The organism is Rhodopirellula bahusiensis, from assembly GCF_002727185.1.
Lineage (GTDB): Bacteria > Planctomycetota > Planctomycetia > Pirellulales > Pirellulaceae > Rhodopirellula > Rhodopirellula bahusiensis.
This window is the reverse complement of sequence record NZ_NIZW01000014.1, coordinates 1-57,671: the sequence shown is the minus strand read 5'-3', so window position 1 is coordinate 57,671 and position 57,671 is coordinate 1. Positions and strand designations below refer to the sequence as shown.

The window sequence follows — 57,671 nt, the reverse complement described above, 5'->3', positions numbered from 1 at the left end:
TCAAGCAATCACGAAACTCTGCTTTGGTCAAACCAACAATGGGTCCATCGGCTTCACCGGTCGACGCTTTGGCACGCGCCCGCTCGGCGATCACAATGTCGGCAAACTCGACGAAGATAATTGCCGTGTTCAGCACGATGCCGAACAACGCCAAAATGCCCAATTGCGGCATGAAGCCAAGCGATTTATTTGACAGATACAGTCCCAACCATGCACCAACCAACGCCAGTGGCAGCGTGGAAAGAATGATCAGCGGCTTGGACCATCCGTTGTACTGGAAGATCAAACACAGCACGATCAACAAAAACGAAATCGCAAAGGACATCATCATTTGCCCACCGGCTTTTGCGCTCTCTTCATAAGATCCTCCGGGTTCGATCCAGTATCCCGTAGGCAGGTCCTCTTGCAACTGCCGCATCTCGTCTGATTTCAAAACTCGGGACACCACGTCATTCCCGGTGACGCCAGGTTCCATTTGGGAACTGACCTCAATCGTCCGGTTCATTTTGCGTCGCTCAATCTTGGCAAGTTCGAACGTCGGCTTCAGAACCGCCAGGGATGCCAGAGGCACCTTCCCGCGATCCCCTTCAACATACGACTCTTGCAAACCACGCACCGATTCACGTTCGCTGGCTTTCAAACGAAAGTAGACCGGCACCTCGTGATCCCCTTCTCGAAAGGTCGTCAGTTGCAAACCGGAGTAGTAGGAATTCAGCGTCCTCGCGATCTGCGAATTCGTGACGCCCGCCAACACCGCACGGTCCTGTTCGACGGCCACCTGAATTTGATACCCATCGACTCCCCAGGAATCGGAAACGTCCCATGTTTCGGGCTGTTCCGAGACCAAACGCTTCAACTTGCCCGCCGTTTCGCGAAGCACCGTTGGATTTGCAAAACCGTTGCCTGAAATACGGAAGACCAAGGGATCGGCCGGCGGCCCCAATGCCAAACGGACCGGGACAATGCGAGCACCGACGATTGGTTCGATTCCCAATGCTTCATCTCCGCGTTCCGAAATTTCTCGAACACGTTGGGCGAATTGTTTTGTGACCGATCCATCATTTGTGCGAACCAGAATCTCGGCGAAAGATCGTGACTTGGGCTCGGGATTCCATCCGAGATGCCAACGCGATCCTCCGCCCCCAACCAACGACCGATAGCTTCGAAGTGGCGGTTGAGCGAATCCGTTTTCCGTCAGATTCTCCGTCCCCAACCGCTGCAAAATCGTCTCAACTTTTCGCGTGACTTGATCGGTTTGCTCGATCGTCGCGGTTTCGGGAAGCAGCACCTTCACCGCGAATTGGGTCCCGTCCGCATCCGGAAAGAACTCCGAACTCACGGGCAATGTCAAAATGCTGATCATCAACCCGAGCGTCGCCAGCGCGGTCAACCACTTGAACCTGACCGCCAATCCGCCCAGCCAACCGTAGATGCGAAATGGCAGATTCTCTTGCTTTGGATTTCCCACGTTGGACGCGGGTGCTTCGGTCGATTGGCCGGAACGACGCTTTCTCCGAGGCCACCAACTTGCGACACGATTCCAGGTTGCCACGACGGGCGAACCCGTTTGATCGGCTTTGGGAGCACGAATGAACATCCCCGCCAGGATCACACACAACGACATCGCCAACACCCAACTGAGCGCGAGCGTTGTCGAAACCGTGACCGGTAAACTGTAGACGTATTCTTTGCCACCACCTTCCAAGCTGAACAACATCGGAACAAAGGCGGCCATCGTCGTTAGCGTGCCCACCAACATTGGAATCGCCAACGTGTTGGCCCCGTCAATCGCAGCAGGAAAAGGTTCCATGCCAGCGATTTGGTTCGACCTGGCTTGGTCACAAACCTGCACCGCATTGTCCACCAATAATCCCAGCGAAATGATCATGGCGGCGAGCGAAATTTGTTCGAGTTGCACACCAAACAACGAAATCAAACCAACGGTGACAACCACCACGATTGGAATGTTGGCCGCCATCACAAACGACGTTCGAAAACCAACGACCAAGTAGACCACCACCACGACGATCAAGACGGCTTCGACAACGTTGATGATCACATCACGAATTTTTTTCGCGACGCTCTCACTTTGGTCTGAAACGGCGGTCACTCCGATGTCGGGTGGCAACAATTGTTCCACCTCGGCCAGTTCCCATACGCGATTTTTGGCCGCTTCACAGACGTCGATGATGTTGGAACCCGACTTCATCGTGATCCCCAACATTACCGCGGGCGTGCTGCCTTTGGCATCGCCGACTCGGCAGACATAGTTCGCAGGATCTTCGTAGTCCCGCGTCACACTCAACCCGAGTTCCGCTAGCGAAACACTGTTGTCGCCTCGACTGGTTCGCACCGTGCTCGCGATTTGGGTGATTTCATCGACAGCGTTGAATTCGCCTTCGGTCTTGACGGAAAAATGCCCCGACTCGGTGTCCAGTTCGCCGCCAGCTTGGATGATGTTGCGATCATCGGCTAGCGATTCGAGTTGGTTGGTCGTGAGTTCCAACTGGGCCCAATCAGCGAGATTGGTTTCGATGAAGATCGCTTCGGATCGCTGCCCAAACATGTCGACTTTCGCGATGCCGGGCAACAAACGCAAAGCGTCCTGGACGTCTTCCGCATACTCTTCCAATTGCCGCAATGAGTAGCGGTCTCCCGGTCGGATCTCCGCTCTTCCTTTGGATGGCATCTGATGAATCCCCAGCAGCAACACCGCCGTGTCACCAAACTCATCGTTGACGATCGGGCGAACATGGTCCGCTGGCATTGCCACCAAATCCACTCGAGCTCGAACCTTGTCCCAGACGTTTTGGATGTCAGCTGGCGGGATGTCATCTTCCAACTCAACGAACACCGTCGACTGACCGGTCAGGGTGGTGGACCGGGTCAGTTTCACCTCTTCGATGCTGGTCAGGTTCTGTTCGATTTTGTCCGTGACCAGCTCTTCGACCGTCTCAGCGGGAGCGCCCGGCCACGACGTCGAAACCACGCAAACGCGGATGGTGAACTCGGGGTCTTCGCGTCGTGGGATCGTGACATAGGTCATGGCTCCCCATGCCATAGCCAAAATCGCGAGCGAGAAAACAATGGGGCGGTATTTGACCGCCAAACTTGGCAAGTTCATTCTGCGGATCCCTCCACCACGATCGATGGAACTGGGGTTCCGGGCGAGTGCGTTTCTTCCAGTTCGTCAAGACGCCGGACCGCACCAACTTTCCGAACTCGCTCTCCATCGCTGAGATAGTGAACACCACGCACAACGATGAGCATTTCTTCATTCAGCTCCGGCGACTGCACTTCAATCATCGAACCGAGGTCCAAATTCTCTCGCGAAACCACTTCGACCATGACCTTGGAAGCTTGACCGTCCTTCACGACATACAGGAACGCATCTCCAGCCTCTTCGTCGATTGCATCGAACGGAACAAAGAAACCTTTTCGTTCGCTTTGATCCGCCAAATCAACCGTCACCAATTCACCTGGACGCAACTTCCACTCAGATCCAGGGTCCAGGACAAACGACTCCCCATCCCAGTTCTTGGGTGGCGTCCCACCTGGAGTCGCATCGACGGGTTCTTTGCTTGGATCTCCCACGATCTTGCCGACGTAAAATGAATCCAAGTCGACCTCGATCGGCTTGTTGTTTTCATTGATCATCTGCACGCTTCGAAACACCCAGTTCCCAAGAAACGGAATCTTGAGATCGTTCTCGACCAACCTTTGCTGGCGAACCTTCACAACATCAGGCAAGCGTTCTCGCAACTTGCTGTTGGTCACGACGTAGATGTAGGCGCCGCGTTCATCGCGATGAATGGATTCTTCTTCCACCAAGATCACATCTTCCGGAGTGCCCATCATGCGGTTGAGTCGCAATGGCCAAAGGTCTTCGGAACGAGCGATCTTGTCTTCTGGCAGCTCGTCCGGCAATGGATCTCGCAAACGTTCGTTCAACAGCAGCAACGTCATCGTGAATGTGCGAGTGTCCGGGTCCGCACTGGCATCGACGTTGTAAATGAATCCGTTGGTGTGAATCTGCGTGCCGTCCGGCAATGGGTAAGTGATCGGCAATTGATGGCGTCGGCGCATCGAGCGTGATTGCTTCGCCGACAACTCCACTTCGACCTTGATCGGATTGGTCATCTGCAATGTCAGCACCGGATCGCCCGCGTTGACAACACTTCCCGGAACAACATTCACACCGGAAATCTGGCCTTGATAGGAGCCATACAGCGTGGTGTGTTCCAAATCACGTTCCGCATCGCGAAGCGTTTGCTCGGCACGTCGGATTTGCGATTCTGCTGACTTCAACTCCGCGCGAGTCTGCTTTTCTGTTGCCAACAATCCGCTCAACGAAGCCAACCGCGTTTGAACGAGGTTTCGGGATTGGTCGTACTCGCTCTTGGAGGCCGCGTTCTGGTCTTTCAAGTTTTCGATGCGTGAAAACTCCATCTCCGCCAGCGCCAAATTCGCCCGAGCCGATTCCAACTCAGCCGGTAACGACTCCTCCAAGCGAATCTCAATGCTTTCCTTGTTCAGCCGGGCCACTTCCAAATCAGCGACGGCAGACTCAACGGCAATCTCGTATCGTTCCGGCTCGATCTGGGCGAGCGGTGTTCCATGCTGGACCATTTGTCCATCCACATCGATGACTCGTCCATCAATGTTTTCACCTGGTTCCAACACCCACGAAACTTTCCCGCTGACTTCGAATCCAATGTCCTCCGTCTTCCACGACTGCACGCTGCCCGACGCGGTGTAAGACGAAACCGGAACGGATCGTGTCAGCGTCATCACCTCCACAGGCCTCGGTGCCTTTTCAAACTTGGCCTCTTCTTTGGGGGTGCACCCGAGTGCCCAAAGGAATCCAGCGAAGACCCCAAAACGGGCGGCATGCCCCAAATGGCTCGAAAGGCGATCAGTCATGAATTCATGCAGTCAGAGAAGAGCGATACGCAGCGTGAAGTTTCAATCGGAACACCCACGCGGGAAGCACGTCGCGGTTTGTACCAAGCATTCGAAACTGGCAAAGCTACGATCGGGCACAACGATCTTATGCGCGTCCAGCCACGATGGTGAAACCCCGACTTTGTCCGCCGCATTCAAACGAACATTCTTCGAAAATCGTAGCGACTGCTTCGATCTCTCTGCGATCGATACCGAACGTGACAATTCGCCGCCATATCGAGGAGTGATGAAACGCCCCGTTTGGATACGATGAAGCAAATCGTGAGTTCACCCATCCAATATGTTGATGACTTCTGAAAGTGTATCCGAATCGTGACGGACCTAAGATCATTGCAGTTTGACAACCTGGACGATGCGGTTCAGGAAGCTCAATCACTTCTCCGCTCCGGCTACACGCCCTGTGGCAATTGGTCGCTCGGACAAATATGCCGACATCTCACGTTGGTCCAGGACCCAAGCGTCGATGGCTACCCAGCCTGGATGTCGTTGTTTGCTTTCTTGCGTCCAGCGATGCGAAGGTTTCTTCTTCCTAGACTCCGGCGTCCCGATTCACCGCGTGGAATTCGGACTTCGTCGATGTTTGTGCCTCCCGATGACGTCAACGACGCAGAAGAGGTCGAGAGTTTTGCCGGCAGCGTCGAACGGTTTCACTCATACCAAGGCGAGTATGCACCGCACCCTGCTTTTGGCCGTATGAGCCGGGCAGGGATCGAAGAAATCCATACGCTTCACGCCGCCCATCACTTGCGATTTCTAACGCCAAACGAGTGAGCGTTTGGCCATTCAACCTTCATTGGTTGAGGTCACGTCCTGCTGAGAATCAGTGTCTGAGATCTGCGACGAAGCCAGCTTCAGACCAACGATTCCCGCCACGATCACAGCGATGCATGCCAACCGTATCGCATCCTTGGATTCACCAAACAGAATCATTCCGGCGATCGCGGTTCCCACGGCACCAATCCCAGTCCAAACGGCATAGCCCGTTCCAAGCGGTATCTCGCGAAGCGCCAACGAAAGCGTGAAGAAGCTCGCGATCATAACCACGATGGTGATCACCGTCGGGACGGGACGAGAAAAGCCTTCGGTGTACTTCAATCCGACGGCCCATCCGATCTCAAGCAAACCGGCAATCAACAGGTAACCCCAAGCCATCGTTCTTCTTTCAAGCAATCGAAACGGTGCGACGCCCGCTGCTGCAAACCACAACCTGTGATGGAAACACGCGGCGAATCTTCCAGTATCTCCTCGCAATCGTAGATGGCAAGACCGAGCGACTTCTCAATCAGGCGTTTGCATCCTTTGACGAGTAGGCATCATCGAAGCGATCGTCGAACTCGACAAACGCAGCGACCAGCTCTGGGCGATCCAAAACCTCTTCGACTTGCTTTGCCCCCGCTTCCATGTTGGCATCCGCCTGAAGATCTCCAGCGGGTTGTGCCTGATTCTCACGCCCCGCCACATTCGCGGCCAAATCCATTGCCGACTCCTTCCACCCCGCCGCTCCGGACAAAGCGTCTGACAGTGCTGCGCGAACAACGCGAAAATCCATCCGGGCAAATGCCTCCTCAAAGGCTTCTCGCATCGCCAAGACTTGCTGAGGCTTTACCGGGCCTGTCGTGATCACTTTCTCTCTGAGAAGTCGATCGAGAGTCCGCCCGAGCAAGACCATCCGAATGATCTCCATCGGAACGCCTCGCACCGAAGTCAAAATTGCAACGATCTTTCGGATGGGGAACAACAACAGCTTGATCGGTGCCTTTGCGAGCATCCCCAGGCAACCCGCGATGCAGCCCGAGTCATCTGCGTAGAACGCACGAAGTTCTTTGAGTGAATCTGTTCGGTCGTGTGCTTCCAGCGTTCGCGTCACCACATAGCGACGACATTGACCACGGATCACATCGTCCACAAACGGCAGGGGAACGAACCGCGCCGCAGAAGAAACCATGCCGGCGAGAATCCATTGATGTGTCAGCCAATTCATAGTCACAAAAAGTTCGCTCGAAGTGTAGAGAGCCCATATAGCTCGAATAGCAGTTTGCCCCACTGATGGGTCGATGCACTTCCTATGCCAGTCCGACTTCGGTTCCGGCCTTTGAGCCGCCCGAGACCATTCTGAGCCGCGAAATTGCTTGGCATGGCATGTGCGACGGTGTTGGTTCTCGCAACTCGTTTTTGGTTGCAAGCGAACGCCTCACGGTGTCGCTCGCGGCAAAACGCGGGTACCGAGCCTTTTCTTCCCGTTACTTCAATGGACACCGATCGATGACTCTAAACAACACCACTCTCATCACCGGAGCCTCATCGGGGATTGGACGTGAATTGGCAATCCAGTTCGCAAAGGGAGGAAATGATGTCGTTCTGGTCGCTCGCAGCGAGGACAAACTTCGCGAGTTAGCGTCCGAGATCGAGACGCAGTCCGGCCAACGTGCGACCGTGATCACCAGTGATCTTTCGCACGCTGATGCAGTGAACCAGCTTTGCAACGAACTAACGCAGCGGTCCATCACGATCGACACGTTGGTCAATAACGCAGGGTTTGGTGCCCTCGGAAAGTTTTCGGAGCTTTCCGCCGATCGCCAAACCGACATGGTGATGGTCAATGTGGTCGCACTGACTCGCCTCACTCGCCAATTGCTCCCCGGCATGCTGCAACGAAATCGCGGCGGTGTGCTGAACGTTGGCTCCATCGCCGCCTACCAGGCCGGTCCAAACATGGCCGTCTATTACGCGACCAAGGCCTACGTGTTGTCATTCACCGAAGCTTTGCGTGAGGAGCTTTCGGGGACGGAACTGCACGTCACCTGTCTCGAACCCGGTCCGACGGAAACCGGATTCGGTGAAGACTCGGGCATGGGCAAGTTGGACGTGTTCTCGTCCACAGCTATGACCGCCAAGGACGTGGCGTTAGCGGGCTACGAAGGTTTCTTGAAGAACGAAGACATCGTCATTCCCGGTTGGAAAAACCGACTGATGGTTACCTCCGCTGGCTTCTTGCCACGTTTCGCGACTCGAAAACTGGTCGGCAAGATGCAGAGTGCCTGATTCGGAATCAAAACGCACTACCAAAAAACTTGCCCTCGCCTACCACCCAATCAATCCACCTCTCTAGGAATTCGAATATGTCAATCACCAGCGTCAACCCAGCCACCAACGAAACCATTCGCGAATTTGAACCGCTTCACAAAGATGATGCGATGCAGGCCATCGAAACGGCTCACGAAGCATTCCAGAGTTGGCGAACCACGACCTTCGAAGAACGAAAGAAGTGCCTTCTGAAATTCGCGAAGCTCCTGCGAGCGGACTCGGATGAATACGCCCGAATGATCACCTTGGACATGGGCAAACGAATCTCGGAATCGCAGTACGAAATTGATTACTGCGCGGACATCGCCGAATTCTATGCCAATGGTGCAGAGGAATTCCTAGCGGACCAAACAATGGATCGCGTCGACGCGAACGCCTACCTGCACTACGAGCCGATCGGTGTGCTGATGGGTGTCATGCCTTGGAATTTTCCGTTCTATCAAGTCGTTCGCTTCGCCACACCCAACATCATGGCGGGCAACACCGTGATGGTGAAACACGCCAGCAATGTGCCACAGTGTGCGGTGGCGATCGAAGAACTCTACAACGAATGCGGGCTGCCAAATGGCGTGTATCAAAACCTGTTCATTCCATCGGACTTTGTCGACTCGATCGTCTCGGACTCGCGTGTTCAGGGCGTTTCGCTAACGGGAAGTGAGCCCGCTGGCCGCGCCGTTGCCGCACAAGCTGGCAAGAATCTCAAACGCAGTGTCCTCGAATTGGGCGGCAACGATCCCTTCATTGTTCTCGACGATGCCGACATGGATCTTGTCATCGAGCAAGCTGTCAAAGGCCGTATGGTCAACGCGGGTCAGTCCTGCGTGGCTTCGAAACGGTTCATCATCGTGAAGTCCGTGGCGGACCAATTCATGGACGGGTTCAAATCAAAGCTCGCCGAACTAAAATTGGGCGATCCGATGGACGAGGACACAACGCTCTCGCCGCTTTCGACCGAAGGCGCGGCAGTCAATCTTCAGAAACAAGTTGAGTCATCGATTGATGCAGGCGCAACGGTGGTATTGGGCGGAGACCGTCCCGATCGTGACGGGGCGTTCTTCAACCCGACCATTCTGACCGACGTCTCACCAGACAACCCGACGTTCGATCAAGAACTCTTCGGTCCCGTTGCAACCGTCTATGTCGTCGATGACGAAGCGGCCGCGATCGAGTTGGCAAATCGATCTTCGTATGGGTTGGGCGGATCGGTCTACACAAAAGACATCCAGCGAGGTCGCCGCGTTGCCGAGCGGGTGGAGACGGGAATGATGTTCCTGAATCAACCCACCAGTTCACAAGCTGAATTGCCGTTCGGCGGCATCAAGAATTCCGGCTACGGTCGCGAACTTTCGCAACTGGGCATCCTGGAGTTCGTCAATAAGAAACTCATCCACTTGGGAGACAAGGAATAAATCATGAGCACAGCAACAAGCCAAACTGTTCAGTCCAAGCAAATTGAACTGACTTCGCGTCCGGATGGGATGCCACAGAAATCGAACTTTGACTTGCGTTCCGCGGAAGTGGGACCAGTCAAAGACGGCGAGATCCTGGTGAAGAATCAATGGATGTCGGTGGATCCCTACATGCGAGGCCGCATGAAGGACACCGACAGCTATGTTCCGCCGTTTCAAATCGATGAACCGCTCGAAGGCGGATGCATCGGTGAAGTGATTCAGTCGAACAACGCCGACTACAAAGAAGGCGACTTGGTTCTAGGAAACCTTGGTTGGCGTGAGTACTGGACTTCCAACGGCGACGGAATCACCAAGATCGATCCAAGTCTGGCGCCGCCTCAAGCTTTTCTCGGCGCGCTCGGGATGACCGGCATGACCGCATGGGTTGGCCTGCACAAGATCGCACAACTCAAAGAAGGCAGCACCGTGTTCGTGTCGGCCGCCTCCGGTGCGGTCGGGTCGATCGTTTGCCAACTGGCGAAAGCGATGAACTGCCGTGTGATCGGGAGCGCTGGCAAGAAGGAAAAGATTCAGTGGCTCAACGACAAGACCGGAATCGACGCGGTGATCAACTACAAGGAAGTCGACAATCTCAGTCAGGAGCTTTCCAAACACGCTCCCGACGGGATTGATGTGTATTTCGACAATGTCGGCAGCGATCATTTGGAAGCGGCGATCGACAACATGAACGACTTCGGCTGCTGTGTCGAATGCGGCATGATCGCGACTTACAACGCGACTGAAGCACCTTCAGCGCCTCGGAACATGTTCAAAGTCATCGCGAAGCGTCTGAGAATCCAAGGCTTCATCGTCCGCGACCACATGGATGCAAAAGACGAATTTGTTCGCGACATGGCGAACTTGATTCAACAGGACAAAGTGGTCTGGGAAGAAACCATCACCGATGGAATCGAAAATGCACCCAATGCATTTATCGGACTCTTTGAAGGCGACAACCTCGGCAAGCAACTCGTTCGGCTGAGCTAACACGAAGGCGGTGGAGCAGAAGGAAACGCTGCATCGAGGAACTGAAATCACTCCATGAGGATTATCTCCATGAATTACATTCGACTCCTACTCGTTTTCCTTCTTCCACCCGTCGCGATTTACATGCAATTTGGGCTGGGGCATCACTTCTGGCTCAGCTTGGTTTTGACTTTACTGGGTTTCGTCCCCGGACTGGTGTACTCACTGTACATCATGGCGTCGCGACCGCCCGGTCTTTCGCGTCTTCCGTGAACGAACTCGCGGCAACAGCTCAGCTCGCTAGCAGAACGTGACCAATCAGCCCCAACAGGAATCCGAGCACAGCACCGATCGCCGGTGCTCGTTGATTCTCAGCTCGAGCCTGCGGTGCCAGATCTTGAAACGTCAGGTACAAAATTCCGCTGGCCGCGAACAACATGATGAAGTCAACTACTCGCGGGTAGCTCGCTAGATGTTGATAGCCAATCCATCCGGCGATCGGCCCAAGTGGAACGCAGGCGGCCAAGCACGCGACCAGTTTCCAACCTCGCAGCTTGGACGACACTTCCAATTCGCGAAAGGCGTTGAAACCTTCGGGCAAATTCTGAAGTCCGATCAGAAAGGCCAGCAGCATCCCAGCCTTTTCGCCGGTTGCGAACGCTGCCCCCAAGGCAATCGCCTCGGGAACAAAGTCGGAAAGCATCGCGACCAATTGCGCCATCGAGCTCTTGGACCGATCCAGCAGAGTCTCCAGCCCCCAGAACGCCAGTCCACCGAGCACAAAGGCGGCGATGATCCAAGTGAGTGAAAGCTCCTTGATTCCGTCGGGAACCAACACGAGGGCGACCGCCGAAATCAGGACGCCACCACCAAATGCGATGACACTGTGCCGAAACTCGGTTTCAAGCCACTCAAGCGAGATCTTCTCGGTCATTGCAAAAAGACCGCCAATCGGGATCGCCGATCCCGCCATCGTCGTCAGCAACAAGACCTGCGCCAGTTCATTCAACGTTGCGATTCCCGTTTTGACATGCAACCCACCAAACCAAGGCGATCAGCACGCCTTGCACGGGCAATCTCGCAAGCAACCCCGCTTGAGAAAACGCATCATACCGTTCCGGGTTCAGTGCCATGTAAATATTGGCGGGAAAGACGGCGATGAGCAAGGCGATCAGCCCCCAACCAGCCAATGTTCGAAGCCGCGGCACAAGCAGGCCGACGCCACCAATCACTTCAAAGACGCCCGACACATGCACCAGCATCAGTGGGTTTGGCCAGCCGTCCGGAATCATTCGGACGTAGAAGCCAGGCGAAACAAAGTGGTTGAGCCCCGCCGCGGTGAACAGGAGAGCGAGCAACCACATCAATCCGACGCGACAATCGTCAATCAACCGACGAAGACCAGAGTGACTCATAGAAATCCACTCGCTTCGTCGGTTGATGGTGGGCGATCAAAATCAAATAGCAAGTTCATGCGTCTCCCGCTTTCTATTGCGGGAACGCGACAGCAAGGCCAGACTACCCCCAGGTTTTGGTTTTCAGTCGTTCCCAGCGGGTTGGCTCGCGGTGCTGTCGAAACCACAAGGCGGTGACAGTCACACCAACCAATGCCCCGGCAACAAAACTCGCCAACACCGATTGAGTTGGCCGCTCGGCGATGCATTCGTCGGCTCGCATGACAGCGAACCGTGCTGATTCGCTCGCCTTTCGGACTTGGTCTTCGGTGTTGTGGCTGATCCGATCGACGAGGGATTCTTGGGGTGCGAACTCGTGAATGACTGATTCAACTTCCTCTTGAGCGGTGTCAACGCGACCCTGCACGAATTCGACCAGCCATGCCACGTCGTTCGGGCACTTGGACAACTCTTCTTCGTTGATTTGTGGCCAGCGATTGCGAATCGCTGAGCGTACGCGGGTCCAATCCGCTCCGTTTGCCACGCTCGTTTCCGTCGACATTTCTATTTCCTTTGTGATGACTATGATTGTGTTTCCGCCATCATCTTCACTGCACCGAATCAGGCGTCCGTAGCGGAGCTGATGTTGGCAGGTTTGGATGGCGTTTCTTCCGACGGGGACTTCGATTCCCATCGTGCGAGCGATTGAAGCTTGACGCCCATTTGGCTAGTCAATGACGTCAACGCTCCACCGCGATGCATGGCGGATTCGCCACACTGATCTTTTACTCGGCGTTCGACTTCTTCCATGACTGTCCGCTCGGACTTCCATGTGTGTCCACTCATGACCAGCGTTTTCAGCAAGCCGTCCTGTCTCTCGACAAGCATTTCACCATCGTTTTCCAACGCTTGGCAAATCAACATGGCAAGCTCGTTCAACGCTTGGTCGGTCTGTGGGTTCAATTCCTGATCCATATCTCTATTCCTGAATGGTGATGTGACAGAGCCATTCACATCGGCTCACGATGCGTCACTTCGGACCATGGCCCTCGCTCAGACAGTTGGTCCGCGACGGCCCATGACCAAGCCAAGAATGAACAGCACCAAGAAGACGACAAACAAAACCTTTGCAACCATCGCAGCGGTTCCGGCCAATCCACCGAAGCCCAAAGCAGCGGCGATCAAAGCAATTACCAAAAACGTCAAAGCCCAACCCAACATAGTATTCTCCTCAAGTTTCAATTCATTTTGAGAGAACACAACGTTGTGTTCTCCGCGATCGAAACTTGGGTAAACGCGATTCCCGTGCCGAATTCGATCAGAGCGATCGATATTTAAGTTAGAAGTTTGAAAAGCACTCGTCACACCCATGATGCGGCCACAAAACGGGTCTGTTTTGATCGCCAATGACGCACGCCGCATTGTAACCGACCAATTCAAGGCGTCCTTGGTTGAATTCGAACGCGAATCGGCCAGGAGTGGATCAATCCGATCCACTACCAAACTCGGGAAGAATGAATCGCTGACCAGCGTGCTCCGCCACGAATCGCTGCAGTCCATCTGCTTGCTCGTCAACGCCATCAACGGCGGACTGCTGGACTTCTCGATCCGCACGCCCGGTGAATGCCTTGGGAACCGTCACGCGGACATCCAATGCAATTAACAAGGTGACTTCGGTCTGGTTGCCTTTGGGCCGAGCATCAAGCGTCGTCTTGTAGGACTCCAGATTGTCCGCTGCGGCGATCGACTGAGTGACGACACTCATGGCATCCGGCTGGATATCGGCTCGCTGCCGCAGCGTCAGTTCATCTGCGGTGATATGGGGATCATTTAAACTCACCCTCAGCTTCTTCACCGCCTGCACCTGGGCTTTTGATTGGCCGCGGATCGCATTGAGAATGGGTCGATCATCTTGGCTGGTATCGAGTTGCAGGTCTTCAACGCTCTCGTCGATTAACCTCATGCCGGACTGGCCCACGATCGCAGCGGTCGCATTTTTACGGACCATGATCTGGCGGAACTTATCAAATTCGCATTCGACCAAGATGGTTTTCTCGGCCGATCCAGTGGCGAGGTGCTCCACCGTGCTGAGCGATAGAAAAGCGAACGTTGCACTCACGACAAACAGCAAAATCACGACGGCCGCCAATATCATGCGGGTCGGGGTTCCAAAGGGATGATTCATTGAGTTGCTCTCTCAAATAAAAAATGCTTGGTGGCCAAACGACCACCAAGCATTTGCATGGTTCAATCCACCGAGATGGCGGTCAATCATTCGACTTCGATTTCCTCGAGACGATCGGCTTCATTTTCGCCAGCTTCTTCCAGTGAGTCGGCTTTCTTCTCGCCGAGGTTTTCCTTCTGGTCGGCGGCGGTTTCGCCTCGTTCTTCAATCATATCAGCTCGGTCTTCGGCTGCGTCTTCCGTTGCATCCGGAGCGTTATCAGCTTGGTTGCGGATGCTTTCGGCCTTCATCTGAGCTTGATCGCGAATGTTTTCCGCGGCGTTTTGCGACGAATCGCGGATGTCTTCGGCTTGCTGCTGGGTTGCGTTGCGGAGAGCATCTGCTTCTTCGTCAAAGGCGGACTCATCGCAACCAACGGCAACCATCATGCAGGCGGCCAACAAAAATGCTGTGATCGATTTCATGGTTTCATTCCTAGTGTGAAGGGTACTCGGCCCTTGTGAGGGGACCGTTCTCATTGCTCGCCAAACGCGAGCGATCGACCTTCACCAAGGCAATTTGCGTACCAACGAAAACGAATTCGGTCAGCGCAGCAAAAAAGGCGGAAGCTGAACTCCCGCCTTTCAAAGCGATCATGACTTTGACCGGAGAACCGGCCAGAGATCACTAGCGAATGGATCCAGTCGAACTGGCGTTGCTCGCGGCACTGGCTTCGGCTTGGCCAGCTGCGGTGGCGCCGGCTTGTCCTTGGACTGAACCGTTGACGTTCAGTTCGGCGGTTGATCCGACTTTGTTGGCCGCGTTCGCTTGGAACGATTGAACCTTGGTTTGTGTCGATGCCATCGCCTCTTGTTGAGCCGATGCGAAAGCGTTCAAGCGAGCTTCCATCGCGTCAGCTTGTGCGAGCAGTTCCGCGTTTGCCGAAGCCAAGGCTTGGTCACGCATTTGAGCAATTTCCGCTTGGCGTTGACGAGCAGCAACCGCGATCATCGACGAGAAGTCGACGTTGGAAGCCAACACGCCTGCGACGCCGAAGTTCCCAGCAGCTTGACCGTTCCCACGAACGGATTGACCATTGGAAGCACCGGTTTGTCCCTGAGCAACTTGGCTGAACGCGCCGCTGAAAGTCGAACCAGCGACGTCGGATGCATTGGGAGTTTCAGGCGAAGCTGTCTCTGGTGTCGAAGGGCTTTCCGAAGGTGTGCTGGTTGGGCCAGTTGAACTTGGCTGAGCTTCGCTCGAAGACGGAGCGTTGGCGGCTTGGGCAGTCGCATTTTGACGAACCGCAGCGGCGGTATTCAAAACGGCTGATGTGCGGAGTGGGTTGAACTGGCCAAAGACGGAATCGTAGGCTTGAACTTCCGCAACGCTGATCTGAATCGGTTTGGCGGCGATTCGCGTCGACGATGCAAACCCGGCCGAGGTACGCGATTGGGAACCGGCAACATTGGCGTTTGCGTTCACGTTGACTTGGACGTTCGCATTGGCATCAACGTTGGTTTGCGATGCACGATCGGCGGTTGCATTGGCTCGTGCCTGAGCACGTGCGGCCAAGCCAGCGGCGGTTTGGGCAGCGGCTTCGATCTGGCTTCCGACGCGAGCTTGAACACCGTTGGCAACGTTCGCTTGAACGCGTTGTTGCACTTGGCTTTGAACGTTTGCTTGAACCTGGCTCTGCACTCGAGCTTGGACTCGTTGCTGAACTTGGGTTTGAACGTTTTGCTGGACTTGTCCGCGAACACGCGAAAGTGCTCCATCCAATCCTTGGGCTTGAACGGCTCCTCCGGAGCACAGCATGCAAGCGATTGTCAGAGCTTTTGTTGAGTGACGTTTCATCGGTGAGTTCAACTCCATTTAATTGCCTGACGCTTGCCTTCCATCGCACCCACTCACACGACCGTCGTGAATCGGGGTGGCAACCGGCCAACGTCAATTGATACCAATCATGAGCAAACAGACGTTCACCCTCTGACCGGCCGCAAAGTACGCAATCTAAGACGCAAATTTCTAGATGAATTTGCAGTGCTTTCCGCGATGACATCGGTTTGACGACTCAACTAGGCAGCGTTCGCTCGATCCGTGCATGAATGACCTCAACGGCCATCTCCGATCTCTCGCATTGACCACCTGGATGGGGTTTATTTCGGTCCAATGTGCCGCGACCGCCCAAGATTTCACCGCCCCAGAATTCCAAGCCGCGTCGCAACCTTCAGCCACGTCCGATCCCGCCGCGGCCAATGATAAACCGCCACTGAAGCAGCCGAGTCCTGCTCAACTGCGGATGCTGGCGATGCTGCAACAAAAAGTCGCGACCAATCCCAACCATTCCGATTCATGGCGAACCTTGGGACGAATGCAGAAAGCACTCGGCGACGTGGATTCCTCCATCGAGTCGAATCGCAAGGCGTTGGAGCTCGATCCGTTCAATGCGGCAGCTCACTTTGACCTTGGTCAGTTGCTCAGCGACATCTCCCGGCCCGAAGCGGCGCGTTCGCATCTGCAAGAGGTGCTGAAAATTGCTCCTTCGAGCACCTACGCGGATCAAGTCCGCGAGATGGGAATCCAGGCTCCAGCACCAGCCTTGGCACAACTCGGCGCACCCGCCGCGAGCACAGAACAACCCAACCAACGATCGGCGATGGATTGGATGACATCCGACCCAGCCAATGTGACTCGTGCCAACGAGCTTCCCGCACCGCCAAACTTTGACGGTGCTCCAACACAAACCGTCGGCTACGAAATCCAAACCTTTGACGGTTCGGACGACCTCGAGAACCGATTGCGACAACTCGAGAGCGAAGCGGAGGCGTCAACCAGTCCCTTCCGAATCTTTTTGGAAACCGGATTGCTCTACAACACCAACGTCACCCTGACGCCGATCAGCCGCGATCTCGCGCAAGACGAACAAGCCAGCTTTCAGTGGTTCGCCAGCCCCGACCTGGATTGGAAATTGGTACGCCGCGAAAATTCTCGAGCGGGGATGATGTTTCGTGGTTACTTCACCGCGAACGAAAGCCAATTCCAGGAGTTCAACCTGGCCAGTTTTCAACCCGGTGCCTTCGCGGAACGAGACTTTCTGTTCGGCGGAAACGAAGTGATTGGCCGAATGGAGTACGTGTTCTCCAACGACTTCTTCGATGGCAACCAAGTCGGTGACCGACACGCGGGAACAGCCTCGTTCACCGTGATTCGACCTGACTTGAACGCTTGGTATGGATACACCACGATTGCGCAATCCAACTTTGAAGACGACGGTGCAACCCCCGCGCAAACCTCACTCGATGGAACGACGCTGACGTTTGGTGCCAGCCACTTCAAACGCACCCCTTGGGAAGCATTGCCGATGGTCGCTCTTGGAACCGATTTGGAATACGCCAACACCAAAGGCGATGACTATCGGTATCTCTCCATCAATCTGCACGGTTCAACGGACTGGCAAATCAGCGACCGCTGGAAATTCACCCCGACCTGGGGCGTGGGCTATCGCAACTACCCCGACTTCACCGATCCGATCGGTCGCGACGAGATCTTTTGGCGAGTCCACGGAAAGCTGAGCTATCAACTCACCGAGCAACTGTCGATCTCCGCCGTAGCGGGTCACGACCGATTTGCATCGGACAATGAAGACTTCGACACCGAACGATCGGAAGTCGGTGTGCTGATCGGATTCAAACGCTAGCGACACCTTCGGACGCGACTTAGTTGTTCCAAGTGTAGAACGGGATGGCGCGAGTCATCTGGCGACGCACCGGGCGAATTGCGCCGCTCGACTAAGATTCATCGGTTGGCGGAATCATCCAGCAAGAATTATGCGGCTGCATACCAACGTGCGGGTAGTACGTTTCCGCGGCCGGTGCTGACAACAAAATCAGCCGGGTTTGATGGCCAGCCACCTCGTGAGTCAGACGAATCAATTCGCGACCGATCCCTTGCCCCTGGTACTCGACATCCACGGCAAGGTCCGACAGGTAGGTGCAGTAAGCGTGGTCGGAGATCGCTCGCGAAACCCCGATCAGCTTGCCGGGTGTTTCTGGATCAACCACCACTGGATCGTCGACCCAGTGAGCCGTGACAAGCACATCCGCGTGGGCCAACATCTCACGAATCCTTGGCTCATCGTCGACTGGGCGGCGTTCGGCCAAGGTGGATCGTTTCAGCAGATCAATGAACTGCTCCGAGGTCAACTTGAAATCGATGCTGTATCGGATGGCCATGCGACGAGACTGTAAAGGGTGATCTGCTCAGCCGCGTTCGAGAAACGAACAACGACGAGCTTGTGAGGTGAAGAAACACCCGAGACAAGATAGCAGGGCGGACTTCCAGGTTCGCTCACACTTCGTCACGACCACGAATCGCTTCGAACTGCATCACGCAGGTTGGTCCCGATCACCAAAGCGAGCTGGTGGACTGGTGGCCTCAATCGCGACGATGGATTCGACGACCCGATACCGGTGGATGGCTCCTGCAGGGACAAGCCACGAGTCACCGACATCGAGTTTCGCGGTACCACCGTCGAACTCCAACTCCATTGCACCTTTCAGCAAATAGCCAACGGCTTCGTAATCACGAGTGGTTGGTTTGCTGAAACCGCCCGGGCTTTCCTCCCAGCGTCGAAGTGCGACTTGCTTTCCAGTCGCAAGATAAATCTGCCCCATCGCACCTTGTTCGGCGTCCGACTTGGGCGTGATTTGTGGAATGTCCATTGTTCACTCAATTACGTTTTGATTGGAACGGTGTGCCTTCACAGCACGGAGAAAGGTCGCGGACGACCAAAGTCGACGCGACCCATTCGGAATATCAGATGCGGAATGCGAAATTCCGCCTTGATGAGTGACCAGCTAAGCTCGACTCAACAACTGCATGAACTCTCAAACTCAGAGACTTGCTTTTCGGCTTCGTCTTTTGCTAGTCCGTAGCGTTCTTGAACGACGCCGACCAGCTCTTCACGTTTGCCATCGACGCGATCAAGATCGTCATCCGTCAAGTCTCCCCACTGTTGTTGAGCTTGGCCTTTGACTTGTTTCCACTTGCCTTCGATTTGGTCCCAATTCATCACAATTCTCCTAGAGGATGGTTCTTCCGAACTCGCACAAACGAGTGCTGCTCGGGGTTCTGGTGATTTCTATTCTTCGACGTCCACACTCAAGCTGCCATCGTCGAGGTCACGGGTGACTTCCATACCGCCGTCGGGTGTCTCAACGTCCAGCACGGTTTCTTTGTTGTCGCAACCGGAAACGATGAAACCAGCCACCATGGCTGCGGTCAGCAATAGAAAATGAACGACATCACGTGGTTGTCTCATGGTTGGCCCTTTGGGTATGCGCTGTTGATGACGATCGAGGCAACCTGTCGGCCAAAGCCACAACGGCGTCTCGAGAGTAAACACGCTGACGCGAATGGAATGCCAAAATGGTTCACTCATACAACCGGTTGCTGTTTGAGTGAATCCAACCACTCCCCGCCGCTCTCAAGTTTGGGAATCTGTGCGATATCTCGCTGGATCGATCGGTTTCTCCCTCGAGGTGATGCAACTGCCGCAACGAGTCGATTGATCGGAAAACGAACAAGGATGTGGATCGTCCGCTCCATCTGCGGTGGTCATTGTTCGTCTGGGATACTGTGCAGAGTGCGCGTCGGACACGCGATTTACACCTCTCAATCGATTGACCCAAACGGGCCCGTCGCTTCCAATCAAGCCAAATTGAACGTTCGCCTAGCGAGGTTGTTTGAGAGGTTTCCACGACTTCTGAAACGCGTCGAACTGAAACCATGCCAACCGCCCACGCCCCACGACTGAACTACTTGCCGGCGGTGAGTGCGGGTCGGGAGAGACATTTCCATTGAGCGATCCACAACCGGTCCCCAAACCACTGGTCGTCGGAGTGGGCGCAGGCGCGGGCGGAATCGAAGCCCTGAGAGAACTTTTGGCGTCGCTGGGCGACTCACCTGACTTGGCCGTGGTGTTTGTCGCCCATGATTCATCGGAATTGCACTCGCCCCAAGCCGGTGAACTGGCGAGTGTGACTCCCCTTCAAATTGTCGAACTGAAGTCTCGCAAACAACTGAAACCCAACACGGTCTATCTCTGCCCACCCAACAGCCTGCTCACCATCAGCAGCGGTTCCCGGTTGATGCTGAAACAAGCCACCGAAGGAAACTTTGCGACGCCGATCGACCACTTCTTTCATTCCATTGCGGATACACAAGGCGAACAGGGCGTTGGTGTAATTCTGTCCGGTATGGGCACCGATGGAACGCTGGGTTTGAAATCCATCAGCGACGCGGGAGGGATGACGTTTGCCCAAACATCCGGTTCGGCAAAATTTGATTCGATGCCTCGAAACGCCGCGACCACCGGCGTGGCTGATCATGTGCTCTCACCGGAGAAGATCTCGCATGAACTGAAAGACTACGTTCGCTATCTCAAGCAGCAGTCGGACGAACTGGCGAGCGGATCGATGCTCGAACAAATCGAACGATCCATTCCCGAAGTCGCAGAGATTCTGTACAGCGCGACCAAGCACAATTTCAGACACTACAAAACCGGCACACTGACTCGGCGAATTCTGAGGCGAATGCAAGTCCTGCAGATCCCTCACATCGCCGAATACATGAATCGGATGCGTGACGATCAGGAAGAGACTCAAAATCTCTTTCGCGAATTGTTGATTGGTGTCACCGAGTTCTTTCGGGACCCTGCATCCTTCGCGAGGCTAGCTGGCGAAGTAATCCCCAAGATTTTTGAAGGACGACCTGCAAACGACCCGGTCCGAATATGGGTTCCCGGATGCGCGACTGGTGAGGAAGCCTACACCCTCGCCATTCTGTGCCATGAATATTTGGATCGCCTGCAGACTCAAAACGGCGACAAGCTGTCCAACGAGTCTCTTCCTTCTTTTCAAATCATCGCCAGCGACATCGATGAGCGTGCGTTGGCAATTGCTCGGCAAGGTGTTTACCCACTCGGGATCAGCGAAAACATATCCGAGGCGAGATTGAAGCGATTCTTTGTCAAACGCGGCAAGCGATTTCACGTCAAAAGGAATCTGCGAGAATCCATCCTCTTCTCTCTGCACAACCTCATCAGCGACGCCCCGTTCTCGCGACAAGATTTGATTTCATGTCGGAATCTGTTGATCTATTTGGGGCCGCATTTGCAGAAAAAACTCATTCCGCTGTTTCACTACGCTCTGCGACCCAACGGATATCTTTTCCTTGGACCGAGCGAGTCCATCTCGACGCACGGTGAACTATTTCGCAGTGTCGACACGAATCACCGAATCAATCAACGCAGAGGAACTGCAACCGTTGTCGCAACAGGTGACTCCCGCAGTTTCCTCAGCTCGGTCGAAGCGGCCCGGCCCGCAGCGATCGTTCCCCAGGTCGACGACAACCAGGAAGTTCATCAGGTACTGCAGCGGATCATCTTGGACGAGTTCGCTCCCAAATCGCTGGTGGTGGATATCGAAGGCCAGGTCGTCTGTTCGCTTTCCGACACCAGCCCGTACCTGTCCAGCGGCGAAGGCTCATTTCAAAACAACCTGATCGCGATGGCTCGCCGCGGGCTACGCATCGGACTTCGAAGTGCATTCGCGGAAGCCAAAACCAACCGCCGCCGGGTCGTTCGCGATGATCTTTCGGTTCGCTGCGACGAGGGCAACCAACGAGTGAAGTTGACCATCCAGCCCATGATGGGGTTGGGTCACGAAGCCGATTTGTTCATGGTGGTTTTCCAAAACTTTGGACCTCCCGTTCCTGCGAGTGATAACAAGCAGGATGGGTCAACGACGTCGGAGCTTTCCAAGGGATCGAACGAAGACGCCCAACGATTGATTGAGCAACTCGAACGAGAACTTGCAGCAACCCGCGAGGACCTCGAACGTTCGATGCAGGAGATGGAGGCCACCAACGAAGAGCTGAAATCGTCTTACGACGAGATGCTCGCCATGAACCGAGGCTTGCAGACGGCCAACGACAACTTGGAGAATTCGAAAGAAGAAATCCGAAGCAGCAGCGAAGCGGTTGCTCGCGCCAACGCGGACCTGGAAAACTTGTTGCGTAGCACGCGAATCGCCACCATCTTCTTGGATGACGATCTGTCGATTCGAAGCTTCACGCCAGCCGCAACCGAAATCTACGGTTTGATTGCAACGGACGTCGGACGGCCGCTGACACAAATCGTCCCCAATGTTCACAACATGCCGCCGCTTCCGAACTGGGATCAGTTGGTGCAGGCGGACGGCGTCGAAGACACCGTCGTCGCTCATTCTGGAAAAGCGTTCATTCGTCGGGTGCTGCCCTATCGGTCGCACTTGGGCGACCACGATGGCATTGTGCTGACGTTCACCGACGTGACGCAGCTCCGAGAAAGCGAAGAGCTGTTTCAATCACTCGTCCGGGCCTCGGCTCAAATCGTTTGGATCGCCAATACGGATGGTGTCGCCGATTCTGATTCACCAAGTTGGCGTGAATACACGGGACAAACCTTGGATCAATGGCTCGGCTTCGGCTGGCTCGACGCGATTCATCCCGATGATCGTGAATTGACTCAAAAGGTGTGGACAGAGGCGGTCGCCAAAGATCGCCCGCTCGTGATGGAATATCGCCTGCGAAACCGCCACGGCGAATACCGATGGTTCCAAGTCCGCACGGCACCTCAACGTCGTCCCGATGGAACGGTCAATCGTTGGGTCGGCATGAACATCGACGTTCACGATCAAAAGCAAAGCCGTCTGGAGCTTGTTGATCGCGAAGCACACCTGCGTCGTGTGATCAACAATCAACTCGGCTTGGTGGGCGTGATTGATCGCAACGGAATGTTGCTGGAAGTCGACGACCGATCACTGGAATACGCGAGGGTTCACCGCAAAGACGTCATCGGCAAACCATTTCATGAGGCACCATGGTGGAGCTACGACCCCGACGTTGCGCAGCAAATGCGAGACGCGATGCAGCGAGCGTTCCAAGGTGAACCCGTGCGATACGATGTGTCGTTGTTCGCACATGGCGACGACGGCGTGATGATTGACTTCATGATCGCGCCGGTGTTCGATGACAACGGCAACATCGAGTACCTGATTCCCTCAGGCGTTGACATTCGCGATCGCAAAAAGGCGGAGCTTGAACAACAAGAAGTCGCAGTTCGGCTGGAGGCCATCTTCAACACTGCGGTGGATGGCATCATCACGATCGATCGTCGAGGAACCATCAACTCGGTCAATGTCGCGGCCACCAGAATCTTTGGCTACGAGGTCGATGAACTGGTTGGCAACAACATCAAAATGCTGATGCCCGAACCGGAACACAGCGAGCACGACGGCTATTTGCAGACTTACGAACAAACGGGCCAGCGTCACATCATCGGCCATCAGCGACAGGTGATTGGTCAACGTAAAGATAGATCCACCTTTGATTTGGATTTGTCGGTGAGTGAAACGTCTTTGTCGGGCGACCACAAATATGTTGGCATCGTTCGCGACGTGAGCGATCGCGTCCGTTCCGAACAGGCCAAAAAGAACGCTTCGAGACGGATGCAAATGGCTTTGCGAGCGGGCGGGATGGCCGCTTGGGAATGGACACCCAAGAAATGTTTCTGGACCAAAGAGATGTACGAACTGTTTGGTCTGTCAGACGATCAGAAAGCCAGCTCCGAACTCGGTTTTTCGTTGACGCATCCCGATGATCTCGAAGCGTTGAAACGGCACTGGCAAGACGCAATCGAGGGGAATTGCGACTATGAGATCGAGTTCCGGATCGTTCGCCCCGACGGGAAGATGCGTTGGATCACCGGAATGGGCGAAGTGGTCCGCGGGAAAACCGGAAAGGTCACTCGCATGTACGGTGTGAATTGGGATTCAACCCAAGAACACGTGCAGGCGGAAACCCTGCGTGAGAGCGAGCGACGAGCCACCGAAGCTAGCGCATCCAAGAGTGCGTTCCTCGCGAACATGTCTCACGAAATCCGCACACCGATGACTGCGATTTTGGGATACGCGGAATTGCTGCAAGATCTCATTCACGACTCCGAAGGCCAGCATCACCTCCAAACCATTCGCCGAAATGGCGACTATTTATTGGACATCATCAACGACATTTTGGACTTGTCGAAAATCGAAGCGGGCAAACTCGATGTTGAGAACGAGGCATTCGATCCGGCGCACTTGATCGAGGATGTTCGAAGCATCATGGAAGTCCGGGCCACAGAAGCCGGGCTGGAGCTGACAGTCAACTACGGGCAAAAGATTCCTTCCCAAATCCGATCGGATTCAAAACGTCTCAAACAAGTTCTCATCAACTTGGTCGGCAACGCGATTAAGTTCACTCCGGACGGGAACGTTCGACTGGTGGTTCGCATGGATTCCAACCCAGTTCGTTTGTGCGTCGATGTGATTGACACTGGCATTGGGATTGCACCTGAACAACAAGAGCAACTGTTCCAACCGTTCTCACAGGGTGACTCCAGCGTCAGCCGGACGTTTGGCGGAACAGGTCTGGGATTGACGATCAGCCGGCGGTTGGCAGAAATGCTGGGTGGCACCATTTCGTTTCAAAGCGACCTGGGGAAGGGCAGCACGTTCACACTGAGTGTCTTCCCTGGCGACTTGGCGGATGTTCCCATGGTGGATCACTCACAACCACAAGAGGAACTCGCTGATCGTTCGGACGAATCGCCAGCAGAGAAGATTGAATTGAATTGCTACGCGTTGGTGGTGGATGACCGTCGCGACATTCGCTTCCTCAGTCGCCACATTTTGACCAAAGCGGGCGCGACGGTTGAGGAATGCGCCGACGGGCAACAAGCTGTTGACAAGATCATCGAGGACATGAAAGTTGAACATTGCCCCGACGTCATCATCCTTGATATGCAGATGCCGAACTTGGACGGATACGCGACCGCGAGAAAGCTTCGAGAACTCGGTTACGATGCTCCCATCATCGCTCTGACCGCAGACGCGATGCAGGGCGACATGAACCTGTGCTTGAAGGCGGGCTGCAACGATTACCTCAGCAAACCGATCGACGCTGCGAAACTTCTACGGTTGGTCAGCAATTTGACATGAGCGAGCTGACCACCACCGAACAACAACTGCGTTTGGCTTTGTCGATGTCGTCCATGGGCGTCATCCACATCGACTATGAGACCGGACTCGCATCCGCCGACCAGCAAGCTGCGCGGTTGTTCGAGCTACCTCCCGGCCAGCAAGTTGATCGGCAGACGGTCCACGCCAAGTTTCATCCCGAGGATGCACCTGCCATTAATCGGCATGTCGCCGAATCACTGGACCCGAATGGTGCGGGTGAATTCTCGATGGAGCATCGCATTATCCGTCAAAACGGAGAAGTGCGTTGGCTCAGCATTCGGAAGAAGGTCGTTTTCGAGGAACGCGACGGGAAACAAACGCCGGTCTCGTCGCTTCTGGCCGCCGTTGACATCACTCACAAAAAGAACGCCGAAGACAGCCTCAAGCGATCACAAGAAACGTTCGAGAACTTGGTTCAAAACAGTCCGTTTGGGATCTACGTTGTCGATGACACGCTGGCGATGCGTTATGTCAGCAAGGGCGCTCGCGAAGTTTTCTCTCAGTTCAGACCGATCGAAGGTCATGACTTCGAGGAAATCATGTTCACGCTTTGGCGTGAGGACTTCGCCGCGGAGATCGTGGAACACTTCAAGCACACACTCAAAACCGGTGAACCCTATCAGGCACCCGCTTTCGTTGAGAATCGAAACGACACCGACCAAGTCGAATCCTACGAATGGGAAATCGAACGCACGACGCTTCCCAACGGCCAATTTGGAGTGGTGTGCTATTTCTACGACGCCACCGAACACGAACAAGTCGCTGAATCCATCCGTCGTCGAGAGCAGTATTTTCGCGAAATGACGGACGCTGCTCCGGCGATGTTGTGGGTGACCGACACCGATCACTCCTGCACATTTCTATCGCGTGGCTGGCAAGACTACACCGGGCAATCTCAAGTCGAAGGCACGGGCATCGGTTGGTTGGAAATGGTTCATCCGGACGACCGAGATGACGCTCGTCGACTCATCTTCTCGGCGCTGAATCAACGCAAACCATTCGAACATGATTTCCGACTTCAAAACGCCGACGGAAGCTATCGGTGGGCCATCGATGCGGGCCGGCCCAAGTTCGGCTCCAAAGGCGAATTCGAGGGATACATCGGAAGTGTGATCGATGTGCACGACCGCCATTTGGCCGAAGAATCACTTCGCCAACGTGCCTCAGATATCGAAGCCAGTGAAAGCCGGCTTCGATTGGCAGCTGAAACGACCGGTTTCGGAACCTATGACATCACGACCACGGGCTCCCAAGACATTTGGTCCGATGAGCTGTTTCGCATCCTTGGCCTGCCACCGGACGGTATCGCGGATGAAAACCGCTATGAGATGTTGGTGCATCCGGAAGATCGCGATCAATTCCGAGAAGCTTTGCAGCAATCCATGGCAGCGGATGGCCCCGATCGCCACTCGGTTGAGTTTCGCGTCATTCGGCCCGATGGCGAAACTCGCTGGCTCGTCGATACCGGCCGCACGTTTCGCGAAGGTATCGAACAAGATCGTCACGTTGTCCGCCGCGTCGGCACGGTTCAAGACATCACTGACCGCAAGGTTTTCGAACAATCGCTGCAACGCGCTAAACAAACTGCTGAGATGGCCAACCGTTCTCGCGGCGAGTTCCTGGCCAACATGTCGCATGAAATCCGAACACCGATGTCGGCCATCCTTGGTCACGCTGACATTCTGAACGATCACTTGAAGGATCCGGACAACTTGTTGGTCGTGGAAACGATCCGGCGAAACGGGAATTTCTTGCTGGCGATCATCAACGACATCTTGGATCTATCTAAAATCGATGCGGGCAAAATGGACCTGCAGATGCAATCCGTTCGGCCGGATACCATCGTGGGCGACATCCGATCTTTGATGGACGTTCGAGCCGCGGAAAAGGACCTGCCACTCAAAGTTGAATTTGCCGGCCCCATTCCGGAAACCATTCGCACCGACGCGATTCGGTTGCGTCAGATCCTTTTGAATCTGCTTGGCAACGCGATCAAGTTCACCAACGATGGCGAAGTGCGACTGCACATCCGCTATGACGAGCGATCCAAGCTGTTGAACTTCGATGTGATTGACACCGGTGTCGGCATTTCGCCGGACAAACTGGACACCTTGTTCGAACCGTTCACGCAAGTCGATAGCACTTCGACCCGGTCGTACGGTGGAACGGGATTGGGACTCACCATCTGTCGTCGATTGTCGCACGCGTTGGGCGGCCAAATCGATGTTTCTAGTCAACCTGGCAAGGGCAGCCGGTTCACCTTGTGCTTGAAGGTCAACGCCAGCGGCAAACTGGTCCAACCCAACCTCAACAGCCTACCAACTGTCGAAAAACCTCAGCCAGAGATTCAGCTGTCGACCAGTGTTTTAGTGGTCGATGACCGAAGGGACATCCGTTATTTGGCCCAACACTTCATCGAGAAAGCGGGCAGCACGGTTTACACAGCAACAAACGGACAGGAGGCGATCGACTTCATTGAATCGCCCGACTCACCGCCGGTCGACTTGATCGTGATGGACATGCAAATGCCGGTCATGGATGGATACGAAGCCACCACCGAACTCCGACGGCGCAAATGCAAATTGCCGATCATCGCTTTGACCGCCAACGCGATGAAGAGCGACCGCGAAGAATGCTTGGCGGCGGGTTGCACCGACTACACCACCAAACCGTTGGATCAACAGAAGCTGATTCAAATGATTGCCCGCCTGACCACCTAGATCATCATGCAACCGACCGACTCTGATTCCGTCCCGATGGTTTTTGCAATCGCAACCATGGACACCAAAGGCGAAGAACTGAGTTTCGTGGCGGAGCAGTTGCGGGCTCAAGGGTTGTCCGTCGCAACGGTCGATGTCGGAACGCTTGACCCGCCAACTATCGAGCCGACTGTCACGCGAGAGCGGGTCGCTCGATGCAATTCGACCACCGACGCTTTGAATGTTGACGATCGCGGCCAAGCCATTGATGCCATGAGCATCGCACTTCAACACTACCTCTCACATGAACATCAATCGGGCCGAGTTGCCGGTGTGATCGGATTGGGAGGCACCGGCGGAACGGCATTGATCTGCCCGGCGATGGCAGCTCTGCCGATCGGGCTTCCCAAGTTGATGGTTTCCACCGTGGGCGGTGGCGATGTTTCCGCGTTTGTTGGCGGCAGTGACATTCTGATGTTCCCATCAATCGTCGATGTCGCGGGACTGAACCAAGTCTCGACCAAGATCCTCTCCAACGCGGCCCACGCTTTGACGGGAATGGTTTCGATCCCAACTCCAGAGGTGAAAGTTCGGCCGGCGATTGGCTTGACCATGTTCGGCGTCACAACGACGTGCGCCACCGCTGTTCGGTTGTCGCTGGAAGCGGACGGATTGGATCCGTTGGTCTTTCACGCGACTGGAACCGGCGGCCGCGCGATGGACAAATTGGTCGAATCGAAAATGATTCGAGGTGTCTTGGACATCACCACGACTGAAGTTGCCGATGAGGTGGTCGGCGGTATCTTCCCAGCGGGACCAACACGTTTCGATGCGATTTTGAAGTCGGAAGTGCCTTACGTGATGAGTTTGGGTGCGGTGGACATGGTGAACTTCCGAGCCCGATCCACCGTGCCGGAAAAGTTCAGCGATCGATTGCTGCATGTTCACAACCCGCAAATCACATTGATGCGAACAACACCGGAAGAGAACCGCGAAATCGCTCGCTGGATCGCCAACAAGGTCAATCGCTCGACTGCCGAAGTGGTGATTCTGATTCCGGAGAAAGGCGTCTCGGCGTTGGATGCTCCTGGCCAACCGTTCTTTGATCCGAAAGCTGACGAAGCACTCTTCAGTGAGCTGGAAAGGTGCGTTGAGACGACTCCCAATCGAGCCGTTCGTCGCTTACCGTATCACATCAATGATCCGGAATTCGCGAATGCGTTGACGGACGCTTTTCGAACGATGTGGAACCGTTTTTGAATCGGAACCGCGTGAAATTCGATCCTCTTCCAAATCGATGACTCATCCAGCACCACGCACCATGACTCAGACACGCGAATCCATTCTGGCCGGATTTCGAGAGAAACAGGCGGCCGGCAAACCAATCATCGGCGGTGGAGCCGGTGCCGGCATCTCTGCCAAATGCGAAGAGGAAGCTGGCATCGACTTGATCGTTGTTTACAACTCAGGCCGTTACCGAATGGCGGGACGCGGTTCTCTGTCGGGGTTGCTTCCGTATGGGAACGCCAACGAGATCGTGAAGGGCATGGCGCCCGAAATCCTGACCGCGGTCAAGCACACACCGGTTTTGGCGGGCGTTTGCGGAACCGATCCATTTCTCTTGCGAGATCATTTCTTGCAGGAGCTCAAATCGCTTGGGTACGCCGGCATCCAGAACTTCCCGACGGTGGGGCTGATCGACGGTACGTTCCGAGCCAACCTGGAAGAAACGGGCATGAGTTTCCAGCTGGAAATCGAATGCATCGCGGCGGCTCATGAAATGGATCTTCTGACCACACCGTATGCATTCGACCCGGAGCAAGCACGCGAATTGACGAGCGCGGGAGCTGACATCATCGTCGCTCACATGGGACTGACAACGTCCGGAACGATCGGTGCTCAAACTGCGATGACGCTCGACGACAGTGTCCGCGCCGTCGACTCAATTGCCTCCGCGGCTCGCGATGTTCGCGCGGATGTGTTGGTGCTTTGTCACGGCGGTCCCATCGCAGAACCGGATGACGCTCAGTACGTCATGGACCGTTGTCCGATCGACGGTTTCTATGGCGCGAGTTCGATGGAACGCCTGCCCACTGAACGTGCTATCACCAACCAGGTGCGATCCTTCGTCGATCTGAAACTTTCTCGGTAAAGTCGACCCGATCGACAATCTCCGAAAATTCATCCTGAAGCATCAAACTCAGACCGGAGTCTTGGTCGATACACGTGAGGAACGTCCCGCCTGCATGGAGCGAACCCTCAAGTGCGAATCGACACGCGCCAATCCGGAGTGATGACGCTCGAAGACCATCGTCGGGCTGCCGACCAAAACGTGCAAAGCGTCTTCAGCGAGGTGCTGGAGAACTTTGGCCGCGAAGGGTATGCAAACGCCGAACCGGTCTCGACCGAAACCCCGTTGGATTCACAGATCCAGCAATCCTGGACCAATTGGTATCGAGTCGAACAACTTGGGCGTTATCGCGGCCAAGAGGACGCGGCGGCCCTCGGCGAATCCTACGCCGGCGTGATGTCCCAGGCCTACGACGAAGGCGGCTATGCGACACCGAAGGACTTCCTACGCGGACTGCCAGCGGAAGAACTGGAAACCGTCCAGACGATCCATCGATTGGCCGATCCAATCCAGGTCGATTCGTTGAGCGAAGAAGGGGCCCTCAATCTGCTGGTCCCACCCGCCGCACAAGTGGACCTCAACCGAGATGGGATCACACAGTCAGGCAGAGCCAACGGCATTCGGTTTCCCGACAGCACCACTTCGCCTGAGGTGACGGAAGCTTGGAATGAGGCGACCGCGGGCATGTCCTGGGGCGAGCGTGCGATTTACGAACTGCGAATGAAACTTCCTGTGTTGACAGCGAATTTTGTCGTCAACGGCGAAGGCCAAATCACTGGGCAGCGTGAACCGGGCGATCCTGATTGGGTCAATCCAATGGAAGACCCCGAGTACTCCTTCGTCGATGAAACGCAACGTTGGATCGACTACTTGGACTACTTCAAGAACCAGATCGATCCGGATCAGTACGCCAAAGATCGAAGCTTCTTCGAGTCGTTCCAGCAAAAGCTGATCGAACACGACGCTCCCTGAGGCCCCTCGTCGGAACGAGCTCGCAGCTAGTGCTTCGACCGTGAAACGAACGCGGGAAACAGTTGTGTTTCACAGCGGTGGATTTCACGATCGCGTGATTCTCGTCTCTTTGAATCGCTGACAAACCAGCGACCACACTCTTTCAAAGAGAAACAAAATCCCAAACTTGATTGAAGTTCGGGGGGAGAGACGTATTCGCCTTGTGGCACCCGCGGAACCATTGGTAGAGACGGGAAGATCTCGTTTCTCGTGCCACGGATATGGCTGCTCATGCCGTCTCGATTCAACCGCTGCAATCTTTCAAGACATCGCTTCCTGGCGTGTTTTGTCTGCTGCCTGGCCATCGCCTGCTCACCAAATATCCTCCACGCCCAATTTGGCGGCGGTGGTGGTGGCATGGGTGGCGGCCAAGCTCAAGCGCCCGCAGCCGCAACCAAACCAAAATTTCGCGACCACATCCACAACCGTGACGGCATGGCACTGCGTCGCGAAGAAGGCGATGTTGTTGTTGCCGCAGTCCAACTGGTTGGCAACCAAGTCATCAGCTCCACCGACATCTTGGCGGAATTGCAAACCCGCAAAGGTCGTTTCTACAGCGAAGAAACTGTGCTGTCCGACATCGGTCGTTTGAACGACATGGGATCCTTCGATCACGTCACCTTTCAAACGGAAGAACGCGTCACGCCGGCCCCTGGCTCCAACGGCAGCGTAACACAGAAGAGCGTGTTGGTCACCTTCTACGTTCGCGAACGAGCGATGGTGTCGAAGGTCATTTACCACGGTGACTACGCGATGAACGGCCGCGAATTGTCGGGACGTTCAGGAATCGCCGAAGGCGATCCACTCAGCGAATTTGCGATCGAAACCGGCAAACGTCGATTGATCGACTACTACCACGAAGAAGGCTTCAACCAAGTCTCAATTGTAGCGTCCATCGGTCTGCCCGGTGATTCCAACGCGGTCGTCTTTCGGATCAATGAAGGCCCGAAAGAACGTATCGACGACATTCGTATCGAAGGCGCTTCGATCGTCAGTGAATCGCGTTTGAAGAAGGTCATTCAAAGCCGCGGTCCGATGATGGGCATCATGAGCTACATCGGAAATGTGGCGGACATGAAAAAGATCGACGCCGACGTCAACGTGCTGGCATCGTACTACCACAACCTTGGCTTTCTGACCGCGACGGTTGGACGCCGAATTGAATACGACCGAACCGGCAAATGGCTGACGATCGTGTTTGTGGTCAACGAAGGGCCGCGATTCAGCATCGGTGACGTCCAAATCGTTGGCAACGAGTACGTGACTGAGGAATCACTTCGAAGACGTCTCGAATTGAAATCCAACGATGTCTTCAGCGGCACCAAGATGCGAAAGGACATCGGCGAGATCGTTTACGGCTACGGTGAACTGGGCTTCATCTACGCCGAGGTCAATCCAAAGACGATCATGCGAGACGAGAACGGCATCGTCGATTTGGTTTACGAGATCACCGAAGGCGATCGCTGGAAAGTGAACAGCATTCGCGTGGAAATCGATGGGGAACCTCACCTCATGCGAGAGACCACGATGCTGAACCTGATCGAAATGCGAGAAGGTGACTACATCGACCGACGCGACTTAGAAACCGGCCGCAACCGAATTGAACGCAGCAATTTGCTGGAAACCAATCCAACGATCGCTGAACCGCCGGACATCATCGTGAAGCCGTTGGAGGGATCGCTGAGATGACCTCCAAAACAACAATGAATTCACTCCCGCTCGAGTCTCGCTTCAAGTCATGGATGCGTGCTGTGACCCAATCTTCTGAACCCGATGCTTCGCCAAACTCGAAGCATCACACGGCATCGCGCTGGATCGATGATATCAATCGTTCGCTGCTGACTCGCGTCTCGGCGTCCGCGTTGATTGCTTTGTCGTCCCACTTCCTCTCGCCTTCGGCAGGGGTCGCGCAAACGGCATACCCGCCACCGGCTCCACCCTCGTCCTACGGTGCGCCACCGCCGGCCCCCGCCACGACAACCTACGGGCAATCGGTCTATGGCGGCCCGTCCGCGTACGGTGCTCCCGGGACAACTGCTCCGGCAACGTCCGCTGCCGCACCCGCCGCCGGCAATCCCTACGCCGCACCAACCTATGGCGGAAACGGCGCTGTTCCCGCGACAACTTATCAAGGTGGCACTTACCAAGGTGATGTTTACCAAGGCGGAACTTTGCCCGGACCATTGCAGGGCAGTTTTCCATCCTCCACCAGTTTGGCACCACCGGTCGTCAGCCAACCCACCGTTCGCGAAGCCGATCTGATCATTCAAGGTTACCCCGCTCGGACGGGACGTTTGATGTTCGGCGGAGCAGTCAACAGTGACGCTGGAGTCACCGGCCAAGTCACGATCGATGAACGCAACTTTGACATCAGTCGTTGGCCGACCTCGTTTGGCGATCTGTTCAGCGGAACCGCGTTTCGTGGTGCAGGCCAAACGTTTCGAGTGGAAGCGGCCCCCGGCAGCGATTACCAGCGTTACACAGCCCAATTTGCTGACCCAAACTTGCTGGGCTACTTGCCGATCAGCATGTCGCTGAGCGGTTTCTTGTACGACCGCAATTTTGACGACTGGGACGAAAACCGCCTCGGTGGTCGAGCCAGCTTTGGTTACCGCGTGACGCCCGACCTTTCCGTCTCACTCGGGATGAGCGGACAGAATGTTGAGATCACTGACCCGCGAGTCAACACCGTTCCCGAACTGAATGCGGTGCTTGGCGACAATGCTCTGTTCAGCGGCATGGCATCATTGATCCACGACACACGCAACAGCCCACTGCAACCCAGTCGCGGTCACTACTTTGAACTGAGCTTCGAACAAACCTTCGGCGACTACGAATACTCCACCTTCGAAGCCGAGTACCGCAAATACTGGTTGCTTCGCGAACGTGCTGATGGTTCCGGAAAGCAGACGCTTTCGTACAGCGTTCAGCTCGGATTCAGCGGCGACGAAACTCCCATCTTTGAGAACTACTTCGCCGGTGGTTACGCAACGCTACGTGGTTTCGATTTCCGTGGTGCCAGCCCCGTCATCAATGGCGTCGAAGTCGGTGGCCAGTTCCAATGGTTGAACTCGGTCGAATACATGTTCCCACTGACGGCGGACGACGCTTTTCGAGGCGTTGCGTTTGTGGATTTTGGAACGGTCGAACAAGACATCGAGATCGATGCGGACAACTTCCGAGTCGCGCCCGGTTTCGGTCTTCGCGTTGCGATCCCGATGCTCGGCCCGGCGCCGCTGGCGTTCGACTTCGCGTTTCCAGTCGCAATGGCTGACACCGATGATGAGCGAATCTTCAGCTTCTACATGAGTGCGATCCGCTAATCACCTGATCGACTTTCCGGGCGGTCAGAAAGCAGGGCAACCAATCAGCCTTTCGCCGAACCGGTTCGGCTGGACGCGGCCTTCTCTTCGGCCGCACTCGGTCGAAAGTACTTTGGCAACACTTCCATCGGATCGGTGGTTTGGCCCACCAAAAACTTTTGGTGAGAATGTCCGGCTAAAGCGGAAGCCAAAGTTTGCTTCCTTCCGACCGGCTGCAAATGTTCCGTCGGCAGGCCCGGTTTGATTGCATCTCCCGTGACCCAGGTTCCGGGCGAGGCCGATTCCAAGGCTGCCAACCATTCGGCTCGATCCATCAACTCGACTTCTCGGACGGATTGCCATCCTGAGTCGGTTGCTTCAAAGGATCCGACAAACGTCTGACCTCGATAGGCGTCCAACCCAACGATCAATCGCTGGCCTGGATCCGGCAAGTCAACACCGGGACCGCCGGAGCGTGAAATTCCTGGGGGCAAAATTGCAGCTGCCAAAACGGACAGCGAATCCGAGGTCACCACGGGGATTCCCCATGCATAGGCCAAAGTTTTCGCCGTGGATGCGGCGATGCGCAAACCGGTGAATGATCCCGGACCATCGGCGACCGCGATGAAGTCGGGCCGGCTGGCTCGCGTTGCGGCGGCCGATTCAACTGGGTTGATCTGAGCATTCGAATCAGCTGGATTGAACTTCAACAGCAACGATTGCAACGCCGGGGTCAGCGATGCGGTCGCACGAACGTCGCCGGGCAGGTCGTCCGTTTGAGCGACTTCACCATCGCATATCAACGCCACCGATCCCTCTCGCCCGATGACTTCCAAAGCCAATCCGATGACCGGTCGTGGGCTGTCAGATTCGGTCTGGGAGGTCATGTTCGAGAACTCGTGGAGTCAATTGCGTGGGATTGTCGTGCAAATTTAGTCCAGACTACAATGACACCCGGCAGGTTTAGCATCCAGGTGAGGTGACCGAGGAATTTTGTGAAGCGAGCGTTGATCAGCGACATCCACGGGAACCTCGAAGCGCTGCAAGCGGTTCTGCAAGACATCGACTCGGTCGGTGTCCAAGAAGTCATATGCTTGGGCGATATCATTGGGTACGGACCCAATCCGTGCGAGTGTCTGGATCTGGTGATGCGGCGGTGCAAACACACCATCTTGGGCAACCACGACCAGGCGGCTTTGTTTGACCCCGACGGGTTCAACCCCATGGCCCTCCGCGCGATCTACTGGACTCGCGACGAGCTGGATAGTGGCAAAGGCGGCCCCGCCCAAGTCAACGCCCGGTGGGACTTCCTCGGGGAACTGCCACGGTTCATCGAGGACGGCGACTATAAATTCGTCCACGGTTCGCCTCGCGACCCAACCAATGAATACGTCTTCCCTGAGTACATGTACGACGCCCGCAAGATGGAAATCTTGTTCGGCAAAATCGATCAGTACTGCTTCATGGGACACACGCACTTGCCAGGCGTGTTCACCACCGAATGTGAATTCGTCACGCCGGACGAATGTGATCACACATATGCATTGGGCAACAACAAGCTGATGATCAACGTGGGAAGCGTTGGGCAACCGCGGGACGAGAACAATCAATCGTGCTACATCATCTTGGACACCGATGCCAAAACGGTGACCTATCGCCGGGTCGAATACGATTTCGAACAGACAGCTCAGAAAATTTACGCACAACTCGATCTGGACGATGCACTCGGCGATCGACTGAAGCGAGGACATTGATCGGGTGACACGTACAGCCATTCTTAGCGACATCCACGGAAACCTGTCCGCACTCGAAGCCGTCTTGGCGGATGTCGAATCACAAAAGGTGGACCGCATCGTCTGCTTGGGCGACGTGGTCGGCTATGGCCCGGAACCCTGTGCCTGCCTCGACACCGTGATGGGTTTTGACTTCTGCGTTTTGGGCAACCACGACAGCAGCTCGCTGTTTGACCCAGAAGGTTTCAACGTCGCGGCTGAACAAGCGATTTTCTGGACCCGCAGCCGGTTGGAAGAAACCGGAGACGATCCCGGTGCCAGCCGCAAGCGAATCGAATACCTGTGTGGCTTGCCACGCACGGTTCGCGAAGATCATTGGTTGTTCGTTCATGGTTCGCCCCGTGGACCAACGAACGAATACGTCTTCCCTGAAGACGCCCAGAACACCAAGAAGATGGAAAAGCTCTTTTCGCTCGTCCCACGAGTTTGCTTCCAAGGGCACACGCACGTTCCCGGCGTTTTCACCATGGAACAACGTTTCGTTCGTCCCGCGGACACCGGAACGGGATACTCGCTGGCCGACCCCAACGCAAAATTGATGATCAATGTCGGCAGCGTTGGTCAACCACGAGACGGTGACCCTCGCAGTTGCTACGCGATTGTCGAACCGGATTTGGTGATGTTCCGCCGAGTCGAATACGACATCGAACGAACGGTCCAGGCGATTGAGAAAGAAGCGGAGCTGGACAATTTCCTGGGCTACCGTCTTCGCGAAGGTCGCTGAGAAAGACTAGACGCGGACGTCGATGTGACCGCTGGCAAGTTGCTTTTGCACGTCGGCGACTTCGGCGATCATTTGAACAATCGCATCGCCGGTTTGTTTCTGCACATCCAGATTCTGCCCGAGCAAGGCCACATCAATCTGCGTTTGCGTCGCATCTTGGCGCGCTTGCAGAACCTGCTGAACGGCTGGTGGGATGGCACTCATGGTCAAACTCGCAAAAAGGTTTGCACGTTGCGTCGAACCAAGCACACCCTCGCTCGACACGCAAACCTACGCCATCTTTCGACTCGAGCCGCCTCATTCCTCCCCATCGGCGCGCGGAAACCACGCCGAACGTGCACCGATGTCCACGCTGATTCCGATTTTGCGGGTCGCGCGGGCAAGTGTCATCGGCCGTCACCCAGCCAACTCCACCGATCAGTTGCCTTGCAAGATCGCCGGAATTGGTTTGCCCGCGAGTTCGTCCATGATTCCCTGGCTGCGTTCCTGCGCGTTGAGGACTTCCATTTTCCCGACGAACAGCATCACTTCGCCGCCTTCGGGAATCGCGTCCTGAATCAATTTGCCAGCAGCACGCCCGGCCAAGTAGTTGCTGGTTCCGAGATAGAACTTTCGTCGCGAAGCGGGTGCATCGCTGTCCTGGCAAATCACCGCTGCTGCTTTGCAGGCATCGTTGATCATCGCAACTTGGTTTTCGGGATCGATTGGACTGATCGCGATTCCGTCCACTTTGGCCGCCACGTTGGATTCCAAGAATCGCTTTTGCTCTTCAATTGAACCTGACGAAGGCATCTGCACATCGACTTCGCAACCAAACTGCTCCGCGGCTCGCTTGCACCCCGCGTCGGCCAAAGTCCAAAATGGATCCAAGGAATTGGTGATGTAGGCGACACGAACGCCCGCCCCATCGATCTGTTCGTCGCCGGACAAAATCGGTCCGTTGCCTGATTTGATGGCATCGATGTCTGCGGCAAACTCATTGACGTTTTCACCGGTGATCGATCGGTGTGGAATGATGATCATTCCCGACTCTGGCACATCGATTTCGCCGCCCTTCGCGAGAGTCGTCAACCACTGCACGCTTCGAAAGCCAAACGCGTAGGGTTGTTGGACGACGGTTCCGTGCACGGACTGATCGCGGATGCCCGCCAAAGTGTCCGGGTGCTCGTCGAAACCAACCACGGCGACTTTTCCAATCGCGTCACTGCTACGAAGCCCAGCCAGAATCATTGGCGTGTTCTGGCTCCACAACCCGACCAAGCAAGCCACATCTGGATGCCGCAGCAATGTTGTCTCGGTGTTTTCCTTCGCTTTCGAGTTGTCTTGGTTGTCGGTCAAAATCCCTAGCACGGTGTAATCGCCGCACTGCCTTGGGAAACCAGTCGCGTCCGCGGAAGCTTCCGCCACCGCGCCGGAGCTCGATTGTGCTTTCTCTGAGGAACTGGAATCAGATTTGCTGCATCCAAGCACCAGAACCAGACCGAGACATCCCAACCAATAACGAGTCATAGCGACCATTCGCGAACGAGAACCAGAAGAAGAAACACAGCCAGTCTAGCAAAGTCACTCGGTGTCCATGCAGCGATGCTTCGGCATACCGAAAGCTTGAAAGCCCGCCCAATGGTTCGCGAAATCGCGTTCAATCGGAGAAAGATTTGGCGGAAGCCGTGACTCGATCAGACATTTTATTCCCACGACTTCCGATTCCGCGACGCATAAAATTCAGTGGATCCCGTCGCGAACGACTCCCGCAGCTCTTCCCCCAACAACCATTCAGGTGCCTCATGAACACGTCCGTCAAAACATTCTCTCCAACCAACCATCGCGTGCCCGCATGGGCGTCCGCGAGTCTCGCAACTTTGGCAATCGGAATGCTGGGAGCGTTTCTCTTCGCTTCGGATGCGTCCGCGCAGGGATACCGATATGGGATCCAAAGTAACGGATTCAATCGTGGCGGCAGCTCCATCATTGGCCAGCGAGGTGGCTTGCCTCAGAACAATTACACCGCCAATCGTCCTGCCGTGAGCTCAAGCAGTTCGAACCGTGGGTCGGTGACAAATTACTACTACAACACCCCACGTCGATACAGTTATCGCCGAGGCTACGGTGGATATGGGTACGGCGGGTACGGGTATGGTTACGGCGGCTATGGATACGGGTTTGTCCCCGGATCGGTCAGCGGGACGGGATTGCAAATCGGCCCCGGCGGCGGAGTGCAATTTGGAACCGGAACCTATTTCACTGTGCCGCGCTACTACGGCGTGCCAACCTACCGGTCCCGTTGAGCCGAGCTGCTGGCGGGATGGACCGCGAGGTGGAATGGTGGCGAAGCGACCCAAAACTGGCCGACAAACGAAGTTCACGCCTCTTTTGGTTCGCCCTTTGCCTGTGAGTGGGCTGTGACCATAATGTCGGCCCACATTCCCAACGCACCAGGATCTCCTCATGTCTCTCGCCGTCGAGTCCAAACCAGACGTGGATCACCAATCCACCTATTTCCGCTGTATTTCAGGCTGCAGCGCAAAGCACTCGATCTTTGATGTGATCTACACCTGCCCAACTTGCGGCAGCTTGCTAGAGGTCTATCACGAGCGAGAGCCACTGAAAAAGAAGAACGCCTACCAATGGCAACAACTCTTCGATTCGCGTGCCAGCACCTCAAAATGGCCGTTTGGTAGCGGTGTCTGGGGCATGCGGGAATGGGTCGTCCCGTCCCTCGCCGACGAAAACGTCGTCAGCATGTTCGAGGGAAACACAAACCTGTTTTGGGCAGAACGACTCGGTGATCAACTGGGCGTTCCTGATCTATGGATCAAGCTGTGCGGCAACAGCCACACCGGCAGCTTCAAAGACTTGGGCATGACGGTGCTGGTCAGCGTCGTCAAACAAATGATGGCCCAAGGAAGCAGCGTCAAAGCGGTCGCTTGTGCCAGCACCGGTGATACCAGCGCGGCACTCGCCGCATATGCGGCCTACGCCGGTATCCCTGCTGTGATCTTCTTGCCCGCTGGGAAAGTCAGCACGGCTCAGTTGATCCAGCCCGTTGCCAATGGTGCTCACGTGTTGGCACTCGACACTGACTTCGACGGCTGCATGAAAATTGTCCAAGAAGTCACCAAGGATGATTCGATCTATCTGGCCAATTCGATGAACAGCCTTCGGATCGAAGGTCAAAAAACGGTCGGCATCGAATTGGTTCGCCAGTTCGAATGGGAAGTCCCGGACTGGATCATCATCCCGGTTGGTAACCTTGGCAACATCAGCGCTCTTTACAAGGGATTCAAGCTGATGCTGGATTTGGGCCTGATCAATCGCATGCCGCGCCTCGTCGCCGCTCAAGCGGAGCGTGCCAACCCGTTCTACACTGCCTACAAGAATGGCTTTGCTGAAAAGGTCAGCGTCACAGCTCAAGACACACTTGCGAACGCAATTCGCATTGGTGATCCGGTCAGCTACGCGAAAGCGGTCAAAGCCGTCCAAGAGACCAACGGCATTGTCGAACAAGCCACCGAAAATGAATTGGCGGAAGCTTCCGCAACCGCCGATTTGACTGGCATGTTCACTTGCCCTCACACCGGCGTCGCCTTGGCCGTGCTAAAGAAATTGATCGATCGAGGCGAGATCTCTTCGAAAGACAAGACCGTCGTCATCAGCACCGCACACGGGCTGAAGTTCACCGATTTCAAAGTCGGCTATCACGAGTCAACTTTGGATGGCATCGACAGCAAACATGCCAACCCAGCGGTCCATTTGCCCGCCGACGCCAGCGCTGTCAAAGACGAAATCGCCCGACGCCTCGAACAGCACAACGGCTGATTCAGCGAACTCGCTGCGAAACATCACACAGCGGTGACACCCACCGCTTGCTCACGCGGCATCTTGCTCGACTTTGCCGTTCGCTCGACAGCTTTGTCCGAGTCATCGGTTGGCACCCAAATCTGAAACTCCGTTCCAACGCCGTCTTCTGAGGCGATATCGATGGTGCCACCGTGTCTTTTCACAATGATTTGATACGCGATGGAGAGCCCTTGACCGGTGCCTTTTCCAACTGGCTTCGTGGTGTAGAACTGGTCAAAGCATCGGCGACGAACGGATTCCGGCATGCCGTTGCCTGTGTCGCCGACGGTGATCAATACCCCATCATCTTTGAGCGACGATGTCACCGAGATGCGTCCGAGTTCACTGGACGACGAAACCTCGCTCTTCTCGCCAATCGCATCCGCCGCGTTGACGAACAAATTGCAAAACACTTGCGAAAGTTCATTTGCGTGACAGTCGATGTTGGGTTCCGCCTCGCACAGTTCCAACTCCATCTCAGCAGCGTATTTCCAACGCCCACGTGAAATCGCGACGGAGTTTCGTAAGACTTCATTCACGCTGGTGTTTGCTTTGCCAGACTGCCCGGGATGAGACAGCACTCTCATTGCTCCGACGATCTGCACAACGCGGCTGATCGACTCCTGCGTGTCAGCGATTGCCGCATCACTTTCGCCCAGCAACCTCTTCCATCGATCGCTGTTCAGCTTGTTGGTAATTTCTTGAATCTCCGCATCGTCGGATTTGTTTTCCGCGAGAAGCTGAAGTGTTTTCTGCACGTTTTCTTGGAAGTCTTGCAAGAATTCGATGTTGCCCGACATACACTGAAGCGGGGTATTGATCTCATGTGCGATCCCTGCCGCCAATTGACCGACCGCTTCCATCTTCTCAGCAGCGTGCAATCGCTCCTTCAAATCCGCTTGGCTGGTCATATCAACTGCCAACACAACCAACACTTCATTCCCCAAGAACTCGGCATGTTGCACGCTGATCGATGCGGGGTAAGTTGAACCGTCCTTCCGAACCGCGGTCGCTGATTGTTGAGTGAAGCCGGTTTGATCGTCGAATGCTGATAGCCGGAATTGCTTCAACTCTCCGAACTCTGTTTCGAAAATCGAATCAAAAGTTAACTCGGAGAACTCATCCTCATCCCACTGCAAGTTCGTTCGAGCGCCTCGGTTGAGGCTGAATACCTGCCCAGAATCAGCGTGAACAATCACAATCTCGTTCGGTGAGTCATCAAGGATTGCCGTCAGCGACTCGGCTCGCTCAGTCGCTTCCGCCAACGCGGATTGATCATCGCAAATGTGGTCGACCATTTTGTTGTAGCTATCAACCAAGTCACCGATGGCAGTGCCGTATTCAGGTTGCACTTTGCAGGATGGATCGAGCTTTCGCATTCTTGATGCGGCGTCCATGCTGACCGCCAAGTCCAGCAGACGACTCGACGCTTTGTGCTCAGCGACGTTGAGACCCAATCGCTCCGTCTCGGGATCAACTCGTAGTTGATAAAACACGCCGACTGTTCGCAGCAGCAGATAGGTGCCAACGAAAACAAACCCAAACGTCGCGAGAACTCCGAAGGCTTGCACCGCCAAGAAGTCCCAACGTGATAGGCCAGGAGCCAGCTCGTCAGCGCGAATGAACAGTGCCAGTGCGATCGTTCCCCACGCTCCACAAAATCCATGCACCGCGATCGCGCCCACAGCATCGTCAACTTTCAAGCGAATCAACAACAGATCAGCCAACAACACGACCACCCCTGAGACCGCCCCAATCAGTGCGGCTGACTTCGGATCGATCATGCTGCCTGATGCGGTGATCCCGACCAAGCCGCCGAGCAAACCGTTGATGATGGAACGTGGATCAGGCACACCTTCGCGAAACGATGACAGCAACATCGCAGCTAGACCACCAAAGCAGGCTCCCAACAACGTATTGACGGCAACAGGAGCGATTTCACTACTGGCTTTGAAGGTGCTCCCGCAATTGAATCCAAACCAGCCGAAGAAGAGGATGAAGGCACCAAGATACGCAAGCGTGAGATTACTGGGTTGAATCTCTCGAGGCGGACCGCTTTTCTGAAACCGGCCCATTCGTGGGCCAATGACGATGCAACTCGCCAGTGCCGCCCAACCACCGACGCTGTGCACGACCGTGCTGCCGGCAAAGTCTCGAAAACCCAATGCTTCGAGCCAACCGGCCGACATGCCGTTGATCCCGCTCGCCCAAACCCAATGACCGACGATGGGATAGATCAACGCAGAAATGCAAACGCACGAAATTAGGTACCCGTGAAACCGCATTCGTTCTGCGACTGCGCCGGAGACGATCGTCGTCGCGGTCCCGCAGAAGACGGCTTGGAATACAAAAAAGGCAGCCAACGAATCCGAAGATGCAAAGTCCGGCAACCAAAGTCCGACGCCAAACAGCCCCAAGACCGTGGAGCCAAACATGATCGAGAATCCGATCACCCAAAATGAGGCGACCGAGACAAGCAGGTCCGCCAGGTTCTTCACAGCAACACTGATCGAGTTCTTTTCACGGACGAGCCCCGATTCCACACACATGAAACCGGCTTGCATCAGCAGCACGATCACCGCACACAAAAGCAACCAGTCTGGTTGGTGCCCCATGTCTTGGGTGGCGTCGCCCAGCGGATAAGAAAGCAGCAACCTGGAATCTAACTCGAAAGCCATCATATTGTCCGTCAAACCTGATCTTCAGCCCTGACGCAAATCCGCCCTGCGTCCCAATTTGACGGACAAGTCCCTGACCCGCCGCCGATGGAAGCTTGGTGCGCAATAGCAACGACTCTCCAAGGTCAGAGGAAAAACCCTATGCCTCTTCAAAGCCCCCCGTCACTCTCTACCGGTCGTAGGGATTGAACTAGAGTCCAAAGCGAAATCTGCTGACCGCCGCAATGACTTACCGCAAAGTGACATCCTCTACCCAACGTGAAAGCACGCTGCGTCTTCGTTCTTCCTCCTACACAATCAAGTCAATTCGTTTAGACGGCGCGATCAACCAATTCAGAAGCAACGACCGAAAAGCGTGTGCCGATTGGCTGTGCTCGGTGGCTTGATTGCGTTTAGTTCGCTTATTGCAAAAGGCCTGGCTCGTGCAGTGCGCAGGAACGGTATCTCGGACCCTCGATTTGACTAAACTGCTGCCATGACACTTATCCTTGGCGTCTCTGCCTACTATCACGATTCCGCCGTTGCGCTGATCAAAGACGGCGTGGTGGTCGCTGCTGCAAGCGAGGAGCGGTTCACGCGAAAGAAGCATGATTCGGCATTCCCATGCGAAGCACTGGAAGGCTGCCTGCAATCGATTGGTGCCAACGTCTCAGACATCGACTATGTGGGGTTCTACGAAAAGCCACTGCTGAAGTTTGAGCGACTGCTGGAAACCTACTTGGCGTTCGCTCCTCGCGGTTACGTTTCGTTCTCCCGAGCGATGCCACCGTGGCTCCAGCTGAAACTGCACATTCCTCGCGAAATCCGCAAGCATCTCGGCGGCAAAACCAAACGGCGGATCGTTTTCTGCGAGCACCACGAATCGCACGCGGCGAGCGCCTTCTACCCCAGCCCGTTTGATGAGGCAGCAATCCTGACCGTGGATGGTGTCGGCGAATGGACCACGACCAGCTGGGGAATCGGAAACCGAGAGAAACTCGAACTGAAACAAGACATTCGATTCCCGCATTCACTCGGTCTGCTCTATTCGGCATTCACGTACTTCTGTGGCTTCCGAGTCAACTCAGGCGAATACAAATTGATGGGGCTCGCCCCTTATGGCGAACCGATATTTGCGGACACCATTCGCAAAGAACTCATTCGTTTGAACGAGGACGGAAGCTATGAACTGAACATGGACTACTTCACGTTTGCCCATACTCTTCGCATGACAGGCGACAAGCTGGAACGCCTTCTCGGTGTCTCCCGCCGGAACCCGGAATCTCTTGTCAGACAAGTCGACATGGATATCGCGGCAAGCATCCAAGTCGTCACGGAAGAAGTGATCCTGAAACTCGCCTCCCATGTCCACCGCCAGACCGGAAGTGATTCGCTTTGCCTAGCGGGTGGTGTCGCTCTGAACTGCGTTTCGAATGGACGATTGCTGCGGGAAGGACCTTTCAAGAATGTTTGGATCCAACCGGCTGCCGGTGACGCCGGCGGGGCTCTGGGCGTCGCATGGCTGATCTGGCACCAACTATTGGGTAACTCGCGATCAGCGAATTCCCAAGATTCACAACATGGATCTCTGCTTGGCCCGCCCATCGATGAATCAAGCGAACTCGATGAGCTGGTCCGTTCAGGTGCGGTCCTTCACACATTCGACGATTCGGCTGAACTCGACCAACGCGTCGCATCTCTCTTGGCAGACGGAAAGGTGGTGGGGTGGGTGCAAGGACGGATGGAGTTCGGCCCGCGATCGTTGGGGAACCGCAGCATCTTGGGCGACCCTCGCAACACCGAAATGCAATCAACGATGAACTTGAAAATCAAATACCGCGAGTCGTTCCGGCCATTCGCCCCTTCGGTTCTGGACGAATGCGCGACTGACTGTTTCGAGATGAAGGACGGCGCATCGAGTCCCTATATGCTGTTCACGTTTGATGTCCTGCCGTCTCGCAGAAAGGAGCCAGTCACTCCCGTCGAGGGAATTGAACGCGTACGACAAGTCAGAAGCGATTTGCCGGCGATCACGCACCTGGACTATTCCGCGCGAGTCCAAACCGTCAGCGAAAGTCGCCAACCTCGATTCCATTCATTGCTCAAAGCATTCCATGAGCAAACCGCTTGCCCGGCACTGATCAACACCAGCTTCAACGTGCGAGGGGAACCCATCGTGCGAACGGCGGCAGACGCCTACCGCTGCTTCATGGCGACCCAAATGGATGTATTGGTGGTGGGCAATCATTTGATGCTCCGCGAGGAACAACCTGAGAGTGCGGTCGCCTCCAGTCAAACGTACCTGTCCAACCTGGCTCCCGATTGATACCAACACCATGCCGCTAATCGATCTCAATGCCGCCCCATCGCAGTCCATGCGTCGTTGGTTCGGGCTGTCACTGGGCCTGCTCCTGGTCATCGCTTCGTTCTTGATCAGCGACTTTGGAAACTGGCTCAATCTCGTTCTGCTGATCGCGGGACTCGCAACAACCGCCGTTTACTATGCTTGGCCAAAATCTCAGCAACCGATCATTCGAGGGTGGCAATACGCGACGTATCCCATTGCCTTTTGCGTTGGCCATTTGCTGTTCGGAACGATCTACATTGTCGTTCTGACGCCCATCGCTTTGATCTTGAGAGCGACCGGGCACGACCCACTGAATCTGAAACAAGAAGGCCGCTCCAGCAACTGGAACGACCGCGAATCAACGCCCACACCCGACCAGTACTTCAAGCAGTTTTAGCTTCCCTATGTCCGATCCAAAAACGCCCTCCGAGCCCACGCCTCCCAGCGATTTCGAACGCGAATCGGAACAGCAGGACATTGGCCTGCTGCGCGAATTCGTGTTGTTTCTACGCGAGAACAAGAAGTGGTGGATGATCCCTCTGATTGGATCACTGTTGCTGGTGGGATTGCTCAGCATCATGGCCAGCAGCGGCGCGGCACCGTTTATCTACACGCTGTTTTAATCCAGCGTGAGGCGGTCGCCTCGCAGCCCATCAGCGGCTCACTCGGGGCGAAGGACGGGGAATAGAATCACATCGCGAATGGATTTTTGGTTCGTCAAAACCATCACCAGGCGGTCGATGCCGATCCCCAGTCCACCAGCGGGCGGCATGCCGTAACGCAAAGCGCGAACGAAATCGTGGTCCATCTTGGCCATCGAATCTTCGTCGTCCTGACCTTCAAGCTGAGTCTTGAACAACTCTTCTTGCAGATCGGGATCGTTCAGCTCGGTGTAGGCGTTGGCCAATTCCATCCCGCAGATGAACATCTCAAATCGCTCGGCGATTTCGGGATTGTCCTTCTTGCGTTTGGTCAGCGGGCAGATGCTGGCCGGATAATCCGTCACGAAGATCGGGCCTTGCAATGAATCCTCGACCTTCTCTTCGAAGATCTCGTTGCGGATCACGTCGGGGTGCTTGCCTTCGATGGTCAGCTTCAGACTCTTAGCGTAATCCTTAACCGCATCCTCGTCAGCTGGATCGATGCCGGTGGCCTTCTCGAACAATTCCGCATACGTCGCACGCTGGAACGGCGGCGTGAAGTCCAACATGGTGCCGTTGTATTCACGTTTGAATCCACCGCCGATCTTTTCGATCGCGTCACAGATGATCTTCTCCGTCAGATCCATCATGGATTCGTAGTTGCCGTACGCCTGATAGGTTTCCAGCATCGTGAACTCAGGGTTGTGCCGTGGCGACAAGCCTTCATTGCGATAGACGCGTCCCAGTTCGTAAACGCGTTCCATCCCGCCGACCATCAATCGCTTGAGGTGCAGCTCCAACGCGATTCGCATGGTCAATTGCATGTCCAATGCATTGTGATGCGTTTCGAACGGACGAGCGGCGGCACCACCGGGAACGGTGTGCAGCGTTGGGCCTTCGACTTCGCAGAACCCTTGATCGTCCAGTGTCGAGCGAATGCTTTTGATGATCTTGGTACGATCGAGGAACGTCTGCATCACGCCATCGTTGAACGCCAAGTCGGCGTAACGCATCCGTTGTCGCAGGTCTTGGTTGGTCATCCCGGCGTGCTTTTCCGGTGGGACTTCCAACATCTTCGTCAGCAAGATCAGTTCTTCCGCGAACACGGTCAGCTCGCCCGTGTTGGTGCGGCCCAGTCGACCTTGAACACCGATCAAATCGCCCAGGTCAAACAGCTTGGCCAGATCAAAGTTTTCGTCGCCGACTTGCTTCTTGCCGACAAAGATTTGAATGTCGCCGGTCCAGTCGCGAATGTTCATGAAGATCAACTTGCCCGTCGGACGGGACAATTGAATCCGTCCGGCAACGCGAACGATCGGGCCGATTTCTTCTCCTGGGCCGTTGTCGGCTTTCCACTGGCGGTAGTCGACGTCTTCGCTTTCGACGTCCGGCAGGGCGATCGTTTCTCCCTCCTTTGGCTTCCACTGGATCTCGGGGATTCGGTCGCGGCACTCGCTGACGAGCAGCCGGTCGTCGAAACGCTGGCCCCACGGATCGATGCCTTTTGCCGTGATTTCTTCCAGTTTGTGCCGACGAGCCGCATGCGGATCGGTCAAATCGTTGTCGTCGTTGTTGGAAGGCGTATCGGTCACGGCAAAGGCACTTGCGAGGGTGGGAAAAGTCGATCGGACCGACGATTGTGAATTTGCCGACGAATTCACGCAAGGGAGCCGTTTTTCGCGACTCCAGCAGTTTTCGCGAGCGCGTCGCTCCGGCTTGGGCTCTGGATGAAAAGACACATCGCCCGTCCGTTTGGGCCGACATCCGCCGCTGGCGATTGGCCACGTTTGCAAATTGCGAAAACGGCGGTTTGTGTTCTAATGAAGGGCTTGCCGTGAAATCGCACGAATTATCCTGCCAATTGAGTTTCGCGGCATTTTGCTTCTCCACCCTCGTTCCTGATTTCGTTTGATGCAACTTCCCATTCTCCCGCAAAACAACGTGACGGTCGCTTCACCGGGGACGGACCCGATGATCGATCCGGAAACGGGCAAGCCGCGGGGACGGTACGCGGTCGTTTCGCTGGGGTGCCCAAAGAACCTCGTCGACACCGAACAAATGCTCGGTCGCCTCGATGCCGATGGTTACCGAATGGTCGATTCGGTCGATGGAGCGGACTTCGTTGTGGTCAACACTTGTGGGTTCATCGACTCGGCTCGCGACGAATCGATGGCCGCCATCGACGAGATGCTGGCGTTGAAACGAGACGGCAAACTACGCAACGTTGTCGTGACGGGATGCTTGGCCGAACGCCAGCAAGACAAATTGCTGCAGGCTCGTCCTGACATCGACGCTTTGGTCGGCGTCTTTGGTCGCAACGACATCGTCTCGGTGGTCGACGAACTGTATTCAGGCCTGCAAGAACAACGCACGATCTTCAAACCCGCCGCGGTCAATCCGCTCAGCGACGCAATGCGTTCGGCCGTCACGCCGCGTCACTTCGCCTATCTGAAGATCAGCGAAGGCTGCGATCGGCTGTGCACGTTCTGCGCAATTCCAAAGATGCGCGGCAAGCACTTCAGCAAACCAATCGAACAAATCGTCGACGAAGCGAAACGCTTGGGTGACAGCGGCGTTCGCGAAATCGTGGTCGTGGCTCAAGACACAACTTACTACGGCATGGACCGCTACGGCGAACCTCGTCTGAATCAGTTGCTGCAAGAATTAGAAAAGATTGAATCGGTCGATTGGATTCGGCTGATGTACTTCTATCCGATGTACATCGACGACGCGTTGATTGACACCTTGGCTTCGGCCAAGCGAATCGTGCCGTACATCGACATGCCACTTCAGCACGCCAGCGACAGGATGCTGAAACGCATGGCTCGCAAGACCACACGTGCACTACAAACCGACATCGTTCAAAAGCTTCGTTCACGAATTGATTCCCTGGTGATGCGAACCACGATGATCACGGGGTTCCCCGGCGAGACCGAAGAGGACTTTGTCGAGCTGATGGACTTCGTTCAGGAGTCTCGTTTCGAGAACCTGGGTGTGTTCACTTACAGCATCGAAGAAGACACACCTGCCGCGAGACTGCCCAATCGAGTCGATCCCGAAGTGGCAGCTCGACGTCGCGACGACTTGATGGAACTGCAACAACAAATCGCTTTCGATTGGAATGACGCCCGTGTTGGCGGAACCGAGGAAGTTCTGATTGATGCAGAGATGCCCGAACAAGAAGGCGTCTTCATCGGCCGCACCCGGAGTGAAGCTCCTGATGTCGATGGTCTCATATATGTCTCGCAGGTTGACCCCGATTCGCCCGTTGAAATCGGTCAAATTCGCCCTTGTGAAATCGTTGCTTCCCAAGGCTATGACTTGGTGGCCGCAGCGACTTAACACCGACCACTCACTCGCACGCTTGTCCCCTTTGATTTTGGTCGCCTTATGGCTGGTCCTTCGATCTACAACGTCCCCAATGCTCTGACGTCGGCACGTTTTGTGTTGGCGATCGCGGTGATGGTGTTGATCCCGTCGGGAATGCACATGGCCGCCATGATCGTGTTTTTGATCGCCGCTTCGACGGACTGGATGGACGGCTACTGGGCTCGCAAATACGGACAAGTCACCAAGCTCGGTCGGATTTTTGATCCGTTCGTCGACAAGATCATCATTTGCGGTTCGTTCATCGCCTTGGTCGCTGTTCCGAACAGCCCCGTCGCATCTTGGATGGCCACGATCGTTGTCGCTCGCGAATTGCTGGTGACGAGTTTGCGAGGAATCATCGAAGGTGCCGGCGGCGATTTCTCGGCCAGTTGGCTGGGCAAGTGGAAGATGGTGCTGCAGTGTGCGGCCGTGGTTGCCGTGTTGCTAACTTACATTGTCACGCCCGTTCCCATGTGGTTGGGATGGACCGCTTGGGTCTTGCTCTGGGGAGCCATTGGGCTGACCGTTTACTCCGGCGTCGACTACACATTGATCGCGGCACGGGTGATGCAATCCGACGCGGGGTTGGAAGTTCCCGCGGAACCGTCCGTTGCTTCCGCCAACCCAGATTCTTCGCAAGCCATGCACAACGACAACCTCACCCACGCGAGCGGCGTAGGATCGAACAAGAGCACAGCCTCTTCCCGTGACGATGCCAACCTTCGTTCCGTTTCGAACGAGCTTCCGACCCAATGAGTTTCGGGTTTGCAACCGCGTCTTGGAAAACATGTTCGTTCTTGGCTCAGAGCGTCGCCCCCGAGATCGCCGATTCGACTGAATTAACATCCACGGGCGAGACTGCGGCCGACGCCGTGGAAATGGTCGAATTTGGACCGGCCGAGACCGCACTGTCGATCTTGTCGATCCTGATCCTCTTGGCCTTCGCTACGTCGCTGTCGCGTTGGATTCGGTTGCTCTACCGCGGCCAGCGTCCGTTTGGTGAAAAGGCCTTCGTTCCCGTACGAGCGCGGCAACTACCGTTTTGGTCCGTGCTCTATTTTGTGATCTTCGCTCTCGCACTGATCTTCAGTTCGTCATGGCTGCAAGGGGCGTTTCAGTTTGCCGGCTGGATCGAACGACCTGCGGCTAGCGAAACGGCGGAGTTGCTTGATCCGAAAACTGAACCTCTGGTCGCGACAGATCCGGTAGAAGAGCCCTCCGATCAGGCCGAAGAACTCTCAGACCCTGAAGCGGAGGCTGTCGCAGAATCCAAGGAAGCACCAGCATCGGCATTGTCGGTGCCTCAGCTCACCCTGAGTTCCCTTGGCATGCTTTCGGCGACGCTGATCACGCTGGCTCTGCTTTGCATTCAAAAACCCAGAGCCATTTCGCGAATCGGACTGATCCCACAACGTGGCGACATCGGGCTTGGTTTTCGTTCTGCGTTGATGATCTTGCCGCCGACGATGTTGATCATGACGCTCGTGTCGCTGTTGCAGGAGTATTCGCATCCGGTCTTGGATGCACTTCAACCCGCCGAATCCGATGCCGGCCCGAACTATGCCGTTTTTGCTTTGCTGTTCGTCACGACAGCACTCGTCACTCCCGTGGTCGAAGAGTTCTGGATCCGAGGTTTGCTGCAGGGCGGATTGCAACGGTTGGCTGATTGGCGACTCGCAATGGTCCGAGAGTCATTCGACCAATCGTCCGAAGTCGTTGAAGCACCAGAAAGCGAACCTGAGTTTGAAGCTCGAAAGGAACCCGAGACCGTCACCGAAGCTGCCTACATGGTGACCGGTCCGGTCGCGACTGCCGCGCCCGCAGTATTGAAAACAGAGCCCAGCGACTGGACACCCACCGCGATCTGGCCCGTCTTTGCCGCCAGCCTCGTGTTCGCTTTGATGCATTGGGGGCAAGGTTTGGCGCCCATCCCATTGTTCTTCTTGTCACTCGGGCTTGGCTATTTGTATCGCCAAACTGGTTCGCTGATTCCGCCGATCATCGTCCACTTCGTGCTCAACGGACTGACCATGGTGATGACTTTGATCGAGATGACGCGGGCATGATTTCGCCGTCCACGGACAACTTGATTCGCATTCGAGGTGCCCGGGTTCACAACCTTCGCAACCTCGACGTCGACATTCCTCGCGACGCGATCACGGTCATCTCCGGAGTCTCCGGCAGCGGCAAAAGCTCGCTCGCGTTTGACACTCTGTTCGCCGAAGGCCAGCGGCAATACATCGACAGTTTGTCGACTTACGCCCGGCAATACCTCGACGCCATCCCGCGTCCCGATGTGGACTGGATCGATGGGTTGGCACCGACGTTATCGATCGATCAAAAGAGCGGTTCGCATTCGGCTCGCAGCACAGTCGCCACCATCACCGAGATCTACGACTACCTGCGACTGCTGTACGCGCGAGTCGGTGTTCCTCACTGCGTCGCCTGCGGCAGCACCATCAGCACGCAAACGCCTGATCGCATCGTCGCGACATTGGCGGCGTTGCCCGATCGCACCAAGCTGACTTTAATGAGCCCCATGGTTCGCGGCCGCAAAGGGGCTCACGCGGATGTGCTGGAACAAATCGCCGGCCACGGTTTGGTCCGTGCTCGCGTCGATGGCGAGATGTATCTGCTCGAAGACGTGCCGCCGCTGGCGGTTCGAAAAAATCACACGATCGAAGCCATCGTCGACCGACTGATCATCAAAGACGGTGTGGACGCTCGTCTGGATGAGTCAACTCGGTTGGCGTTGCGGCTTGCGGGCGGCATGTGTTCGGCATTGATCGATCGCGGGGACGGCAAACCGGAAACCAAACTATTCAGCACTTCGATGACTTGCTTGGAGTGTGGTGAAAGTTTTGAGGAACTGGAACCACGAACATTCAGCTTCAACAGTCCCTACGGTGCCTGCCCGACTTGCCAAGGCCTTGGCACAGTTGCCGTCCGCGGCGACAAATCGCACATGGTGAACTGTTCGACTTGTGAGGGTGGGCGATTGAAAGCGGAATCGCTCGCCGTCACGATTCACGATGTCTCCATCGACGCCCTGTGCCGGATGCCGTTGCCGGACGCTCAGTCGTGGATGGAAAACGTTGCCGAACCGCTCGATGCGTTGCAACAGAAAGTCGCCGCTCCGATCCAATCCGAAGTCGTCCGACGCATCGATTTCTTGCGCCGTGTTGGTGTCGAATACCTGACGCTGGACCGTTCAGCAGAAACGCTCAGCGGCGGCGAAATGCAGCGAGTCCGCTTGGCCACCAGCATCGGCAGCGGCCTGGTCGGCGTCTGTTACGTCTTGGACGAACCTTCGATTGGGCTGCATCCCGCTGACCACCACCGGTTACTCGCCGCGATCAAAGAATTGCAGACCGCCGGCAACACCATCGTGATTGTCGAACACGACGAGGACACCATCCAAGCCGCGGACCATGTCATCGACATTGGGCCCGGCGCAGGACGGCACGGCGGCCAGTTGGTCAGCCAAGGCACCGCGGCAGAAGTCGCCGACGATGAAGCCAGCCCAACGGGAGCCTACCTGTCCGGACGCTCGAAAATTGGACTGGACCGGCCAAGACGCACGCCTCGCAAATCACATCAGCTGACGCTCAGCGGTGCGACGCTGAACAACTTGCAAAACGTCACCGCAAAAATCCCGCTGGGATGCTTGGTCGGGGTCAGCGGCGTTTCCGGCAGCGGAAAGAGCTCATTGATTGTCGACACGCTCTACCCGGCTCTCGCTGAGAAGCTGGAATTGGTCGCCGACCAACCTGGCCCACACAAACGACTGACCGGTGCTCAGCACATCGACAAACTGGTCCCGATCGACCAAACACCCATCGGCCGAACGACGCGAAGTTGTCCTGCCACCTACGCTGGTGTCATGGATCCCATCCGCCAAGTCTACGCGAGCACGCGGGAAGCCAAGACGCTCGGGTTTGCCGCGAATCGATTCAGCTTCAACAGTCCGGCCGGTCGCTGCGACGTCTGCAAAGGCAACGGCTTTGAACGCATCGAGATGAATTTCCTCAGCGACTTGCTCATCGAGTGTTCACGCTGCGGCGGCAAACGTTTCAACCGCCAAACGCTGCAAGTCCGGTTCAAGGGAGCCACGATCGCCGACGTGCTGGGCATGACCATCGACGCGGCACAAGAGTTCTTTGAGAACGTTCCCAAAGTCCATCACCTGCTGACGTCGCTGGTCGACGTTGGCCTGGGCTATGTGACGCTGGGGCAATCCAGCACCACGCTCAGCGGTGGCGAAGCCCAACGGATAAAATTGGCCACGGAGCTCGCGCGACCGGCAACTGGCAAAACGTTTTACGTGCTCGACGAACCCACGACTGGTTTGCACTTTGCTGATGTGCAGCGTCTGCTCGTCGTGCTCGATCGCTTGGTCGAAGCCGGCAACACAGTGCTGGTCATCGAACACCAATCCGATCTGCTGGCAGCCTGCGACTGGCTGCTCGACCTCGGCCCCGGCGGCGGCTCCCAAGGCGGCCACCTAATCGCCGAAGGCCCGCCAGAAACCATCGCCGCCTGCCCCGAATCCGCCACCGGGAAATTCCTGCGGCTGCAGTGAGCCATCTCGCGAATGATTTCACGTTCGAAATCATCTTCGGATGAGAAAGCAAGGCATGGTTGGCCGCCACGTAGGATGGGCACTCCTGCCTTTTTGTACCCCACATCTTTTGGGAGCCGCTTGCGTTGGGAATACAAGCGGTTTAAGGCTAAACATCCCTTGCCGAGGAATCATTAGTGTTTGATTAGCGGCGATTAGTGTTCCCTTGACCGCTCTGGTGGAACACTAATCCACTCTGATCGGACACTAATCTTTAGTGTTTCGAGATGTGGGGTATAAAAAGGCACTCTTGCCCGTCCAATTCACCCCGGACACGAGTGTCCAAACCATATTGCAATGAATCTCGGGCAGGAGTGCCCAAGCTACGATTGTCACGCATGGTTCGTTGTCTTGCTCGTTGGCTCATCGCCGTCGCTGATGTTCGGCGGCAAGACGATTTCAACGAGAAACGGCCGGCCAACGTTTCGCCATTCACGCATCGGATACTTCCCGCCGTGGCCGGATCGTGCCGTCCACCATCCATTCACCTTCGCTGGGCGGCACGTTTCACCCGAACAAATCATGAGAAACCGTCCTGCCGCTGCTGGACTCAGAAATCGACACCAGAGCAGCGGGCCCCCGTTCCGGTGCAGCACATTGGTCACTCCACCTCCGCCCCCTTTCTTCCATCGACGATTACCAAGACGCTCGCAAGCACGACTCCGGTACACGGGATCGTTATCCGCTCGGATCGTCGAATATGTGTCTCCAACCATGGTCCCGCCACATCGCGAAGTAGTGCCCGACAAGCAAACCAAACAACGCAGAGAGAATAGTCCCCCCGGCAACAAACAGGAAGACTAGCGGTGCGTCAATGAACTGCGTCGCCGAAGACAATCGGTCAGCACCATCAGCGAAGCTAAGCGGGTAAGCGACGCCACGCACGACGGCCATGAGCCAGAAAGAAGCAACCGCCACGAACGCAGCGACGACACGCGGCGAAGACTCGGACGATCGAGCGGCTCGAAACGCCGAGCATACCGTGCAAATCGCCACCGACGAGAGTGTCGCCAGCACCCCGGGAAGTGACTGCACGCCAAACACGCCAGCAAAGGCAGCGGCGAGCAGAAGCAGGTCGAATGTCCGAAAGGTCATTTGTTGATTTCAGTCGGGTAACGGCGCCCGTCACCGAGGACGGACGGTTAAGATTCCAATCGAGAAAGCGCGCAAGCCGTTACTCGGTGCACGGCTTGGTTAACCGTTCGCACTAAGATGTTGAACACGATAGCGTTCGATCTTGCTTCGTGGGAAAAATCGGAAGCCCTCGTATGGCCAGGGACGACCGCTCCATATGCCCGCAAGTGTTGTTGCGACGAATGACAAGAACAGGACGAAGGGGAAAAGCAATTTTGAATCATTGACGGACGGGGCAACGTAGCCAGGGGGAAAAACGCCGGCGATCAAAAAGAGAAAATTCGCCAGGTGAACCACGTCGGGACTTTTGCGACCAAGCTTTACCTCACAACCATTGCACCGCACCGATCGGTATAGAAATTTCCAACGACCGCAACTCGCGCCGCAGACTGGACAGCAGGCAGTCTCGTTCAGGTGCCCATCTGCTTTACTTGTCGGTGGGTCCTAGGGATTCAACGCAAGTTCAGTCGGCGAACGTCCGCGATAACCGAGTCGCGGCGATTGATTTTCCATTGTCAAAAACGACGACTCCGCACCTTCGGTTCATCGCATGGTTCGCCGCATGTTAAGCCTATGGACTGCGTCGCGAAAAGTGGCGTGACTCGTGAAAGACAACAACATTGGGGAGTGATGCTTCTAGTTCGGCAACGAATCGGTCGTCATTGTAGATTCCCGAGTTAAGGTAGATCGCTACGTGGGAACAAGCGATCCGTGGTACCACCTTCCGAATCGTTGGGATCATCTCTCGTAGTGTAGCCCTGTCGTATCGTGGTTGCGTCAGATCAAAGTGAGGCCCACACGATCCCGTTGTGATGTCTCCGTTCTCGTCGCGAATTGGTAGTTCCGTAGCGAAATGTGTGACGTATATGTCGCTCATGGGAACGTCAAAATCGGCGTGAAGCTTCAACGACGCTTGCAAGCTGCGTTCGCGTATTCGCTCTGGGTTTGTCGCGTGAACGTAAGCGAACACGCAAGCAGCCAACAATGTGATCGCCATGAGCGTCGCGATCGACCAACGGCGAACTTTGTCAAATCGCATTGGCATCGAGGCGTCTCGGTAAACGACATCCCAGTCGGGGAACGTCCAGAATCACGGCGATCCGGCGGACGAAGTTGTGATGGCGTAGTTACTAACCACCGGATCTGCCGTGCATCCGTTGGTTCCCCGCGTTTATCCGAACAACAAGGGAAAGTTGAATGTTGGAACTCGTGTAATCGTCAAATCGGCCACCGACACTTCACGCATCGGTAGTCATCATCAACCTCGACCTGTTCCTTGCACGTGGAGCAGTACTCAAGTGCAGGCTCCATTGCGGAGGTTGATGGCGACGTCGGTTGTTGAGATTTGAGTGTGACATAAGCCCCCTTCGAACTCCGAACGTCATCTTTCCGAAGTCGAATGCCGCATTTTCGAAGCAGAAATCCGACAATAGCAAAGACAAAGACTCCACCGGCGAAATCACGAAGAATCAAAACAGGGAGAGCGGTCGTCCCAGACTCACCAGTTTCCGCTCTCCACAAAATTTCGAGCGAGACAGATGCAACCGGCAGTAGTATTGCAAACAGCAATAGGATGCGTCCCAAAATCGTGAACGCGTGTGGATCTTTGTCAATCATGAATCCGTTCGGAATTGTGAACCAGGCTTGTCGGGGAACGGTAGACATAACCGAGCGGCGGCGGTGGACTCTCCACTTCGAAAACGACAACTCCGCCGCTTCGGTTCATGTCATGGTTCGCTGCTTAAAGGCGTTTTGCGACACGTTTGACATTCGGTTCCACATGTTTAATGCCGACTCGAAAGCATTCTGCGCTGCAAGGTAGTACAAGACCGGCATCGAGTCCACGTCATGCACGACAAAACGACCGATCTCTATGTGAAAACGTGTCAAATCTATGTTCCGTTTATTCGCAAATTTGCGAATGCCAGCAACCGCTTCCTGCTGATAGGTCGGTGGAACGTCATTCACACTCTGGGACTGCCATACGGTGTCGAGAGCAACAAGAGATCCCGCAGTTGTCTTTGCGTGGCGTAACGTTACTTCGACGCCGCCAATCATTTCGCCGCCCGGCGATTGTTGTATCAGGTATCCCGAACCGATGGCTCGCTTGAAACTGGGAACAGGTGCGACGTCGGCCATGACGTGTTTCTCAAAGACTTCTTTTGAGTATCGATTTCATCTGCCAGCGAAAGAATCCATGTAAGTCCTAGGTTTGATAGGTGGGAGTCATTTGTCAAAAATGACTGGCGACCCGGACCCGTGATCAGGGCAGCGTGCGG

At 55.5% G+C, this 57,671-nt stretch carries 48 protein-coding genes (1 of these 48 running past the window's edge); 24 read left to right on the top strand and 24 right to left on the bottom strand.

Going from position 1 to position 57,671, the window contains the following annotated elements:
• Both CEE69_RS18155 and CEE69_RS18150 read right to left on the bottom strand, forming a co-directional pair.
• Positions 1–3,124: the 5' portion of an efflux RND transporter permease subunit gene (locus tag CEE69_RS18155; protein ID WP_099262043.1), read on the bottom strand. It extends 224 nt beyond the left edge of the window; the window shows 3,124 of its 3,348 coding nt (coding positions 1–3,124); its start codon is at positions 3,122–3,124; its stop codon lies off the left edge, out of view.
• Positions 3,121–4,923: an efflux RND transporter periplasmic adaptor subunit gene (locus CEE69_RS18150; RefSeq protein ID WP_099262042.1), complete on the bottom strand. Its 1,803-nt coding sequence runs from the start codon at positions 4,921–4,923 to the stop codon at positions 3,121–3,123. The genes CEE69_RS18155 and CEE69_RS18150 overlap by 4 nt, the downstream gene beginning before the upstream one ends.
• Before the next feature lie 354 nt (positions 4,924–5,277).
• On the opposite strand from CEE69_RS18150, the gene CEE69_RS18140 reads away from it, so the two are divergent.
• Positions 5,278–5,736: a DUF1569 domain-containing protein gene (locus tag CEE69_RS18140; RefSeq protein WP_261341355.1), complete on the top strand. Its 459-nt coding sequence runs from the start codon at positions 5,278–5,280 to the stop codon at positions 5,734–5,736.
• 12 nt (positions 5,737–5,748) lie between these two features.
• Here CEE69_RS18140 and sugE read toward each other — a convergent pair whose 3' ends face one another.
• Both sugE and CEE69_RS18130 read right to left on the bottom strand, forming a co-directional pair.
• Positions 5,749–6,117: a quaternary ammonium compound efflux SMR transporter SugE gene (sugE, locus tag CEE69_RS18135; protein WP_099262039.1), complete on the bottom strand. Its 369-nt coding sequence runs from the start codon at positions 6,115–6,117 to the stop codon at positions 5,749–5,751.
• 130 nt (positions 6,118–6,247) lie between these two features.
• Positions 6,248–6,946 (bottom strand): hypothetical protein, encoded by a 699-nt coding sequence (locus CEE69_RS18130; RefSeq protein ID WP_099262038.1) that lies wholly within the window; start codon positions 6,944–6,946, stop codon positions 6,248–6,250.
• Positions 6,947–7,227: 281 nt separating this feature from the next.
• Between CEE69_RS18130 and CEE69_RS18125 the strand changes: the two genes are divergently transcribed.
• The 4 genes from CEE69_RS18125 to CEE69_RS18110 all read left to right on the top strand — a co-directional run bounded on the left by CEE69_RS18125 (position 7,228) and on the right by CEE69_RS18110 (position 10,739).
• A complete protein-coding gene (locus CEE69_RS18125; RefSeq protein ID WP_099262162.1) occupies positions 7,228–8,007 on the top strand; it encodes an SDR family NAD(P)-dependent oxidoreductase in 780 nt (259 codons plus the stop codon).
• Positions 8,008–8,084: 77 nt separating this feature from the next.
• A complete protein-coding gene (locus tag CEE69_RS18120) occupies positions 8,085–9,458 on the top strand; it encodes an NAD-dependent succinate-semialdehyde dehydrogenase (RefSeq protein ID WP_099262037.1) in 1,374 nt (457 codons plus the stop codon).
• 3 nt (positions 9,459–9,461) lie between these two features.
• Positions 9,462–10,487: an NADP-dependent oxidoreductase gene (locus CEE69_RS18115; protein WP_099262036.1), complete on the top strand. Its 1,026-nt coding sequence runs from the start codon at positions 9,462–9,464 to the stop codon at positions 10,485–10,487.
• 69 nt (positions 10,488–10,556) lie between these two features.
• Positions 10,557–10,739 (top strand): YqaE/Pmp3 family membrane protein, encoded by a 183-nt coding sequence (locus CEE69_RS18110; protein ID WP_099262161.1) that lies wholly within the window; start codon positions 10,557–10,559, stop codon positions 10,737–10,739.
• A gap of 19 nt (positions 10,740–10,758) precedes the next feature.
• Here the strand turns inward: CEE69_RS18110 and CEE69_RS18105 are convergent, their stop codons facing one another.
• From CEE69_RS18105 to CEE69_RS18070, 8 genes are all read right to left on the bottom strand, one after another.
• Positions 10,759–11,475 carry a ZIP family metal transporter gene (locus tag CEE69_RS18105; protein WP_099262035.1) on the bottom strand — a complete coding sequence of 239 codons (717 nt, stop codon included), beginning with the start codon at positions 11,473–11,475 and terminating at the stop codon, positions 10,759–10,761.
• On the bottom strand, positions 11,468–11,881 hold the full coding sequence (locus CEE69_RS18100) for a DoxX family protein (RefSeq protein WP_099262034.1): 414 nt from the start codon (positions 11,879–11,881) through the stop codon (positions 11,468–11,470). The genes CEE69_RS18105 and CEE69_RS18100 overlap by 8 nt, the downstream gene beginning before the upstream one ends.
• Positions 11,882–11,984: 103 nt before the next feature.
• Positions 11,985–12,422 (bottom strand): hypothetical protein, encoded by a 438-nt coding sequence (locus tag CEE69_RS18095; protein ID WP_099262033.1) that lies wholly within the window; start codon positions 12,420–12,422, stop codon positions 11,985–11,987.
• Positions 12,423–12,481: 59 nt separating this feature from the next.
• On the bottom strand, positions 12,482–12,835 hold the full coding sequence (locus tag CEE69_RS18090; RefSeq protein WP_099262032.1) for a hypothetical protein: 354 nt from the start codon (positions 12,833–12,835) through the stop codon (positions 12,482–12,484).
• Between the two features lie 78 nt (positions 12,836–12,913).
• Positions 12,914–13,081: a DUF1328 domain-containing protein gene (locus CEE69_RS18085; RefSeq protein ID WP_008671969.1), complete on the bottom strand. Its 168-nt coding sequence runs from the start codon at positions 13,079–13,081 to the stop codon at positions 12,914–12,916.
• Between the two features lie 262 nt (positions 13,082–13,343).
• The gene (locus CEE69_RS18080; RefSeq protein WP_099262031.1) at positions 13,344–14,045 is read right to left on the bottom strand and encodes a hypothetical protein; all 702 of its coding nucleotides are present in this window, start codon (positions 14,043–14,045) and stop codon (positions 13,344–13,346) included.
• Between the two features lie 86 nt (positions 14,046–14,131).
• Positions 14,132–14,509: a hypothetical protein gene (locus CEE69_RS18075; RefSeq protein WP_099262030.1), complete on the bottom strand. Its 378-nt coding sequence runs from the start codon at positions 14,507–14,509 to the stop codon at positions 14,132–14,134.
• A gap of 202 nt (positions 14,510–14,711) precedes the next feature.
• A complete protein-coding gene (locus CEE69_RS18070; protein ID WP_233215364.1) occupies positions 14,712–15,881 on the bottom strand; it encodes a hypothetical protein in 1,170 nt (389 codons plus the stop codon).
• Between the two features lie 247 nt (positions 15,882–16,128).
• On the opposite strand from CEE69_RS18070, the gene CEE69_RS18060 reads away from it, so the two are divergent.
• Positions 16,129–17,724, top strand: coding sequence for a tetratricopeptide repeat protein (locus tag CEE69_RS18060; protein WP_099262028.1), 1,596 nt, complete (start codon positions 16,129–16,131; stop codon positions 17,722–17,724).
• A gap of 91 nt (positions 17,725–17,815) precedes the next feature.
• Here CEE69_RS18060 and CEE69_RS18055 read toward each other — a convergent pair whose 3' ends face one another.
• The 4 genes from CEE69_RS18055 to CEE69_RS32075 all read right to left on the bottom strand — a co-directional run bounded on the left by CEE69_RS18055 (position 17,816) and on the right by CEE69_RS32075 (position 19,347).
• On the bottom strand, positions 17,816–18,259 hold the full coding sequence (locus CEE69_RS18055) for a GNAT family N-acetyltransferase (RefSeq protein WP_099262027.1): 444 nt from the start codon (positions 18,257–18,259) through the stop codon (positions 17,816–17,818).
• 153 nt (positions 18,260–18,412) lie between these two features.
• Complete coding sequence (locus CEE69_RS18050) at positions 18,413–18,748, bottom strand: cupin domain-containing protein (RefSeq protein ID WP_099262026.1); 336 nt, start codon at positions 18,746–18,748, stop codon at positions 18,413–18,415.
• A gap of 146 nt (positions 18,749–18,894) precedes the next feature.
• On the bottom strand, positions 18,895–19,101 hold the full coding sequence (locus CEE69_RS18045; protein ID WP_099262025.1) for a CsbD family protein: 207 nt from the start codon (positions 19,099–19,101) through the stop codon (positions 18,895–18,897).
• A 66-nt stretch (positions 19,102–19,167) separates the two neighbouring features.
• Positions 19,168–19,347 carry a hypothetical protein gene (locus tag CEE69_RS32075; RefSeq protein WP_143549284.1) on the bottom strand — a complete coding sequence of 60 codons (180 nt, stop codon included), beginning with the start codon at positions 19,345–19,347 and terminating at the stop codon, positions 19,168–19,170.
• Between the two features lie 538 nt (positions 19,348–19,885).
• Here CEE69_RS32075 and CEE69_RS18035 point away from each other — a divergent pair.
• From CEE69_RS18035 to CEE69_RS18000, 7 genes are all read left to right on the top strand, one after another.
• Positions 19,886–25,105, top strand: coding sequence for a PAS domain S-box protein (locus CEE69_RS18035; RefSeq protein ID WP_099262023.1), 5,220 nt, complete (start codon positions 19,886–19,888; stop codon positions 25,103–25,105).
• Complete coding sequence (locus CEE69_RS18030; protein WP_143549283.1) at positions 25,102–27,846, top strand: PAS domain S-box protein; 2,745 nt, start codon at positions 25,102–25,104, stop codon at positions 27,844–27,846. The genes CEE69_RS18035 and CEE69_RS18030 overlap by 4 nt, the downstream gene beginning before the upstream one ends.
• A 6-nt stretch (positions 27,847–27,852) precedes the next feature.
• The gene (locus CEE69_RS18025) at positions 27,853–29,085 is read left to right on the top strand and encodes a Tm-1-like ATP-binding domain-containing protein (protein WP_099262022.1); all 1,233 of its coding nucleotides are present in this window, start codon (positions 27,853–27,855) and stop codon (positions 29,083–29,085) included.
• 37 nt (positions 29,086–29,122) lie between these two features.
• Positions 29,123–29,977, top strand: coding sequence for a phosphoenolpyruvate hydrolase family protein (locus CEE69_RS18020; protein WP_099262021.1), 855 nt, complete (start codon positions 29,123–29,125; stop codon positions 29,975–29,977).
• 111 nt (positions 29,978–30,088) lie between these two features.
• Positions 30,089–30,928 carry a hypothetical protein gene (locus CEE69_RS18015; RefSeq protein ID WP_099262020.1) on the top strand — a complete coding sequence of 280 codons (840 nt, stop codon included), beginning with the start codon at positions 30,089–30,091 and terminating at the stop codon, positions 30,926–30,928.
• Positions 30,929–31,198: 270 nt separating this feature from the next.
• Positions 31,199–32,656, top strand: a complete 1,458-nt coding sequence (locus tag CEE69_RS18005) for a BamA/OMP85 family outer membrane protein (protein WP_099262018.1) — start codon at positions 31,199–31,201, stop codon at positions 32,654–32,656.
• Positions 32,653–34,290, top strand: coding sequence for a BamA/OMP85 family outer membrane protein (locus CEE69_RS18000; protein ID WP_099262017.1), 1,638 nt, complete (start codon positions 32,653–32,655; stop codon positions 34,288–34,290). The genes CEE69_RS18005 and CEE69_RS18000 overlap by 4 nt, the downstream gene beginning before the upstream one ends.
• A gap of 44 nt (positions 34,291–34,334) precedes the next feature.
• Here CEE69_RS18000 and tsaB read toward each other — a convergent pair whose 3' ends face one another.
• Complete coding sequence (tsaB, locus tag CEE69_RS17995; RefSeq protein WP_099262016.1) at positions 34,335–35,156, bottom strand: tRNA (adenosine(37)-N6)-threonylcarbamoyltransferase complex dimerization subunit type 1 TsaB; 822 nt, start codon at positions 35,154–35,156, stop codon at positions 34,335–34,337.
• A 108-nt stretch (positions 35,157–35,264) separates the two neighbouring features.
• Between tsaB and CEE69_RS17990 the strand changes: the two genes are divergently transcribed.
• Entirely contained in the window at positions 35,265–36,023 is a 759-nt protein-coding gene (locus CEE69_RS17990) for a metallophosphoesterase family protein (RefSeq protein WP_099262015.1), read from the top strand.
• Positions 36,024–36,027: 4 nt separating this feature from the next.
• Positions 36,028–36,786, top strand: a complete 759-nt coding sequence (locus tag CEE69_RS17985) for a metallophosphoesterase family protein (protein WP_099262014.1) — start codon at positions 36,028–36,030, stop codon at positions 36,784–36,786.
• 6 nt (positions 36,787–36,792) lie between these two features.
• On the opposite strand, the gene CEE69_RS17980 is transcribed toward CEE69_RS17985, so the two are convergent.
• Both CEE69_RS17980 and CEE69_RS17975 read right to left on the bottom strand, forming a co-directional pair.
• Complete coding sequence (locus CEE69_RS17980) at positions 36,793–36,990, bottom strand: hypothetical protein (RefSeq protein WP_233215361.1); 198 nt, start codon at positions 36,988–36,990, stop codon at positions 36,793–36,795.
• A gap of 213 nt (positions 36,991–37,203) precedes the next feature.
• Positions 37,204–38,295, bottom strand: coding sequence for a substrate-binding domain-containing protein (locus tag CEE69_RS17975; protein ID WP_099262012.1), 1,092 nt, complete (start codon positions 38,293–38,295; stop codon positions 37,204–37,206).
• 275 nt (positions 38,296–38,570) lie between these two features.
• Here CEE69_RS17975 and CEE69_RS17970 point away from each other — a divergent pair, with 275 nt between their 5' ends.
• Together CEE69_RS17970 and thrC are read left to right on the top strand one after the other, a co-directional pair.
• Positions 38,571–39,071, top strand: coding sequence for a hypothetical protein (locus CEE69_RS17970; RefSeq protein ID WP_099262011.1), 501 nt, complete (start codon positions 38,571–38,573; stop codon positions 39,069–39,071).
• Between the two features lie 160 nt (positions 39,072–39,231).
• Positions 39,232–40,602 (top strand): threonine synthase, encoded by a 1,371-nt coding sequence (gene thrC, locus CEE69_RS17965; RefSeq protein WP_099262010.1) that lies wholly within the window; start codon positions 39,232–39,234, stop codon positions 40,600–40,602.
• Positions 40,603–40,625: 23 nt separating this feature from the next.
• Here thrC and amt read toward each other — a convergent pair whose 3' ends face one another.
• A complete protein-coding gene (amt, locus tag CEE69_RS17960) occupies positions 40,626–43,304 on the bottom strand; it encodes an ammonium transporter (protein WP_233215360.1) in 2,679 nt (892 codons plus the stop codon).
• Positions 43,305–43,776: 472 nt separating this feature from the next.
• Here amt and CEE69_RS17955 point away from each other — a divergent pair, with 472 nt between their 5' ends.
• The 3 genes from CEE69_RS17955 to CEE69_RS17945 are packed head-to-tail and all read left to right on the top strand — an operon-like array spanning position 43,777 to position 46,250.
• Positions 43,777–45,606 carry a carbamoyltransferase family protein gene (locus CEE69_RS17955; protein WP_099262009.1) on the top strand — a complete coding sequence of 610 codons (1,830 nt, stop codon included), beginning with the start codon at positions 43,777–43,779 and terminating at the stop codon, positions 45,604–45,606.
• A gap of 10 nt (positions 45,607–45,616) precedes the next feature.
• Complete coding sequence (locus tag CEE69_RS17950; protein ID WP_233215359.1) at positions 45,617–46,024, top strand: SxtJ family membrane protein; 408 nt, start codon at positions 45,617–45,619, stop codon at positions 46,022–46,024.
• A gap of 7 nt (positions 46,025–46,031) precedes the next feature.
• Positions 46,032–46,250: a DUF5989 family protein gene (locus tag CEE69_RS17945; protein ID WP_099262007.1), complete on the top strand. Its 219-nt coding sequence runs from the start codon at positions 46,032–46,034 to the stop codon at positions 46,248–46,250.
• Between the two features lie 38 nt (positions 46,251–46,288).
• Here CEE69_RS17945 and lysS read toward each other — a convergent pair whose 3' ends face one another.
• Positions 46,289–47,860, bottom strand: a complete 1,572-nt coding sequence (lysS, locus tag CEE69_RS17940) for a lysine--tRNA ligase (protein ID WP_233215358.1) — start codon at positions 47,858–47,860, stop codon at positions 46,289–46,291.
• Positions 47,861–48,179: 319 nt separating this feature from the next.
• On the opposite strand from lysS, the gene rimO reads away from it, so the two are divergent.
• The 4 genes from rimO to uvrA are packed head-to-tail and all read left to right on the top strand — an operon-like array spanning position 48,180 to position 54,219.
• Positions 48,180–49,610 carry a 30S ribosomal protein S12 methylthiotransferase RimO gene (gene rimO, locus CEE69_RS17930; protein WP_099262004.1) on the top strand — a complete coding sequence of 477 codons (1,431 nt, stop codon included), beginning with the start codon at positions 48,180–48,182 and terminating at the stop codon, positions 49,608–49,610.
• 48 nt (positions 49,611–49,658) lie between these two features.
• Positions 49,659–50,393, top strand: coding sequence for a CDP-diacylglycerol--glycerol-3-phosphate 3-phosphatidyltransferase (gene pgsA, locus CEE69_RS17925; RefSeq protein WP_099262003.1), 735 nt, complete (start codon positions 49,659–49,661; stop codon positions 50,391–50,393).
• A gap of 41 nt (positions 50,394–50,434) precedes the next feature.
• Positions 50,435–51,703 (top strand): CPBP family intramembrane glutamic endopeptidase, encoded by a 1,269-nt coding sequence (locus CEE69_RS17920; protein WP_449314205.1) that lies wholly within the window; start codon positions 50,435–50,437, stop codon positions 51,701–51,703.
• Positions 51,700–54,219, top strand: a complete 2,520-nt coding sequence (gene uvrA, locus CEE69_RS17915) for an excinuclease ABC subunit UvrA (RefSeq protein WP_099262001.1) — start codon at positions 51,700–51,702, stop codon at positions 54,217–54,219. The genes CEE69_RS17920 and uvrA overlap by 4 nt, the downstream gene beginning before the upstream one ends.
• A 717-nt stretch (positions 54,220–54,936) precedes the next feature.
• Here the strand turns inward: uvrA and CEE69_RS17900 are convergent.
• The 3 genes from CEE69_RS17900 to CEE69_RS17880 all read right to left on the bottom strand — a co-directional run bounded on the left by CEE69_RS17900 (position 54,937) and on the right by CEE69_RS17880 (position 57,531).
• Positions 54,937–55,353, bottom strand: coding sequence for a hypothetical protein (locus CEE69_RS17900; RefSeq protein WP_099261998.1), 417 nt, complete (start codon positions 55,351–55,353; stop codon positions 54,937–54,939).
• Positions 55,354–55,963: 610 nt separating this feature from the next.
• The gene (locus CEE69_RS17890; protein ID WP_143549282.1) at positions 55,964–56,437 is read right to left on the bottom strand and encodes a hypothetical protein; all 474 of its coding nucleotides are present in this window, start codon (positions 56,435–56,437) and stop codon (positions 55,964–55,966) included.
• Positions 56,438–57,114: 677 nt separating this feature from the next.
• A complete protein-coding gene (locus CEE69_RS17880) occupies positions 57,115–57,531 on the bottom strand; it encodes a hypothetical protein (protein WP_099261994.1) in 417 nt (138 codons plus the stop codon).
• Positions 57,532–57,671: the final 140 nt, after the last annotated feature.

Bases quoted from the DNA above. Each gene is read 5' to 3' on its own strand.
- CEE69_RS18150 (WP_099262042.1), bottom strand. From the start codon at position 4,923: ATGACTGATCGCCTTTCGAGCCATTTGGGGCATGCCGCCCGTTTTGGG.
- sugE (WP_099262039.1), bottom strand. From the start codon at position 6,117: ATGGCTTGGGGTTACCTGTTGATTGCCGGTTTGCTTGAGATCGGATGG.
- CEE69_RS18130 (WP_099262038.1), bottom strand. From the start codon at position 6,946: ATGAATTGGCTGACACATCAATGGATTCTCGCCGGCATGGTTTCTTCT.
- CEE69_RS18125 (WP_099262162.1), top strand. From the start codon at position 7,228: ATGACTCTAAACAACACCACTCTCATCACCGGAGCCTCATCGGGGATT.
- CEE69_RS18120 (WP_099262037.1), top strand. From the start codon at position 8,085: ATGTCAATCACCAGCGTCAACCCAGCCACCAACGAAACCATTCGCGAA.
- CEE69_RS18115 (WP_099262036.1), top strand. From the start codon at position 9,462: ATGAGCACAGCAACAAGCCAAACTGTTCAGTCCAAGCAAATTGAACTG.
- CEE69_RS18110 (WP_099262161.1), top strand. From the start codon at position 10,557: ATGAATTACATTCGACTCCTACTCGTTTTCCTTCTTCCACCCGTCGCG.
- CEE69_RS18100 (WP_099262034.1), bottom strand. From the start codon at position 11,881: ATGAGTCACTCTGGTCTTCGTCGGTTGATTGACGATTGTCGCGTCGGA.
- CEE69_RS18095 (WP_099262033.1), bottom strand. From the start codon at position 12,422: ATGTCGACGGAAACGAGCGTGGCAAACGGAGCGGATTGGACCCGCGTA.
- CEE69_RS18090 (WP_099262032.1), bottom strand. From the start codon at position 12,835: ATGGATCAGGAATTGAACCCACAGACCGACCAAGCGTTGAACGAGCTT.
- CEE69_RS18085 (WP_008671969.1), bottom strand. From the start codon at position 13,081: ATGTTGGGTTGGGCTTTGACGTTTTTGGTAATTGCTTTGATCGCCGCT.
- CEE69_RS18080 (WP_099262031.1), bottom strand. From the start codon at position 14,045: ATGAATCATCCCTTTGGAACCCCGACCCGCATGATATTGGCGGCCGTC.
- CEE69_RS18075 (WP_099262030.1), bottom strand. From the start codon at position 14,509: ATGAAATCGATCACAGCATTTTTGTTGGCCGCCTGCATGATGGTTGCC.
- CEE69_RS18070 (WP_233215364.1), bottom strand. From the start codon at position 15,881: ATGAAACGTCACTCAACAAAAGCTCTGACAATCGCTTGCATGCTGTGC.
- CEE69_RS18060 (WP_099262028.1), top strand. From the start codon at position 16,129: ATGAATGACCTCAACGGCCATCTCCGATCTCTCGCATTGACCACCTGG.
- CEE69_RS18055 (WP_099262027.1), bottom strand. From the start codon at position 18,259: ATGGCCATCCGATACAGCATCGATTTCAAGTTGACCTCGGAGCAGTTC.
- CEE69_RS18050 (WP_099262026.1), bottom strand. From the start codon at position 18,748: ATGGACATTCCACAAATCACGCCCAAGTCGGACGCCGAACAAGGTGCG.
- CEE69_RS32075 (WP_143549284.1), bottom strand. From the start codon at position 19,347: ATGAGACAACCACGTGATGTCGTTCATTTTCTATTGCTGACCGCAGCC.
- CEE69_RS18030 (WP_143549283.1), top strand. From the start codon at position 25,102: ATGAGCGAGCTGACCACCACCGAACAACAACTGCGTTTGGCTTTGTCG.
- CEE69_RS18025 (WP_099262022.1), top strand. From the start codon at position 27,853: ATGCAACCGACCGACTCTGATTCCGTCCCGATGGTTTTTGCAATCGCA.
- CEE69_RS18020 (WP_099262021.1), top strand. From the start codon at position 29,123: ATGACTCATCCAGCACCACGCACCATGACTCAGACACGCGAATCCATT.
- CEE69_RS18005 (WP_099262018.1), top strand. From the start codon at position 31,199: ATGCCGTCTCGATTCAACCGCTGCAATCTTTCAAGACATCGCTTCCTG.
- CEE69_RS18000 (WP_099262017.1), top strand. From the start codon at position 32,653: ATGACCTCCAAAACAACAATGAATTCACTCCCGCTCGAGTCTCGCTTC.
- tsaB (WP_099262016.1), bottom strand. From the start codon at position 35,156: ATGACCTCCCAGACCGAATCTGACAGCCCACGACCGGTCATCGGATTG.
- CEE69_RS17980 (WP_233215361.1), bottom strand. From the start codon at position 36,990: ATGAGTGCCATCCCACCAGCCGTTCAGCAGGTTCTGCAAGCGCGCCAA.
- CEE69_RS17975 (WP_099262012.1), bottom strand. From the start codon at position 38,295: ATGACTCGTTATTGGTTGGGATGTCTCGGTCTGGTTCTGGTGCTTGGA.
- CEE69_RS17970 (WP_099262011.1), top strand. From the start codon at position 38,571: ATGAACACGTCCGTCAAAACATTCTCTCCAACCAACCATCGCGTGCCC.
- thrC (WP_099262010.1), top strand. From the start codon at position 39,232: ATGTCTCTCGCCGTCGAGTCCAAACCAGACGTGGATCACCAATCCACC.
- amt (WP_233215360.1), bottom strand. From the start codon at position 43,304: ATGATGGCTTTCGAGTTAGATTCCAGGTTGCTGCTTTCTTATCCGCTG.
- CEE69_RS17955 (WP_099262009.1), top strand. From the start codon at position 43,777: ATGACACTTATCCTTGGCGTCTCTGCCTACTATCACGATTCCGCCGTT.
- CEE69_RS17950 (WP_233215359.1), top strand. From the start codon at position 45,617: ATGCCGCTAATCGATCTCAATGCCGCCCCATCGCAGTCCATGCGTCGT.
- CEE69_RS17945 (WP_099262007.1), top strand. From the start codon at position 46,032: ATGTCCGATCCAAAAACGCCCTCCGAGCCCACGCCTCCCAGCGATTTC.
- rimO (WP_099262004.1), top strand. From the start codon at position 48,180: ATGCAACTTCCCATTCTCCCGCAAAACAACGTGACGGTCGCTTCACCG.
- pgsA (WP_099262003.1), top strand. From the start codon at position 49,659: ATGGCTGGTCCTTCGATCTACAACGTCCCCAATGCTCTGACGTCGGCA.
- uvrA (WP_099262001.1), top strand. From the start codon at position 51,700: ATGATTTCGCCGTCCACGGACAACTTGATTCGCATTCGAGGTGCCCGG.
- CEE69_RS17900 (WP_099261998.1), bottom strand. From the start codon at position 55,353: ATGACCTTTCGGACATTCGACCTGCTTCTGCTCGCCGCTGCCTTTGCT.
- CEE69_RS17890 (WP_143549282.1), bottom strand. From the start codon at position 56,437: ATGCCAATGCGATTTGACAAAGTTCGCCGTTGGTCGATCGCGACGCTC.
- CEE69_RS17880 (WP_099261994.1), bottom strand. From the start codon at position 57,531: ATGGCCGACGTCGCACCTGTTCCCAGTTTCAAGCGAGCCATCGGTTCG.